Source organism: uncultured Dokdonia sp., assembly GCF_937910895.1.
In the GTDB taxonomy this organism is placed as follows: Bacteria; Bacteroidota; Bacteroidia; order Flavobacteriales; family Flavobacteriaceae; genus Dokdonia.
Map to the genome: position 1 here is coordinate 1 of NZ_CALEMI010000109.1, position 45580 is coordinate 45580.

The window sequence follows — 45580 nt, forward strand, 5'->3', positions numbered from 1 at the left end:
CAAGCTTCAAGCAACTCTAAGTTTAGATTATTTGACAGATTTAGGTCTTCAATATTATTAATACTACATATTAACGTTTCTAAAAGTGTATTTGAAGAAACATCTAAAGATGTTAATAGATTTTCAAAACAGTTAAGCCCTGTAATATTTACAAATGCTTCTATACCTTGAAGATCTGCAATGTTTTGACTAGCCACATTGAGGGTTCCAGTGACAGCAGCTGCTTCTGAAACTTGGATTTCTCCATCCATATTGGTATCGACTCCAATAGTAATTAATCTATTTTTGAAATTAGCGTCGGGGATATCTACTATTTGTGCATTCACAAATCCTGCAACAAACAATACTAAGAGTGTAATTTTTTTCATTGTGTTTAATTTTAAATAAACTTACTATCGATTTCTCAATTTTTAATGGGTTAATGAGTAAGTGATGGATTCGAATTAGAATTCGTTACATTGATTTTAATATTTCCTGTAGACGTTCCCTTTTTCTTTGAGAAATGGGCAAACGACTCTCATCTGTCATTACCACATATCCGCCATCTTTTTTTATATAGGATTTTAGGTAATTCAAATTAATAAGGTGTGACTGATGGATGCGTTCAAAATTATGTTCTTTGAGCAGTTCTTCATATTCTTTTAAGGTCTTAGAAATAAGGATAGGTTTCGTATTTTTAATATAAAACATCGTGTAATTGTCAGCACTTTCGCATCGTATAATATCACTGATGTCAAACAAATGAATCCCATCAGATGTAGACAGCGCAATGCGTTTAAAATTGTCTACATTCTTCCTGATATTTTCTAATAATAAATCTATATGAGAGTAATCATTTTTCTTCTCAATAACTGCTTCTATTTTTTCTATCACTTTTTGTAGTTCTTCTGGATCTACAGGTTTCAGTAAAAAATCTAATGCACTAAATCGAAATGCTTTAATAGCATATTGTTCGTGAGCCGTGATAAAAACCACATTGGTTTTAATCACTTTATTACGCTCAGAAAGCTTTTCTAAAATATCAAAACCTGTCCCATCCGTAAGTTGAATATCTAAAAAAACAACTTGTGGTTCTAGTGTGTCTATGACTTCAATACCCGTAGCAACACTATCTGCCTCTCCAATAATTTTAATACTTGGTGCAAAACGAGCAAGCAATCCTTTCATGCCTTCCCGAAGATTCTTATCGTCATCTATTAAAATAGCTTTTATCATATATTATTCATTTACATATCGTAACGGGAGTCTCAATGTTACTTTTGTTCCTGTTACTTTCAACGTATCTGCTAACTCTTCTATAGCAATCGTTGCTTTTTTAGAAGTAGAGGCTGTAATCATTTCTAGACGTTTTTTAATAATATCTAGCGCCATCGATTTATGAGCCAATACAGAGTTTTCTTTATTCAATTTTGAGGTATTAATCCCGATTCCGTTATCCAAGATAACACAAATCAAAGACTGATCTTCTAGGGAAAAATCAATCGTAATACTCCCTTGATCTTTCTTGGGAATGACGCCATGTATAATTGCATTCTCTATAAAAGGTTGTATTAATAATGGAGGTAAAGCCACATCATCATCTATATCTTTACTTTTAGAAATCAGAAAATTAAATTTATCATTAAATCGAAGCTGTTCTAACTCTAAATAGTTTTGCAAACTTTCTATTTCCTTATCAATAGGAATCAGCGATTCTTTAGAATACTCTAAAGTCAAGCGCATCAATTTAGAAAATTTAGAAAGGTATTTTATCGCCGAATCTGTTCCATTTTGAACTATAAAACTAGAAATAGAACCCAAACAATTAAATACAAAATGAGGATTCATTTGTAAGTGCAACGCCTTTTGCTCATACTCGGCAAGTTCCTTTTGAAGTGTCAAGGTTTTCTTAAGATGATTCCTGTTGTAAATCAAAAAGCCTATACCTACCAAAAGCAACGCAATCAAAGCACCAAAAATCAGTTTCATCTTCGAACTTTTTGCTTCTTCTTTTAAAAGCAACTCTCGTTTTTTTGCTTCCTCCTTTTGGATCAGCTCTTTCTTTTCAAATTCATAATTCATAGACGCTTCCACCGATTTCCGAATGTCGTTTTCTTTGAGTAAGTTATCTTTTATTGCTGTGTATGTTTTATAATGATCTAATGCTAAAGCTGGTTTTCCACTTTTAGCGTAAATAGCACTTAGTAGCTTTTCTGAAGTTGCTTGTTGTTCTAAAACATTAATTTCATTAGCGAGGCGTAAGGAGTTTTCTGCCATATCCAATGCAAGATTCTCTTGCCCTTGATCTAAATAAAATTGCGCCAAATACAAATACGTATCTGCCAATCCAAACTTATCACTAATACTTTCAAAAGTGACAATCGCTTTTTCCCAGTTTTCGATAGCTAGCTCATTATACTTTCTAGACTCATAATAAGCACCTATATTATTGTACCATTCTCCTAAAGCTCTTGGATTGGGATTTTTATCAATACTTTTTTTAGCATCAGTATAAAACTTGAAAGCATTGTCTAAATCATTTTCCTTAAAATAAATATTCGCAATATTGGTTTGTGTAATTCCGATATTTGGATTCTTTAGTTTCTCTTGAAGAATCAAGGATTTTTTAAAATACGTTAATGCCTTACTATCTAAAGATTGTGACTTGTAAGCAACTCCTATATTGTTATAAATTTTTGAACTTTGATTTTCATCCTCTAATTCTTCATAAATCGTCGCCGATTTCATGTAATACTCAAGTGCCTTTGCATAATTACTTTGCTCAGAAAAAACAATTCCCATACTCCCGTATGTTCGCGCAATTCCTTGATCTACTTGTGAGTCTTTAGTCTCGTTGAGTTTCATTCCTTCAAAAATAGCTTTTGCCCACACAAAATGATCTAAGGCTTTTTCATACTCCCCTAAAATAATGTAGGCAGTTCCTATATTTAGATACGCATTTCCTTCTTCTAGCGTATTGGAATTATTTTGAGCTAACGTGAGTGCTTTTGTGCCAAAGACAAGCATTTCATTAGGATCGCTGTACTTAAGCTCATTAGAGATTTTGTTGTATAACCTAACTTTTTCAGCTTCGTTAATAGGCTGCTCTAATTGCCTCTTCAGACTATCTAACGTACTCGTTTGACTTTGAAGAGGTATGGATAAAAAGAGTAAAATGTATAGAAGTAATTTTGATTTCATGTACGATCGCTTACAAAACGAAAGTACTATTAACTATTCTAATTCTCATGTGTCAATGAGAATTTGATGGATTCGAATGAGAATTTGACCGCTTTCGCGAAAGCGTACCCAGTAGCCATACAATCTACTGTTACATCCAAACCCCTATTAACAAATTAGATAAAAAGATACCAAAAACTAAAAATATGCTTACAACAAACAAGGTTTTTCCTTTTTTAACATCGCTTTCCAAAAATTGATATTAGATTTACTCCAAATCCTTCTTCATGAAAAAAAGTTTACTTTTTATAGTCCTATTCTGTATTGGACTGTGTACTTCATTTGCCCAAGAAAAATTTACACTCAGCGGTACCGTATCGGATACTGCTAGTAATGAAACCCTTATAGGTGTCAACATCTTATTTCCAGAAGTATCAAATGGTGTAGCAACCAATTCGTACGGATTTTACTCTATTACCTTACCTAAAGGCACCTATAAAATCATTGTGAGTTATCTAGGATATACAGAAATCACAGAAACGATTGTATTGGATAGAGATGTACGGAAGGACATACAACTTTCACTAGCTACAGAGTCGCTTGATGAAGTAGTTATTGAAGAAAAAGTAGAGCGTATAAATATTAGAAAACCGCAAATGAGTGTCAACTCTCTTACCGCCGAAACCATCAAACGGATTCCTGTGGTACTCGGAGAGGCAGATGTAATCAAGTCTATCCTTTTACTTCCAGGTGTGACCAGTGCTGGAGAAGCGGCTTCTGGTTTTAATGTTCGTGGAGGCGCCGCCGATCAGAATTTGATTTTGCTAGACGAAGCAATTATATTTAATTCCTCTCATTTATTTGGTCTGTTCTCCGTCTTTAACCCAGATGCCATTAAAGATTTAAAACTATACAAAGGAGGAATTCCTGCTCGTTTTGGAGGAAGAGCTTCCTCTGTATTAGACATTTATCAAAAAGAAGGGAACAGTAAACAATTTAAAATGAATGGAGGGCTAGGACTCATTTCAAGTAGATTATTGTTAGAAGGTCCTATCAAAAAAGACGAAGGTGCTTTTCTAGTGGCAGGACGTTCTTCGTATGCTAATATATTCTTGCCGCTGTTTGATATAGATAACAGACTTTCCTTTTTTGACCTCAACACAAAATTGAATTACAAAATTAACGACAATAACAGCATCTATCTTTCAGGATATTTTGGGAGAGATGATTTTAGCATCAACGATAGTTTTTCTAATAATTATGGGAATGCAGTGGGAAATTTTAGATGGACACATCTTTTTTCTGACAAACTTTTCTCTAATCTATCCATCATTTACAGCGATTACTTTTATGGATTAGATCTTGATTTTGTTGGCTTTACCTGGGATTCAGGGATTACCAATTTTAATCTCAAATATGATTTAAAACATTACCTCACTGAAAACATTCAACTCAACTATGGGATTAACAATGTGTACTATGCATTTAACCCTGGTAAGATCAAACCTAACAGTCCAGATTCTGGAATTGTAGAAGATCAGCTAACCAAACAATTTGCCAATGAGTTTGCTGCCTATATTGATGTAGAACATAAAATTACAGATCAACTGAATATCCAGTATGGCGTACGTTGGAGTAATTTTATACGCTTAGGGCAAGATGAAGTGAATGTATATGTAGATGATAATCCAGTACTTTTTGATCCTTTTTTATTGGTGTATCAAGGCGCTGAAATTAATAATGTAGACACCTCTTTTAGCCGCAGTGATAAGTTGGCTACGTTTAATACACTAGAACCTCGACTTGCCTTTTCGTATGCATTTAACGATGATACGTCCGTTAAAGCAAGTTATACACACATGGCGCAATACATCCATTTGTTATCCAACACAAGTTCACCTACCCCACTAGATGTTTGGACGCCTAGTGGTCAGTTTGTAGATCCGCAAATATCAGATCAATATGCTGTGGGTTTCTTTAAGAACTTGAAAGATGATATGTACACTATAGAAACTGAAGTCTTTTATAAAGACATAGATAATCGTATCGATTATATAGATGGCGCAGATTTGATTGCCAATGACGCCATTGAGCAAGTTATTTTAAGTGGGGAGGCCAGAGCCTACGGACTGGAAGTTTTATTTCGTAAAAACGAAGGAAAATTTACAGGATGGCTTGCGTATACGCTTTCAAAATCAGAGCAGCGCACACCCGGTAGAAATGAAAACGAAGTCGGTATCAATCTAGGGCGATGGTACAATACACCCTATGACAAAACCCACGATATTTCTGTAAATGCCAATTATGAATTAAGTGACAGATGGCGTTTTGGAGCTAACTTTATTTATCAGACGGGACAACCCACTAACTTCCCCGTAGGACAGTTTGAATTTCAAGGACTCGTCATTCCTACCTATGGATTTAGAAATGAACAACGCCTTCCTGATTTTCATCGTATTGATGTTTCAGCAACATTGACACCAAAACAAAATAAAGAAAAAAGATGGCGTTCTGAGTGGGTATTTAGTATCTATAATTTATACAGTAGGATGAATGCTGCTTCTATTAATTTTAGACAAAACCAAGAAACACGTATGAATGAAGCCGTACGAACCTCCATATTTGGAATCATACCTTCAGTAACGTATAATTTTAAATTTTAAATATTTATACGCTTTCGCGAAAGCGTACCAGACATTACATAAAATAATGAGACACATCATATACATCCTATTTTTAGCTACGTTCTTTACCAGCTGTGAAGACGTTGTTGATGTAGACTTACCCGCGCCACAACCTAGACTTGTTGTGGATGCTTTGGTGCGTCTTAACTTGGAAGAAGAAGCCTCTCCTGTACGTTTTAAAGTAACTACGACAGGCGCCTTTTTTGATGAGATTACTCCTACGCCATTAACAGGAATGCAACTTGTAAATGAAGCCATTCCTACCGTAGCAGGGATCGTATTTCTCACACAAGATCCAGATCACCCAAATGAATATGTGCCTGGATCTGATGAGGCAGGACCTAATCCTGACGGAGTCGTTTCTAATGATTTTTTCTTAGAAGGAAGACTCATTCTTACCTTTACGTTTGAGGAAGAACTCTACCTAGCTGAAACTCGTTTTGCCCCCGCCCCACCTATAGATATGGTGGTTCAAGGAGATCAAACGCTTTTTGATGAAAACGACACCGAAGTTATTGTGACCTTTACCGATATTCCAGAACAAGATAATTTTTACGTGTTTGACTTCGATTTTAACGAATTTCTCACCATAGAAGATCGCTTTTTTCAAGGTCAGCAATTTGATTTTTCCTATTTCTATGATACCGATTTAGAAGCAGGAGATGTCGCAAATATTAGTATTCTAGGCGCTAGCGAATCCTTTTATAATTATATGGATTTACTTATTGAACAAAGTGATCTTACCGATGGTGGCCCTTTTCAAGTACCCGTGACTACCGTACGCGGTAATATTTTAAAAGTAGAAGGTGTAGACAATATCAATATTTTTGATAATGTAGGAAGACCCCAAGAATTTGTCCTTGGGTATTTTGCAGTATCACAAGAATTTAAAACCAGTATTACCATAGAATAGCAAAACAAGTACGCTTTCGCGAACTTACCGGCAGGCAGGTGCGAAAAGCGTACACAACATAAAACCCAATGAAAAAGTTACTATTAGTATTCCTTATTACCTGTATGTTTACCAGCTGTGAAGACGTTGTTGATGTAGATTTAGATTCAGAACCACCTCGATTGGTTGTAGATGCATTGATACGGGTAGATACTTCACAAGAACTTACTGAAGCCACTATCAGAGTAACGCTAACCTCCTCATTTTTTGGAGAGATTCAACCTGCTGAGATAGAAAGTATGCAAATTCAAAATGAAGAAAATGGCAGTTTTGTCCCCTACGAGCCTGTACCTGGAGAACCTGGATTATACCGTCCGTTTCCTACAACGGTATCACCTGTAGTAGACAATAAAATTATTACCAGTTTTCTTACCAACCCAAATCCAGTGTATATTTTTAGTGTCGTTTTTCAAGATGAGCTATATCTCGCAAGAACCTCTTTTGTACCTACCTCACCAATAGATAGTATTACTCAAGGAGAAGACACGCTCTTTGATGAAAATGATACCGAAGTGATTATCTCATTTACAGATACTCAAGATAGAGAAGATTTTTATGTGTTTGATTTTGATTTTGGAGAATTCCTTACTGTAGAAGATACGTTCTTTCCAGGACAAGATTTTGAGTTCTCCTATTTTTATGATGGAGAAGATGTTCCACTAGAAACAGGTCAAGAAATAACCATCAGCATTCTAGGAGCCGATGAACCTTTTTATGATTATATGGAGCAACTCGTTACACAAAGCGACCTTACAGATGGAGGTCCTTTTCAAGTACCCGTATCTACCGTAAGAGGAAATATTCTCAATGCAGAAGGCATAGACAACATAGACGTATTTGACAATGTTGGTAGACCTGATAGTTTTGCATTAGGCTATTTTGCCATTGTACAAGAATTTAAAAACACGCTTATTATTGAGTGATTTTCAAACACATCCTATTGACGACTGCATTTGTTTTTTCTACCTTTGAACCAAAATAAATAAACGTATGCTTATCATAGGAATAGGAGGAGGTACTGGAAGTGGAAAAACTACGGTTGTGAATAATATCATCTCCGAAAGCCCTGAAGGTGAAGTGACCATCATATCTCAAGATTCATATTATAAAGATCTTTCACATCTTGACTATGAATCCAGAACCAAAGTTAACTTTGACCACCCAAATTCTATAGACTTCACATTGCTATGCAATCATCTGGCAGAATTACGGAAAGGAAATGCCATAGAACAACCTGTATATTCCTTCGTAGAACATAACAGAACTGATGAAACTGTAACCACACATCCAAAAAAAGTAATTGTAGTCGAAGGGATTTTAATCCTCACAGATCCGCTGATCCGTGATTTATTTGATATTAAAATATTTGTACATGCCGATAGTGACGAGCGCCTCATACGTCGTTTAAAACGTGATATTTCAGAGCGCGGTCGTGATCTTCAAGAAGTACTAGATCGCTATCAAAATACGCTCAAGCCTATGCATCAACAATTCATTGAGCCTACAAAAGAATTTGCAGATATGATCATTCCAAATAATCGGTATAATACCGTTGCTGTAGATATTGTACGTACAATAATTAATGAGCGCTTATCGTAAGCGTTTTAGTATCTTCGTAATTATGGGATTAAAATCATTGCGACATAAAAAATGGTTTAAAATTGTAAGCAATAAATACATGCTTATACTTCTCATATTTATAGTTTGGATGTTTTGGTTTGATGGGAATTCTTGGCTTATTCATAGAGAGCTTAACCAAGATATAGACAAGCTAAAAGGAAACCAAGAGCATTTTGAAAGTAAAATCAAAGAAGATCAGACACAAATCAAAAATCTCGAAGATAGCGCAGGTTTAGAACGCTTTGCCCGCGAAGAATATCTAATGAAAAAAGCCGACGAAGATATTTATATCATAGAATACGAAGATAGTATCCAAAAAAATGACAAAGAATAAACTCTTTACCAATTTTGACCCAGTCTCTTCAAAAGCCTTCAAACAAAAAATACAGTTTGACCTGAAAGGCGCTTCTTATAATGACACGCTCATCTCTCATACCAACGAAGGGATAGACATCAAACCTTTTTATCACAGCGATGAGACAGAGGAATTTCCAGATGTTCCCGGTATACCCTCCCATTGGTCAATAGGAGAAGATATTTTTATTATAGAAGCCAGTGCAGCTGCACATACCGCAAATACGTGTATAGCATCTGGTACAGAAACCCTTTACTTTATTGCCGATGCTCCTTTTGATGTACCGCAGTTATTTAAGCTGTTAGATAACACAAAGATTCCGATTCATTTTAAATTACAATTTCTTGATGAGGCCTTCTATACGCAAATCATTGAGGAAGCAGGAGATCATACTGTTTATCTAAACGTAGATCTAATCCATCATTTAGCAGAAGACGGGAATTGGTATCACAACCTAAAAGAAGATCATCGTATTCTCGATAGCATTTTAAAACATAAAAAAAATACCCTTTCGGTAGCTATTGATTTGTATCAAAATGCAGGTGCTACAATGGTACAACAACTTGCTTATGGGCTCGCACATGCCAATGAGTACTTATTGCATACAGAGACTTTGGGAGTTGCTTTACCTTCTATTACCTTCCAAGTTCCCGTTGGTTCTCATTACTTTTTTGAAATTGCAAAACTACGAGCGCTCAGACAATTAGTGGCTGTTTTGGTGAATGAGTACGCTTTCGCGAAAGCAATTAAAACCCACATCGTTGCCAGACCTACCCGTCGTAATAAAACCATCTACGATTACAATACAAATATGCTTCGCACTACTACCGAAGCAATGAGCGCCATAATAGGCGGTGCAGATACCATCATTAATATGCCGTATGATGAAATTTATCACAAGAGAAATGATTTCGGACAACGTATTGCTCGTAATCAACTGATTATCTTAAAAGAAGAAAGTTATTTTGATGCCGTAAGCAATCCCGCTGATGGTACCTATTATATCGAAACCATCACAAAACAATTAGCAGAGAAAGCATTGGCTCTTTTTAAAGACATCGAAAAACAAGGAGGTTTTTTGAAACAGCTTAAAGATGGAACCATCCAACGTAAAATAAAAGAAAGTGCTCAAAAAGAACAAGCGCAATTTGATACCCAAGAAAAAATCCTTTTAGGAACCAATAAACATCCTAACCCCAACGATCGGATGAAGGATACCTTAGAACTGTATCCTTTTGTAAAAACAAACCCCAGAAAAACACTCATAGTACCGATTATAAAACGTCGTCTATCTGAAGCTATGGAGCAAGAACGTCTTACAACCGAAGTATAATTTGATATTAAAAAAAGTACCCATGAAGAAAATTGTATTTTTAATTCTAGCAACCGTAAGTATTCTAAGTTGCAATCAGAAGACCAAATTCGATTTTAAATTTGCAGACCAAGAGCAAGTGATAAACTGCCCTGAAGCTAATAATGCTTTATTAAACGAAGCTCTGTACAGTTTTGAAAACGACTTAACAACCAAGTATGATTCTATAAATCAAAGCAAAATAAAAGGCTATGGTGCTTTTATGTATAGAGGTATGGACGGCTCTGCAAAATATGATGAAATCATGACGGCAAACACACGCCCTATTGTAGAAGCACTTATTGCTGAAAATATTTTGATTGAAAATAAAACACCAAGTCATCTTAACTATGAACACCCAGCCGTGCAGTGTATCATAAACAATATAAAGGATGAAGACCTCAAAGCAACTATCAACGCGCTCATCGATACAAAAACGATGAATCCAAAACTATTCAATTCTAGATTACGAAATTTTGGTCGTAACTCTGGAAAAGATCGGTATCTCGCTTTGTTTGTAGCCTTAGACGGCTATTACCAACAGATTCTCAACATCACACCTCAAGAATCGCCACAAAACTAATGATTAGAAGAAAGTTTGACCATATCACCCTAGACTCGTTACCAACCACATCTACCATAGATGAGGTTAGCGAAGTAACGCCTACAGCAGAAACGATTGATCTTAAAAAATCATATTCAAAAGCAGATCTTAATAACCTAGAGCATTTAGATTTTGTTGCTGGCATCGCTCCAAATTTAAGAGGTCCGTATAGCACCATGTATGTCCGCAGACCCTGGACGATAAGACAATACGCAGGATTCTCTACTGCCGAAGAAAGCAATGCTTTTTACCGCCGTAACCTTGCTGCAGGACAGAAAGGACTTTCGGTCGCTTTTGACCTTGCTACACACAGAGGGTATGATAGTGACCACGAGCGCGTAGAAGGAGATGTCGGAAAAGCAGGTGTTGCGATAGATTCTGTAGAGGACATGAAACTACTCTTTGATCAAATCCCATTAGATCAAATGTCGGTATCCATGACCATGAATGGCGCGGTACTTCCTATTATGGCTTTTTATATTGTCGCTGCCGAAGAACAAGGCGTTTCTCCAAACAAACTTTCGGGAACGATTCAAAATGACATTTTGAAGGAATTTATGGTGCGTAACACCTATATTTACCCACCGACCCCTTCCATGCGAATCATCTCTGATATTTTTGAATATACATCCAAAGAGATGCCTAAGTTCAACTCCATTTCTATTTCTGGATACCACATGCAAGAAGCTGGCGCTACCTGTGATATTGAATTGGCATACACACTAGCAGATGGTCTTGAGTATATCCGAACTGGATTGAAAGCAGGAATGGACATCGATACCTTTGCGCCCCGCTTATCTTTTTTCTGGGCGATAGGAATGAATCATTTTATGGAAGTAGCAAAAATGCGTGCCGCACGGATGCTTTGGGCAAAACTAGTGGCACAATTCAACCCTAAAAACCCTAAATCACTCGCGCTCAGAACCCATTGTCAAACCAGCGGATGGAGTCTTACAGAACAAGATCCTTTTAATAATGTTGCCCGTACGTGTATAGAAGCATCGGCAGCAGCTTTTGGAGGTACGCAAAGTTTACATACCAATGCCTTAGATGAAGCCATTGCGTTGCCTACAGATTTTTCAGCACGCATTGCACGTAATACACAAATATACCTACAATCAGAAACCGAAATCACCCGCACTGTAGATCCTTGGGCAGGAAGTTATTATGTAGAATCGCTTACCGATAAAATTGCACATAAAGCGTGGGAGTTAATACAAGAAGTAGAAGAACTAGGTGGCATGACTAAAGCCATAGAAGCAGGTATTCCAAAATTACGGATTGAAGAAGCGGCTGCACGTAAGCAAGCGCGTATTGATAGCGGACAAGATATTATTGTAGGTGTCAATAAGTATCGCCCCACCGAAGAAGAATTTTTGAGTATCCGAGAAGTAGACAATACAACAGTGCGTGATGGTCAATTGGCAAGACTTAAAAGTACCAAAGAACACCGAGATGCTTCAAAAGTAACGCAGGCACTTATCCAATTGACAGATGCGGCAAGATCAGGTAAAGATAATTTACTAGCCTTAGCAGTGATTGCTGCTCGTGAACGAGCAACTCTCGGTGAAATCTCTGATGCCTTAGAAGAGGTATACGGCAGACATAAAGCAACCATAAAATCATTTAGTGGCGTGTATAGTAAAGAAATTAAAAAAGATCCCGCTTTCGCGAAAGCAAAACAACTTGCCGACCAATTTGCCGAACTTGATGGCAGACGCCCTCGGATTATGATTGCGAAAATGGGACAGGACGGACATGACCGTGGCGCCAAAGTAGTCGCGACTGGATATGCAGATATCGGGTTTGATGTTGATATAGGCCCATTGTTTCAAACACCCAAAGAAGCAGCAAAACAAGCCATGGAAAATGATGTGCATATTTTAGGGGTCTCTTCGCTGGCTGCTGGACATAAAACATTAGTTCCTAAAGTAATTGAAGAACTTACCAAATTAGGTCGCCCAGATATTATGGTCATTGTGGGTGGTGTGATCCCACAGCAAGATTATCAATTTTTATTTGATGCAGGAGCCGTTGCTGTTTTTGGACCTGGTACCAAAATAAGTGAAGCTGCCATTGGATTATTGGAAATTATGATTGACCAAGTATCCTAATTACGTTCTTTAAAAAACACGTGAAAACACCCGTTTTCTTATGAAAGAAAATAAGTATTTTTGTACTAGTATATAGGAAAATGTATCTTCTAGGTTTAGATGTATGATCATACGCTAGGTATCATTTCCGGCACTATATAATTATATTTTAGCTTTATATCATTAGTAGGTTTTACCCCTAAAGCCAGAAAAACCAACTAATTGAAAGCTTTGATTTTATGAATTATAAAAAATAAAGTACTTTAGCACTTGTAAACTATTAACCTATCTTAACGTATCATGAAAAAATTAATCGTATTAGCTTTTGCTGCAATGCTAACCGTAGCATGTAGTCCAGAAGAAGAAATAACACCAAATGAAGGATCAAACCTTGAAGTAGTGTTAGAAAATTACAAAGGAATCTTCACATCTTCCGATGGTCAATATAGAGGAACCCTTGATATAACTCTTTCTGAAGACAATCGTTATGCTACCGCAGACCTTACATTATCTACAGGTGAGGTCATTAGTATTCTTACAGATCAAGTATCTAATGTAGGAAATGTAAAAGAAATAACATTTACGACAGATGAGCTTTCCTTTACAATGACTACGGGAGTTGAGGAAGAAATATTAGAAATAGACACCGTATCTTTTAGAGGTACTGAAAGTGCTATATTAGCTTCTAGAAACACAGAAAGAGCACCTGTAACTCCAATAACAGGAACCTTTAATTGTCCTGGTTGTCCAGCACCTTTAAACAATAGTACAACTCAGACATTTAATTTTATGTTTACATCGGCACCAAATGGAAATAGCGCTATATCTACACAAACCACATTAAATACAACCACATACAATGGTATTGGTGTGCAATCTTCATGTGTGGATGGTGGTAATACCCAAACAACCTGTACTATTTTAAGTGGTGACGGTGTCACGACTGGTGTTGCCTTTAACGCTGGTGGTGGTAATGTAGGTTGGACAGGAACCCATACATTTGATAATGGTCCTACTAGTTCTAATGATTGTTCTGGAGTATCTGGAAACTGGGGTTGGAACTCACCTATACTAGGAAACATAGGCGGTACATTTATAAGTGATGGTGCTTGCCCACCACCTGTTACAACTGTACTTTTTGAAGATTTTGAAGATGCTACGGTTGGATATGTATTACGTGATGAGTTTCCAACTTCTCCAGACTTTGGTCAGGTTCTTGCCGAAGATATCTCAGAAGCAATGACAGAAGAAGATTATTTAGGTCGTTTAGCTTTATCAAATCTAGATCCACTAGACGGTTTAGATTTTTCAGGTTTCCAAGGAACTCATTTCTTTGGTGCTAACGATATTGACGGAATTTCCTCTATTGATAACCTGACCGACTTTGTATCAATGACTTGGTCTGATATAAATATATCAGGACTTTCCAATATTACTGTAAGTTCACTTATCGCTGAAGGAGATGCCGATGATAATTTAGAAGATTGGGATGGTCCTGGCAGTGGTCTTAATGAATGTGTAGTACGTTTAGAGTATTCATTTGATAATACTACATGGACACCTGTGTTTTCTATTATTGGGAGCGGTCCCAATGGAGATTCAGCTCCAATTTTAGACGCTAATAACGATGGTACAGGAGACGGAGCTATTATTACGGAAGTATTTCAAGAAATAAGTGGTTCCTTTTCTACTGGGGGTAATGCTACTGTAAGTATTCGCTTTTTCATCGAGCACTTATCTGGTACTGATGAAGATATTGCTTTTGACAACTTTACTATTTCAGGAAACTAAAATAAATTATTAAAATATGATATAAAGGCTATCAAAAATTGATAGCCTTTATTTTTTGTTCTTTTTTGAGAACATATAGCCATTAGCATTCTATTTTTTATCTTCGCTCGTAAACCCTAAATACCCGTGTTATTTAACTCTTTTGATTTTGGATTGTTCTTACCCATTGTCTTTATCTTGTATTGGATACTAGGCCGTAAACGCATACAAGGTCAAAACCTTTTATTACTAGGTGCCAGTTACTTTTTTTATGGGGTTTGGGATTGGCGTTTCTTACTGCTTATATTGGCAAGTTCGCTCGTAGATTTTTATGCGGCTACCTATATAGCTAAAGCAAAAACGCAAAAAAGAAAACGACTTTGGTTGTATGGCAGTCTTAGTTGGAATCTTGGAGTGCTGTTTGTATTTAAGTATTATAATTTTTTCCTAGATAATCTCAAATCTCTTTTTGAGCTTCCGGAAAATACCTTTACCACATTAGACATTATCATTCCCGTAGGATTAAGTTTTTATACCTTCCAAACCATAGGATATACGCTAGATGTGTATCGTAAAAAGATAGAACCTTCTCAGGATCTCTTAAAGTTCTTATGTTTTGTGAGTTTCTTTCCTCAGTTGGTAGCAGGTCCTATAGAACGTGCTAGTAAATTGTTACCACAATTTAGCAAACAACGTACTTTTAAGTTTGACAAAGCCAAAGATGGTCTGCGGCAAGTACTTTGGGGACTCTTCAAAAAAATTGTTGTTGCCGATAATATTGGAGTGGCTGTATTTGCTATTTATAATCATCCAGAAAATTACGGATCGCTTACGATTATTTATGGTGCTTTTTTATTCTTATTTCAGTTATATGCTGATTTTTCTGGATACTCAGATATTGCTATAGGAACCGCCAAGCTTTTTGGATTTGATTTAAGCACCAATTTTAAACTTCCTTATTTAGCTAACAGTGTCACGGGTTTCTGGCAAAGATGGCATATTACCCTATCAAAATGGTTTCAAGATTACGTATATGTTCCTTTTGTACGATGGAATACCTTTAATTCCCTATCAAAATCTACTAAAAAAGTAGTAGGCCTTTTACTTACTATGGGACTAATTGGTTTATGGCATGGTGCTAATTGGACCTATCTTGCCTTTGGATTATTACACGGTGTTTTAATTATATTAGAAGGAACTACTATTACTAGTAAAGGAAAAAAAATCAAATTATACCAATGGCTAGAAACTGGCGTATTTTGGTCTAAGTTTTATACCGTTACCTTTCTTGTGGTGTCCTTGATATTTTTTCGCGCAAGCACACTAGATAAAGCAGTTGTAATGCTTAAAGAAATTGTTACTCAAAATATTCCTTTCTATGAGTTTGATTTGATTATAGACAAGAAGATTATATTCCTACTCCTTATGATTATTATAGAAGTATGGAGAAAAAAATACACACATCCGTTTATGAATTTAGAAGGAGTGTTTCCTAAAATAGTACGATGGAGTATTTATTACTTTATCATATTTGCGATTATTAGATATGGACGCCCACAGGAAGAATTTATTTATTTTCAATTTTAATGATTAAAAAGTTTCTCATACAGGTTTGTATTTTCTTGATTCCAGTAATCATAGGATATGCTATTGTTGAAAACTACACACGTAATTTACCACTCACCCCAAAAGTAAAAGCCGACTTTTATAAAAAGTATCAAGATACTATTGAAATTTTGGTTCTAGGTGCGTCTCAAAACAGAGATGCTATCAATCCTGAGTTTTTATCTCAAAAAACATTAAATCTTGCCTTTCCCGACCAAGACTACTATGTAAGTTCTAAATTACTTGAACAACTAGCACCAACGCTTCCCTCGCTAAAAACAGTTATTATTCCTATTTCTTATGGTCATTTTGAAACAGCTCCTAACCAGAAAGAAACTTGGAAAAATAGTATGTATAGACATTACTTCGGTACTAAAGTGTCTGAGAAATTCACGTATTTTAAAGACAACTTTTTATACATTAGTTTTCCTAATTATTATTCTGCAAAAATAAGAGATCACAGAAATGGAGAAAGTCATTTGGATTTTAATGAATTTGGGTATAACAATGACGTAAGTACCGCTATATTCCAAAAGTTAAAATACGATAGCATAGTTATTGCTGGACAACCTATTCATATCACACCACCGCAACCAAATCTAGGTTTTGTTGCTGAAAATGCAGAAAAACTAGAAGCTATCCTAAAATATTGTAATGCCCATAATTATAAAGTTATTCTTATAGAAACACCTACGACTACTCGTTTTAAGGAGCAAAGAATTCCTGAGGTGCTTTATAGAAAAGACAGCATACGATCAGTAGTAACTGCAATTTATAAAATGCGTTACATAGAAGCAGACTCAACTCAAAAGTATTATCTAAAAGATTATAGAGACGATAATCATTTAAGTCCGCAAGGAGCTGAAAAATTCACAAAACGTCTCAATAAAATAATAGAATAGTTTTCTATTATTTTAAGGAATCCATTTCTTTTCAAAATTAGGCTTCCGTTTTTCTAAGAATGCATTTCTACCTTCTTGTGCTTCATCTGTCATATAGGCTAGTCGCGTAGCTTCTCCTGCAAATACCTGTTGTCCTACCATACCATCATCTGTAAGATTCATAGCAAACTTGAGCATTTTAATAGATATAGGAGATTTTGCAAGGATTTCTTGTGCCCATTGGTATGCTGTATTTTCTAAGTCTTCATGAGGAATCACTGCATTGACCATACCCATATCATAAGCTTCTTGTGCTGAATAATTACGACCTAAAAAGAAAATCTCTCTTGCTTTTTTCTGTCCTACCATTTTAGCTAAATAGGCAGATCCATAGCCGCCATCAAAACTTGTAACATCAGCATCTGTTTGTTTAAAAATAGCATGCTCTTTACTAGCTAGTGTAAGATCACAAACCACATGTAAACTATGTCCGCCGCCTACGGCCCATCCAGGAACCACTGCAATCACCGCTTTAGGCATAAAACGAATCAATCGTTGTACTTCCAAAATATTAAGTCTATGATAACCATCATCTCCTACATAGCCTTCTTTTCCTCTGGCATTTTGATCTCCTCCACTACAAAAACTGTATACACCATCTTTTGTAGAGGGACCTTCGGCAGAAAGTAATACAACTCCTATAGAGGTATCTTCATTGGCATCATAAAATGCATCGTATAATTCGCTCGTAGTTTTAGGGCGAAATGCATTGCGTACATTCGGTCTATTAAATGCAATTCTAGCAACACCATTACTCTTTTTATAGGTGATATCTGTATATTTTTTGGCTGTTTTCCAATCAGGATTCTTCATAAATGCTATTTTAGCGTAAAAATAACCCTTTATTCGTATTCATAGAAATGAAAAAGTTCACCATTTGTATTATTCTTTTTTTTGCTTTCGCGAAAGCGGTATTAGCACAAGAAACAGCAGCACCATATACATTTATAGATCTTATTGATCTTGAAGCCAACCCTGTGATAAGTCAAGGAAGAACAGGAACCTGTTGGAGTTTTTCTACCTCCTCTTTTTTGGAAAGTGAAATCAAACGCATTACGGGTACTAAAGTAGACCTCTCAGAGATGTACACCGTACGTACTACCTACCCTCTCAAAGCAGAAAATTATATAATGCGCCAAGGGAAAGCGCAGTTTAGCGAAGGTGGGCTAGCGCATGATGTGATACGCAGTGTCAGCAGTTTTGGGCTTGTTCCTGAAGATGCCTATACGGGTCTTGCTCCTACCGAAAATAAGCACGATCATGCAGAAATGGTGGCAGTGCTGGAAGCTATGCTCAATACATACATAGATAATCCTGGAAGGAAATTAAGTAAAAAGTGGAAACCCGCTGTTAATGCTGTTCTTGACACCTACTTAGGAACTCCACTAAGTACTTTTTCTTATGATAATAAGGAGTATACGCCCATGAGTTTTGCAAATGCGATGCGTATAGAACCTAAAAATTATGTCTCCTTGACATCTTTTACGCATATCCCTTTTTATGAGTCATTCATATTAAATATTCCTGATAACTTTTCTAATGGATCTTTTTATAATGTTCCTCTTGATGAATTTATGCAAAGCATTGATCATGCTTTAGAAAATGGTTTTACCGTTACATTAGATTGTGATGTAAGCGAATTATCCTTTTCTTCAAAACAAGGCGTTGCTGTTATTCCTGCGCAAAGCGAAAATGTAAAACTTTCGGTATTAGGACCTGAAGAAGAAAAAGTAATTACTCAGCAATACCGTCAAGACGAATTTGAAAATTATAATACGACAGATGATCACTTAATGCATATTACAGGAAAAGCAAAAGATCAAAACGGTACGATCTATTATAAAGTGAAAAATTCTTGGGGTACAGATGTAAATCGTACGGCGTATGATGGATATGTATATATGAGTGCTTCCTATATACGCCTAAAGGCAATTTCTGTATTGATGCACAAAGATGGAATCCCAACTCCAATCTCTAAAAAAATAAAGTTATAACACAAGAAACTTATAAAATAAATCATTTTTAAACACTTTATCGTTATAAGTAAACCTCTTGTCGGTTTTTATATATTTTTTTTACTATGCGTGCATAGTAAAAAAGTCTGTAGTATCTTTGCACTCTAAAACATTTGGGCATGCATTTAAAAGATTCGACTATTAAAGACGGAGTAAAAAAAATTCATAATTTACAACAGGGCACTATCTATGTATTTGAGAATTTTATGATTTCAGAATTTAATGAAGGGGCTATTATAGATTTTGATTGTTTTGTTCAGTTATTTCATTACTTAAACTCTTATAGTGAAAACAAGGAATCTTTTGGCTATATTTCAAATAGAGTCAATAACTATACGGTAAAGGTGACTGATTTTATGAAAACAAGACCTTTAGCTCAAAAAGTATACCCTTCTGCAGTTATCACGTATGATGAAAAGGGTCGGAATACATTCAAATTTGAAAAACAAATAAATGATTGTCACGCTATATTATGTGAGTCATTAGATAAAGCTGTGCTCTACTTAACTGGAAGTTTAACAAATGCGTGTTAAATATAGTGTGATTTTTGGCGTTATATCTTAGATTGCTTCTAGAACGTAACATCATGAAAAAATTACTTTTTTTATTGCTTTTTACTCCGCTAGTGAGTTTGAGTCAAGCCTTAGATTATGAAACAACTAGTTTTGAAATAAAAGCACTAACACTTACCAATAGCGCTCGAAGTATACTTTCTTACGATCTTAATAATGAGCAGATACCTACTCGGTTGAAGCAATTTGATTCTCGATCAAGACAGGAAATATACAATACAAGTCAGTCTTTTATCTATTCGGTACGAAGTAATTTTAATACCAAAAATTTCAAAAATCCTGTAATTAAGATTGCTCCGTTAAATGTGGATGACCTACACGCATTTTGGGGTGATAGCAGTATTGATGTGAAGAATATAGCGTATAAACCGTCTACAGGTGGAAATATATTTTCTGCTTATTGTGCAGCTACGTATGCAGCAAATAACCAACAAAATTAAAAGTTTCAGATTATTCTATGCTATAGATACCGTCTTCTTTGATTAGAATTTTTTTGTCTCTGTATAAAGTTCCAATGGCTTTTTTAAAGCTTTTTTTACTAAGTCCTAATTGCGCTTGGATATCTTCTGGTGCAGATTTATCGTGTAAGGGTAAAAAACCATCATTTGCAATTAACTCTTCATAAATATATTGTGCATTAGGCTCTATACTTTTATATCCTTCTTCTTGAAGTACAATATCAATTTTACCATCTGGACGTATTTTTTTCACCCAACCTTCTAACTGATCTCCTGTACGTATATCTTCAAAGATATCTTCTTTATAAATAAGCCCTTTATATTTAGAATTAATAATTGCATTGGCTCCAAGGTCAGTGATATGTGATATTAACACGTGTACCTTGTCAAACTTTTTAGGCGTATTCTCATCATCATTTAGATCATTGGAGAGATACTTTATCGTTTTGCTGGTAGCGGCAAGGCGATTTGTTTTTTCATCTAGGTACATATATACTATATACCAACTTCCTACTTTCATAGGTCTCGCTTGTTGCGCAAAAGGGACAAAGAGTTCTTTTTCTAATCCCCAATCTAAAAAAGCACCTATATCTGAAACTGTGGTACAGCGCAAATATCCAAAACTATTGAGTTCTATATAGGGCTTTAAGGTTGTCGCAACAGGGCGTTCTTCATGATCAAGATATACATAGACATCTAGTTCATCCCAAATTTTATATTCCTCTGGAACATATTTATTAGGTAGTAATACATCATCGCCTGCTTCATTAGATAAAAAGAGACCTGGTTCTGTCTCTCTATCGATTCTCATTTTATGATATTTTCCTATTTCTAACATACACTACAAATAAGTTGCAAAAATACAATTAGTTCCATCAAAAAAACGCTTTGACTTGATATTATAGTCAGAGCGTTTTTAAAAATAGGTTGGTTAGTTAAGTAGCCTATTAATTATATACAGATTCTTTTTTGAAATGTTTTGTAAGCATGTAATATACAACTGCACGGTATTTATTACGATTAGATTTTCCGTACGTTTCTAGTACACTAGCTATAGCACTATCTAATTGTGGTCCGTCACTAAGTCCTAATTTTTTGATTAAAAAATTATTTTTAACCGTAGCGAGTTCACCCTCATCACTTCCAGATACAGTTGCTGCATCAGCATTATAAATAGATGGTCCGCAACCTATAGTTACTTTTGTAAGGAGATCCATATCAGGAGTCATCCCACACTTGTTTTTTAAATCATCTGCATATTTTGCGATGAGATCGTCTCTTTTGCTCATAATGATAAAGTTACTTGTTTGGTTTAAAAATTTATTGTTCTTAAAGATAAAATATTTTCTAATACTTAACCAATATTTTTTTATTTGATGTGCTTAAAATAATTTAACAACACTTCATCGTTGATTTTGCGCGGTGTGAAGACTTCTAGTAATGTCGGTTGAGTATTTGATGCATATAATACATCTTTTTTAACTACACACTCTTCTTCATTAGTTGCTTTGAGGTACTTAAAACCATACATAGTACATAACTCTTTTGCTGTGAGTTGATGAGTGGTTTCAAAAAACGTGTCAAAATTATCTGTGTTTTTATCTCTATTGGGTAAAATCCTAAAAATCCCTCCCCCACTATTGTTGATGACTATAATTTTGAAATCTTTAGGTATATAGGTATTCCAAAGCGCATTACTATCATAAAAAAAACTTAGATCACCCGTAATTAGTGTCGTAGGTGATTGTGTTGCTACAGCAGCTCCTATAGCAGTACTTGTGCTTCCATCAATACCGCTAGTGCCTCTATTACAATATACCTGAAGGGTTTTATTGATATCAAATAGTTGTGCATAACGTACAGCGCTACTATTTCCAATTTGTAACATAGAGTGATCAGGTATGGAGGATAAGATATAATCAAATGCCTTAAAATCACACCAAGGCATTTGTTGTATGTAGGATGTATGTAATTGGTCTCGTTTTGCTCGCACAGATAACCAATACGATTTATAAGTACTCGTAGCTTGTGACAGCTTTCCCTTTATAGATGTAAAAAAAGTATTAGGAGTAAGCTCAAAATGCTTGTTTAGACAAAAATAGGTGTCATAGGCTTTCTTAACATCCACATGCCAATGATGTTTTGGTTGATAGATTCGTAAAAAAGCTTTTATCTTTTTTGAAATCACCATACCACCAAACGTAAGTAAAATATCAGGCTGTAATTGTTTAAATTCCTCATCATCCAGAGAACCTATCATATTATCAATACGCGTAAAAAAATCTAGATGTTCTATATTTGAAGTTGTTTCTGTAAAAACAATCACGGACGGATCAGCACCTAGCCAATCTATAATTTCTTGATCTAATACGTTAGGAGGGTTCACTCCTACTAATACCATTTTACGAGCAGCGGTATTCCAAATATCTACAAAAGGTTGTAATTCTTCCTCTGTGATTTCCTGTTCTATCACTCGTGGAGCTACGTGTATAGGTGTCACTATTTTTTCTGAAATCATTTCATACAGCGGCTCATAAAAAGGAACATTAATATGTACGGGACCATTTTGCTCTATCGCTATGTTAAGTGCTTTATTGATCTCCTGCTCATTATGGCGCCTACTTTCTACAATTTTTTGTAGTAAATGTTTGTCTGTAATCGTCTCTACTGGGACAATCTCAGAATATAAATTTGCCGAATACATACAGTGATTTTCAAACACATTTTTTTGTCTAATGGTTTGCCCATCGCCTATATCTATACGCTCTGCGGGTCTGTCGGCACTTATGACAACAAGCGGAATATCACTATAAAAAGCTTCTGCTATGGCTGGGTAGTAATTCAATAATGCACTTCCGGATGTGCATACTAATGCTACTGGCTTTCTTGTTTGCTGTGCAATTCCCAAACCAAAAAAAGCAGCACAACGTTCATCTACAATACTGTAGGCTTGTATGTCTTCATTTTTTGTAAACTCAATAGTTAAGGGAGCATTACGTGAGCCAGGAGAAATAACCACTTGTGTTATTCCTTTACGCAAGCAAAGACTAACGATAGATTGTGCTACAGGTATTTTGGAGTGTTTCATGTAATCGCATAAAAATACAACTCTCTACTCATAATTCAGCATAATATATTAAAACAACACCTTCCCCATGGTTTGTAATTTATATTGAGTTTCTTCCCACTCTGCTTCTGGGATACTCGCTGCTGTGATCCCGCCTCCTACATATACTTGAGTTCCTGTAGATGTACTTTCCATGCAGCGCAAATTCACAAAAAGATGTGTATTTTTCTTTACACTTCGATATGCGAGGTTCTCTACATTACGTCGTGTCTTAGATCGGTTGGTTTCACTTTTTAGATTTAACTCACCTAAAAAGCCTGTGTAATAAGAGCGATCATAGTTTTCATATTCTATAATAAATGTTTTAGCCTCCTCTACTGGAAGACCACACACGGCTGGGGTAGGATGTAATGCGGTAATAACATCTTGCAAACTAACGTTACTTTCATCTAGACTTGCTGAAATAACTGTTTTTAAATGCAGTAAATTCCCTGCAAGATGATTCTCTGTTTTGCCAACAACTAAATCTTTTGTCAGTGGTTTTAATCGAGAGGCGATTGTATCTGTTACGAGCTGTTGCTCTTCTTTCTCTTTAGAACCCCAAGATACCGCTGCATCGGGTGCATATTTTAAAGTACCTGCAAGAGACATGGTGTATACGGTTCTGTTTTTTACTTCTAACAATGTTTCTGGAGTTGCTCCTAGCCACAATCCAATTTTAGGATGATAAAATACATACACAAAAGCCGTGGGATAAGTCTGCAAGAGCTTTTTAAAGACGGCTATAGGATTTGATAGGGAATTTTGAAAAGTACGCTTTCGCGAAAGCACAACCTTCTTTAACACCCCTTCCTGTATCTTCGCTATTGCCTTTTGTACTAGCTCAATATGTGCATTTCTCTGAAACACCTCTTCTTCGGGAAGTACGATATCTGAAGCATTTTGGGAAATACTAGCAGTACCATATTCACATTGAATATGATGTGTGTCTGGGATCAGACTCGCTTTTTGAGCATTGTCAAAGGGTGCAAAAGCAAATCCGCTCTCCGTAAAATCCTTGATATGATGTACCGTATCTTCCTCTTGATAAAAACTATGAAGGTATTTACTTTCAGGTTTTCTATACGCCACAAAAGGAAGCGCATCATCAAATTGTTGTGTGATTAACTTAAAAAAAGAAGCTTCTGTCATTATTTTTTAGGCAATGCAATTGTGGTCAATTTTACTTTAGAAATCAGCGTATCTTCTTCATCTACCACATCTATATTCCATACTTGTGTGGTACGTCCTTTATGTATAAATGTCGCTTTTGCGTAGACCATTCCTTCTCGCTTACTCTTGACGTGATTTGCAGAGATTTCAATACCGCGCACATACATATTTTCACCATCTAAAAACATAAAACTAGCCGCACTTCCTACACTTTCTGCAAGTGCTACCATAGCACCACCGTGCAATACACCATCAGGCTGATGTACTCTTGGGGTTACTGGCATTTGAGCTATTAAGAAGTCTTCACCAAAATCAATATACTCGATTTCTAGCGTTTCCATGAGTGTATTCTTGCAACTCTGGGCAAGTTTTTTTAAAACTTGTTTCTTATTTAAACTCATAAAAAATTGTTAAATAATAATTTTGAAAAAACCATTCGAAGTCAAATTTCGTTATTTAAAGTAAATAAACCCCATCATTATGTATAAAAATTTTATTGTATTTATTTTTACTATTATGCTGTTAAGCTCTTGCGATGTCGTAGATGAACTTACAAAGTTTGACCTAACCTACAATACAAATGTTACAATTGAGTCGTCTACGATTATAGACATCCCAATACAGATCATATCGCCTGAGGTCTCTACAAACTCAGAACAAGAGTTTGAAAACAATAATACAAGAACTGATCTCGTAGAAAGTATCAAGTTAAAACGTTTAAGGATGGATCTCATTACTCCTGAAAACGGAAATTTTAACTTCTTAAACGAAATCAGAATATTTATTAGAGCAGAGGGACTTGAAGAAATATTAATAGCGTCTAGTGTAGCTATTCCTGAAAATGGATTACGTGCCCTAGAGTTAGATATAGAAAATATAGAATTACGTGATTACATTCGCAAAGACAGTTACACACTTCGTACAGAAACTGTTACAGATCAAGCTATCACTGAAGATCAACAAATAAATATTGAAACTGTTTTTAGGGTAGATGCCAAGATACTTGGTATATAAAATTAAACAAAAAATATATTATTATAGATAGATGTCATACTTTTAAGGTATGACATCTGTTTTATGAAAGCAAAGACCTTACAAAATAAACGCGCAAAATTACTTCCGCTTGAGCCTTTTCACTATAGAGATTTACTTCCGCTTTCTAGACAAGTAGATTTACATCAATACGGATCATCAGATATCTCTTCTCCCAAAAAACTGAAAGCATATATGAATGAGGCTTTTGATAAAAAAGAGCTAGGGCTTGCGCTCCCTTTTATTATTTTTGATAAGAAATTAGAACGCTTTGCAGGGAGTACACGTTTTGGGAATGTAAACAAGAAAAATAAAGTATTACAAATAGGTTGGACATGGTTAGGAGATGATTTTCGCGGAAGCGGACTCAACCGCCATATCAAGTTTTTGATGCTTAGTTATGCGTTTGAAAAATTGTATTTTGAGAAAGTAGAATTTCGAATAGACGAGCGCAATACACGTTCTCGTCGCGCCGTCGAAAAAATTGGAGGGGTCTTGGAAGGCATCTTGCGTAAAAACATGATTACCAAAAATGGTTTTAGACGTAGTTCTGTTTGTTATGGAATTTTACGTGAAGAATGGGATGAAATTAAAAACTCTATTTTTAAAGATCTTAGTACTTAATTGCTATCAATAAGCTTAATTATATCTTTTTTTTTACGCTTTCGCGAAAACTTCCTACGATGTCAGAAAACCAAATCACGTATACACATACCAACACGTATACAACCCTTAATACTTTTACGCCGAAAACCAAAAATGTCTGGTTCGCTTTTCATGGGATGGGACATCTCAGTCGTTATTTTATAAAACACTTTGAAGGACTCAATGCTGATGAAAATTATATTATTGCGCCACAAGCACCTAGTAAATACTATCAAGATAAGCGTTTTAAATATGTAGGCGCTAGTTGGCTTACCAAGGAAAAGACTGCTTTAGAAAAAGAAAATGTACTCGCCTATATTGATGCCGTTTGGGCTACCGAATCTAAAAAATGGGAAGGACAACACATCAACCTCATCTTAATGGGATATTCTCAAGGAGTTTCTATTGTGACCCGCTGGGCAAGTAGCCGAAAGATAGATTGTAAGCATCTCCTACTTCATTCTGGTGCGATCCCTCACGAATTAATACCAGCTGATTTTAAATATCTGTCACCAACCACAAAGGTTACTTACCTCTATGGAGACAAAGATGAATATATCAACGAAGCGCGTAAAACAGAACAACAATTAAAAGGCACCGCACTCTTTGGGGATCGTTTACACGTTGAAGTCTTTGATGGAATCCATGAAGTGAATGAAGCGTTTATTAAAAAACGTATATAAGCGATCACCTGTCTCCTACAAATTGTTATATTTTGATGATTTTTTTTGTAATGACAAGTTCATTCTCTTTATAGAATGATATAAAGTAAGTCCCTCTATAAAGGTCAGAAGTAGATACTACCATTTCATCCTGTTGTATAAGGTGAGTAGCTACAAGTTGCCCTAACATATTGTATATTTTAATTTCACTGTTTCCTGCTATAAATTCTGATATTTTAACTGTAATGATATCTTTCGTTGGATTGGGATATAATTGTATATCAAAATCAGTTTGAACATCTTCTACAGTAAGCGGTGATTGCCCTTCTATGATGGTTATCGTTTGATTAGCACTAACGTCTTCTATTAGATCTATATGACCACTTAACCATGTAACTTTAACATAATCAATAATAGCTACGTTACCGACTCCAAAAGATTCAACATCAGAATTTTGACTTAAATAACTCTCTACATTAGTCGTTACTCTATATTGTTTTTCTCCATTTATACTGATTTCTATTCTTGAACCATAGCCATCACGGTTACTTTCCACACCTTCAAGGCTTACTTTTAACCATTTATTAAACAATAGTTGATAATATCTATTATTCCATAAGTCAAATGTATAAGGATCTCTATTGGCTACGACAATATCTAAATACCCATCATGGTCAAAATCTCCTGTTGCATTACCATAAGAGTGCGCTAAATCTGTTTCAAAACCATTACTTAGAACTCTGGTGAATGATATGTCTTCATTCTGGTAATAAAATGCTGCCGATACTTCTCCATTGTCATTTGTATCATCAAAGCCACTTACATATAAATCAAGCCGCCCATCATTATCCATATCTATAAAATTTGCTCCCCAAGATGTCCTATCAAAACTAACTCCAGATGAAATTGCTATTTCTGAAAAAGTTCCATCACCATTGTTTTTCATAAGCGCATTAGCTGGAACAGGAAAATCTTGATCATAAGCAGTGTTGGTTATATAAACATCTATAAAACCATCTGCATCATAATCATCTAGTCCCACTGACATTGCATCCATAACATATCCAACTTCTGCTTCTTCTGAGATATCAGTAAATGTCCCATCTCCATTGTTATGGTATAAAATATTAGTAGTTACTTTCCTATCATTAATAAGATAAATATCTAACCACCCATCATTATTATAATCAAAAAAAGTAGCTTGAAAAGTAATCTTACTCACATTCCCAATCGCAGATAATTCATTAACATTTTCAAAGGTTCCATCTCCATTATTTCTAAATAGCATATTAGGTATCAACTGATTCAAATCTCTATTACTTAAAAAAAGATCCAAATCTCCATCATTGTCATAATCTCCCCAAGAACCACTATTAGTATGAAGCAGCACATCTGGAATTCCCGCAGCTACCGTAATATCAGTAAATATAAAATTATCATTTCTGTAAAGCCTATTTTTATATTCTTCACTAGCGACAAAAAGATCTTTATCCCCATCATTATCAAAATCAATCCAAACAGCTTGTTTTAAAGACATTGGGAGTTGTTCAAGCTCAAAGGTTACTTTTTCAAAAACACCATTCACATTTCTAAAAAATCCTATAGGTTCTCCATCATCTCCAGATACTGTAATATCATCCCAACCATCCTTATCAAAGTCACAAAAAGGGACTCCAGTACCAAACTGTACAGCGTTTGAAAAACTAAAGTTTACACTTTCCGAAACTTCCTCAAAAACTTGACCGTACCCGTAAAGACAGAGAAAATAACAAAGTAAAAATGCAGTATAATAATGCTTCATAGACCTGTCCTATTTAATTATACTTATTATTATAATTTCTAATCATCTACGTATATAAGTCACTAGATATATATTAGTTTATAGTAAACGATAACACTAAATTTAATGAAAAAATCTACGTGTTATACATGAAGACTTTTAAATAAATTTCTTCAAGGCAAGCCAATGGAACATTTTTAAGAAACATATTTGGAAACTTTAAATATTGCCTAAAGAGGCAAGCCTTGGAGTATTAAACCTTCCTAGAATAAATAGAAGTTTGCTTTCGCGAAAACAAAAAAAAACCGCAACGTTTGTTACAGGAATTTTACTCATAGTTGTTGTTCAATAGATCCCGAGACGAGCTCGGGATAAGCGATTCATACGGTTTCGCGAAAGCAAAAACAAAAAAATTCCCGTAACGTTTGCTACGGGAATTTTACTTATAATTGTTGTTCAATAGACCCCGAGACGAGCTCGGGATAAGCGATTTACACGTTTTTTGCTATCGCAAAAATTGGTTCTCTGCTTACTTCACTTCTTCAAAGTCAACATCTTCTACATCACTTGAAGCATCTCCACTTTCTTCTGTTGCTTGTGCATCAGGTCCTGGTTGTGCTTCTCCTCCGCCTTGCGCTTCTGCTTGTGCTTTATACATCTCTTCAGAAGCTACTTTCCAAGCTTCGTTGATCTTATCTAAAGCTGGTTGGATAGCATCAAGGTTTTTTGTTTCAAAAGCTGCCTTTAATTCTACTAAAGCATCTTCGATAGGTTTCTTCTTATCATCAGATAACTTATCTCCAAATTCTTTTAACTGCTTTTCTGTTTGAAAAATCATTCCATCTGCTTCATTAATCTTATCGGCAGTTTCTTTTGCTTTTGCATCAGATTCAGCATTTGCTTCTGCTTCAGCTTTCATCTTTTTGATTTCTTCTTCTGTAAGTCCAGATGAAGCTTCAATACGAATATCCTGAGACTTGTTAGTCGCTTTATCTGTAGCACTTACTTTGATAATTCCGTTAGCATCAATATCAAAAGTTACTTCAATTTGTGGAGTCCCTCTTTGTGATGGTGGAATACCATCTAAGTGAAAACGTCCAATCGTCTTATTATCTGCTGCCATCGCGCGCTCTCCCTGTAATACATGGATTTCTACCGATGGTTGATTATCTGCTGCCGTTGAGAATATTTGTGACTTCTTTGTTGGGATGGTTGTATTAGCTTCAATAAGCTTTGTAAATACATTCCCCATTGTCTCAATACCTAAAGAAAGTGGTGTTACATCAAGAAGTAATACATCTTTTACATCTCCTGTAAGTACCCCTCCTTGAATAGCAGCTCCTACGGCTACTACCTCATCTGGGTTTACTCCTTTTGAAGGTGCTTTTCCAAAGAACTTCTCTACTGCTTCCTGTACTGCTGGAATACGTGTAGATCCTCCTACAAGAATAATCTCATCAATATCACCAGTACTTAATCCCGCAGCTTTTAATGCTGTTTGACAAGGCTCAATCGTTCTTTTTACAAGATCATCTATAAGCGCCTCAAACTTTGCACGGCTTAACGTACGTACTAAGTGTTTTGGTCCGCTCGCTGTTGCAGTAACATACGGTAAGTTGATCTCTGTTTGTGTAGAAGAAGAAAGCTCAATCTTTGCTTTTTCTGCAGCTTCTTTAAGACGTTGTAAAGCCATTGGGTCTTTACGAAGATCCATATCTTCATCTGAAAGAAACTCTTCTGCAAGCCAGTTAATGATTTTTTGATCTACATCATCTCCTCCTAAATGCGTATCTCCATCTGTTGAAAGTACTTCAAATACACCATCTCCTAATTCTAGGATAGATACATCATGCGTTCCTCCTCCAAAGTCAAATACTACAATTTTCTGATCGGTATTTTTCTTGTCAAGTCCATACGCAAGCGCTGCTGCTGTAGGCTCATTAATAATACGTTCTACTTTAAGACCTGCAATCTCTCCAGCTTCTTTCGTTGCTTGACGCTGACTATCATTGAAGTAAGCTGGTACTGTAATGACAGCACGTGTTACTTCTTGTCCTAAATAGTCTTCTGCTGTTTTCTTCATTTTCTGAAGTGTCATTGCAGATAATTCTTGTGGCGTATACAAACGACCATCAATGTCTACTCTAGGCGTATCGTTATCACCTTTTACTACTTTGTAAGCTGCACGTTCTGCTTCGCTAGAACTTTCGCTGTATTTATTCCCCATAAAACGCTTGATAGAAGCAATCGTTTTTGTTGGGTTTGTTACAGCTTGTCTTTTTGCTGGATCGCCTACTTTAATCTCTCCTCCTTCTACAAACGCAATTACAGATGGTGTCGTACGTTTACCCTCAGCGTTAGGGATCACTGTAGGTTCGTTACCTTCCATAACAGCGACGCACGAATTGGTAGTTCCTAAGTCAATTCCTATGATTTTACTCATTATATTATAGTGTTTAAATGTTACTTAAAATTTTTATACACTACACAATAGTCAATCATTATGCCACTGCCAATAAGCTGACAAGGTGTCATTTTTTTTTTGCTTTCGCGAAAGCGGAAGTCTATAAGAAAATAGCTAAACTCCCTCAGAGCCTATCTCTAACAACTCTCGCCACTGTGTTGTATATCGAGGACTTCGTTCTCGCTTGATTAATTCCCATTCGGATACACGTGTTCCAATCATTGCAGAAGACACTGTGGTTTTTCCAAACTTTCGATTGAGAACATCGAGTGTTTGCATTAGATTTGTGTCTAAAATTTTAGAACGTTTTTCAAAAAGATTTCCTTGTACATGATTTTCAGGAATCAATCCTGTCAGATTTACAGCTACTTTCTTATACCTATAACCCGATTTGTAAATACTTTGTAGGGCTTTACGTGCTTGTGTTATAAGTGCAAACGTATCATTGGTCGGGATGGAGAGAGTGACTGTGGTGCGGTTTGAATATTGCTTGTCTATTGTACTATGATAGTTTGTATAGAGTGCCACGTGAATATAGGTAGCACAGGATTTCTGAGTACGCAATACTTCGGCGACTTCTGTAATATAGTAAGCACAAGCTTCTTCTATTCTTCCTAAGTCAGGTAATTTCTGTCCAAAGGACTTTGCGGTTCCGATGGCTTTCTTGGGATTAGGAACTACCATAAATTCTAAGCAAGATTCCCCTCGCAACTCTTTCCATAATCGCTCTCCTACAACCGTCATCTCTTTGCGTACCCAAGCGAGCGGTAACTTCACAAAATCAATCGCCTTAAAAACACCTATCGCTTGAAGTCGTTTTACGTGTTTTCTTCCAATACCCCATATATCACCTATATCTGCCCATTGTAAGGCTTCTATACGTTTGGCTTCTGTGTCCATGACATAAACATGCTGATAGGTAGGAATCTTCTTTGCCATACGGTTGGCTAATTTGGCTAATACTTTTGTGGGAGCGATCCCAACACCTACTGGTAAGCCTGTATATTTATAAATACGTTCTTTCATATCAACCCCATACGCTCGCATATCAATATGAGATAATCCGTGTAAATCAAGAAAAGCTTCATCAATACTATATACTTCTACACAAGGAGAAAATGTGCTCAATATATTCATTACCCGTTGCGACATCTCTCCGTACAAGGTGTAATTGGAAGAAAAAAAGGTGACTTTATTTTCTATAAGAATATGCTTGATTTTAAAAACTGCTTCAAACATGGGAATATGAGTCAACTGTTTTGCTTCTTTGTTTGCTGCAATAATACATCCGTCGTTATTACTCAATACCACCACAGGTTTTCCCCATAAGTCAGGTCGGAAGACCTGCTCACAAGAAGCATAAAAGCTATTACAATCTACCATCGCTATCATCGGGCATCGTGGATTATATAGGTGATGACTCCCCAGAGTACACAGGTTTCCTGATCTTTATCAAAGGGAACACGCAATACTTTAAAACTTCCGTCTTGTACGACTAAAGCCAAATCCTTAAAACCAGGCGTAAGAGATCTGTCTATAATAAGAACATCCTTGTCTAGGATGGTAAAATCTTTCCACGCATTTCCTTTTACTCTGACAAAAAAAGTAGCATCTTTATGTATGGATAATTCCTCATTAAGATCAATAGGTGCTTCCATATAATGAGTAGCAGCACTAGGAAAACCTGTCTGCTTCGATACTTCTGCTTGATGGCGGTCTTTGGCAACCTTTACTTTTCCTGACACTTCTATTTCCATACTTCAAAAATATGGAATTATTCCAATAAAACAGCGTAATTCCTAAGTAACATTATGTTATTTTCGCATACTAATGGGATAATGAAACTAACTATATGACTTCGAGCCAAAAGACACGCCTTCTTTTTAAAACTTTTTTTAGAATGTGGGGATTATATATCCTCTTTTTTATCACTTTGGGTGTGCTGACTCGTTGGATTCCTGAACTCAATGCAGAAGCTTATGAAGATGCTACGCTCAAAAAACTCGTACAAGAAAATCCATTTAAGCTTTTTATCCTGGCATGTGTCTTTGCCCCTATCGTAGAAGAAATGATGTTTAGAACCCTCATCAAACCTACACATACCGATATCCTCTTGTTTATTTGTTCGTGGCCTGTTTTTATAGGACTCCGTTTTCTACCTAGAGATATTCACTGGGGGATCATACTTGCATTTGGTGCTACCGTTCTCTTTGTCTTATTTTATATTTTAAAACATCTTATTACAGAAACCACCACGCAGCGATTGCGTACGTTTCTTCACACCTACAAAACACTGATATTAATTATAGTATCCGTGGTGTTTGGACTCGTACATATTGGTAACTACGTAGATGATTTTGTAATCAATCTTGCTTTATTAGTCCTCATTGTACCTCGTATTATTTCTGGCTTTATGATGGGATGGATTAAAATCAAAAACCAAGGGCTTGTCTGGTCTATGGGGCTTCATTTTATGAATAATGCATTTGTAGTGGGAATCATTCTTTTGGCGAGTTAATGGGGTAGTTGTTATTTGGTTATTGGTTATCCGTTTGACTATGACTAAATAGCATTCCCTTTTTCTGGTTAATAATTAATCTTATACTTTGGTTTTTGATGGATGATGGATGATGGATGATGGATGATGGATGATGGATGATAATTAAAAATAAACAGGATTAAAAATCAAAATCTTTTCTCTATACTCTATACTCTCTCCTCTATTTTCTATATTCTATATTCCCTTTTTCTAATTTCTAATTTCATTTTTAAAACTTCCGCTTTCGCGAAAGCAAAAACAGCATGAATAGAATTATCTCATCTGTACCAGAATATCAAAAATTAATGCAAAACCATCTATTAACTATTAATATATAAAACTTAAATATTACCTTTAGTTTATTCTGAAAACATATTAGAGAACTGACCTACTTTTAGTACATTAGGCCTTTGATTACAAGACAAATAAAATTGAGATTAGAACAAAAGAATCGTGGAGAAAAAAGAACTTTTCTTATTCAAGAAAGCGGATTAAAAGTTTCCGAGGATAGCTCATTTGGTAATAGTAGCCGAATGATTCCGTTTGAGAATATTACCAATGAATTTATTTCATTAAAATTCAATCCTATTCATTACTTACTAATTATCGTTCTTGGTGTTTTAATTGTCTTTTCATTTCTAGTCTTTAAAATGTACAACATAGACAACCTAGGAAAAATTTATGGAGCGATTTTAATAGTTCTTATAGGTGGCGCTTTTGGAGTTTTTAATTTCAAAATGGCATCAACTGTCCTTAGATGTATAGATTACGAAGGAATTGAATTTTATAAAGATGAACCATCAAAAAAAGAGATGGACTCATTTATCAGCGAATTATTCAAACGAAGGAATATATATCTTGAAAAACGGTTTGGAAAAGCAAACCCAAATTTAAGTTATAATTTTCAATATGCTATGTTTTATCATTTGCACTCGTTGGAAATTATTAATAATGAAAAACTTAACAAACTACTAGCTGACCTTGACAAGACTCATAAAATAGATATCATTCCTTTCAGTAAGAATTAATTCTAATATATAAGAAAATCCTAAATCAAAAATCACTCCTTTCTACCTCAACTCATTTATAATTCTTTCTTTTGTACCCTATACGTTATAAGTTTTCTCATATAACAATCTTTTCAGCTAGAAAAAACAAAGAAACTAAAAAATGAAAAACGCAACCACGAGCTGGACCGCTTGTCAAGAATGTTACGGGCAAGGCAAAAAAAGCCGAAGGTTGCGCAAAAAAGTGCGATTAAGTTACCAACGAGCATTAGAACACTACAAAAAAAATGGTAAAGGCTCAGAACCGCTTCGTCCTCAGCCTTCTTTATATCCCTGCCCTATTTGTAAAGGTTCTGGGTTGATCCCTGCCGCAAGTCCTCCTGAAGCCGACAACGAAAACTATCCTCACATTGCTATTATCGGAGGCGGTATCGGAGGCGTAGCGTTGGCTGTTGCCTGTTTGCATCGCGGGATTCCGTTTACACTCTATGAGCGTGATCAAAGCTTTGATGCCCGATCACAAGGCTACGGACTCACCTTACAACAAGCCAGTAAGGCGATGGAAAGCTTTGGTCTTTTCTCATTAGAAGAAGGCGTCGTATCGACTAGACATCTAGTGCATACTACCGAAGGAAACGTGGTTGGCGAATGGGGTATGAGAAAATGGATACAAACCGATCCCAAAAAAGCTCCTAAACGAACAAACATACACATCGCTCGGCAATCGTTACGTTTGGCATTGTTGGAGCAACTCGGCGGACATGAGGCCGTGCAGTGGGAACATCAGTTTGTTGATTTTAAAATAGGTAAGGACAATCGTGTTGATCTAAACTTTGAAGTAAACGGACAACGTAAAACCACCAAAACTGACCTAGTCGTAGGAGCCGATGGGATTCGAAGTTCGCTACGCAACTTACTGATCGGTGAAGAAGTGACACCTTTACGCTATTTAGACTGCATTGTGATTTTGGGGATTTGTCCATTAGATCAATTACAAAATCTAGACAGTGATGTATTAGATTCCGCTACGGTATTCCAAACCGCCAATGGCAATGAGCGTATCTATATGATGCCTTACTCGTCTGATGCGATTATGTGGCAACTTAGCTTCCCCATGCCTGAAAAAGAAGCCAAAGCATTAAGCGCGCAAGGCGCAAAAGCCCTCAAAGAAGAGGCCTGCCGTAGAACGCCTTGGCACGATCCTATTCCTCAAATTTTAGAAACCACTCAAGAAGCACATATATCTGGTTATCCTGTATATGACCGAGAATTGTTACAACCCGAATTACTACAAAAAACAGGGCCATGTACCCTCATCGGAGATGCAGCACACCCTATGAGTCCGTTTAAAGGACAGGGCGCCAATCAGGCGCTACTGGATGCCCTTGCCCTTGCAAGAGCCATCACCAAAGGATGCCTACACCGCCCCTTAGCAAACTGGAGAGATGTTGGATTAAGGGAATCTGTGTTAACCGACTTTGAATCTGAAATGATCGCTCGCAGTGCTTCCAAAGTAAAAGACTCTGCAGCAGCAGCGCAGTTCCTCCATTCTGAGATTGTTCTACACGAAGCTGACGAGCCACGAGGGCGCTGTTTGAAAAAGAAAAATATGTAGTAAATATTTATTTGTTATAACTAGAAGCATATCGTATTAAATGACATAAGACCGCTTTCCTAAAGGATGTAAGTCATAAGACTTTTTATTAATTTTAATAGAATAAGTCACAAAAAATCATATAAGTATAAAATAGAGTATTGGTCTATTTTAGAGGATTACTCTATTTATTGTAAAATCTTTTATGAGGTACGGAAAATGTACATCTCTGATATAGGTTGACCACTTTTAAAGTGGAAAACTAATAATTACCTAAATCATAACTCCTTATATCAACGAGTGGACGTGGACATAGAAGAATGATATACGAAATTGGGATACATTAGATAATCAACTTAAGGTTACAATGAACTATTAAAAACAGCTAGCGACTATATCAAGCGATCGTCTAATAATTGATTGCTTGTACTTACCTATTATAAGGATACTCACTGATCCAATGAAAACCTCTATTCGTTAATAAAAAACCATCTGTATCTATTCGTTTTGTTTTACCTGAGATTGTATCATTTTTATAGATGTAATTAAAATCTAAAGTATTCTCAGTTTTGGTATAATTAAAATAAAAATAATTATCACTATTCCCTGAAGGGAAGAATTTAATTCTTGGCATGTTAGAATCAACTTCTATTTTATAATAGATATTTTTCTTATTCATCTTATGAACTTGTACCCTTCCTTCTCTTTCAAATCTAATATCTTTCCAAAGCTGATCACTCTTATAATTTGTGATGGTATCTCCATTAATCACATAGTTTGTGACTTCATACACACCGTACAATGCTGGCTTAGGCACATCTGAGCCATATAATTCTCTAGATGCTAAAGAATTATAAAAACCATACCCTAAAGCATACGCTATCACTATTCCTTTTAAGACGTTTAAACCAATCTTAATCCCCTTTTTAAATTGAGGGGGTTTTATTATTGTTAATCTCTGGACAGCCTTATTAGTAACCAAGAATTGCATCACTTTCTTTATATCCCGAGATAAAAGAAACAGTGTAATAATTACTAGATGTGTAGATAAAATCTTTACAGGAATATCAAAAAAGTAGTTGACAGCCATTACATTCATGGTTGTCATTAATGTAATTACTGCTCCAAGAGTTAATGTACGTCTAAATAATAATAAGCCTGCTAACGCCTCTGCTATCCCCATAAATAAATTATAGCCTTCTGAAAACCCAAGAAAAGTCCAAGCTAATCCCATAGGAGAAGATTCGCCGTATGTTTCCATAAGCCTATAGAAAGTAGGTGCCGAAAACTGAAGTTGGATAATCTTTATTAAACCATAACTAATAAGCATTAAACCCACATAGTAACGCATTCCTGTAGTTAGCCAATAATATAGTTTTTTATAATTCTGCCGATTTCTATCGAGTATAGACCATAATAAAGTACCAAATATAGCTACTAGAAAAATGATGAAAATGACCAAATAGTCATACGTTGTATCGCCGCTACCATTAGGTCCTGTATTGATATCGTAAGGAATACCAACAATATTTTTCCCAAACCAAGTTGCAAAATTCTGCATGAACTCTATGGGCTTGTTGGTTAAATAGTCAAAAAATGGGTACGCTCCATTATTCTGAAAAAAGATTATTAGTAGAAAGTAAATAAATGAAAATCTAAATCCAATTTTTGCTAATCGAGACCATCTATCCTCTTCAGTTGAAGAAGCATACGTCATAAAGGAAAGAAGGAGTATTAAAATATATAGTATTGATATAAAAATACCTACATTAGGAAGAGAAGCTTCAATGCTTCCTGTATTTTTTGAGATACCTTTACCTTCTATTAAAATTGAATAATTGCCATCGACACGATCTTCGCTAGTACTAGGCATAAATTCCTTTACGGAAGTGACTTCTTTTTCAGAAATACCTGGACTCCACTCTGGAATAATACGATCTGTTATTTTCGTTTCAAAACTAGCATTCTTAATTTCTATAGGTTGATATTCTCCTGTATCATCTTCTATATATAATTCAAATTTGTCAAAGAAAAACTTACCATTGTAACTACAAATGCCACCAAAAACCAATCTGTCTGATTTTCCATCTATAGTACCTTCAATTGTATATGGAGTCCATACATTCGATTTTATAGGCCTATCTCTCATATTATCAAAAAAGCCACTTCCTTGTTCAGGTTTATTATCTACCCTAGCCCAAATCCCAGACCAAGCCTCTTCATCACTTGTTTCGATTTTTGCGTACCCTATAATTTTAAACTTTTTTACAGCGTCTGTTTTAACCTCTATAGATTGAGAGAATGATGTCCAATATCTAGAAACTTCTTTTACAGTTTGGCTGTTAACAGATACGCTAAGTAAGATTGTGAAAAGAATTGTAACTAATTTTTTCATTTTTTAATGGCTAATGTTATAACCAAATATATAAAACTTACGTTTTGCCACAGAAAGTCTCATCTATTATAACATATACATTATGGATTTTTTAACAAGTGATATTGTAATATAGGACGTTTTAATCTAAAATTAAAACTGAAATTCTCAACCCATCTATCCTTTCCAATCATTTAGACAAAACGAGACCCGAGTGGCGAAAAATCACAAATTCTAAAAACTCAAATTCCAAATCTCAAAAAAATCAAATCTTAAATTTAAAAATCCTACTTCTAAGTTCTAATAGTCAGTAAAATTTTAAAACTTCTTCTCTCTTCTTTACTAACTATACGCTACTCACTAGCTACATTTTACTGCTTTCGCGAAAGCGATAAGGTTAAAGCAACAGATTTTTTTTTTAATGTAATTACGGGAATCCGTAAGGATGAAAAGAAATAATTGTATACATTCCCAAAATAAAACCAATTAACTAACAAACAGTGAGTTATATTATTGCAGATTGATATAAATAGAAGCTTACTGTAGCATATAAACGTACAATGAAACACCTAAGTTTAAAAATAAACAGGCAACAACTATGAAGTCTTCTGATACAACAGGGGTGAGGTGTTCTTATACATTGACGTTTAAACTATCTTAAAATGAAAAAAATATTCTTTCTATTAGTAATCACCCCCCTCACTTTACAAGCACAATCATTAGACATTTGCCAAGCAAATACTATAGAATATGGTTTGCAATCATACCATACAGGTGATGTCGTTATGGATTTTCAAAATGAAGAGCCATTGGTCATTAACACCTATTTCCTGATCATGGAGTCAACGGCTATTAATGAAAACATTAGCGAAAGCGATTATCTAGCGGCAGTAGCGTATCTCAATATCAATTATAATCATTTTAATATCTTTTTCAAATACCTAGGATTTGAATTTGTTGATGATATTTTTGATTATGACACTTCTTATTATACAGATAGAATAAATTTCAGAATCTTACCTGAAGAAGGAGGCGCCGTAGCAGGTTTTCCTTATGATCTCAATGTGTTAACTACATTTCAGGCATTAACCAATGATGAGAACAAAGAATTTCTAATTGCACACGAAACTGGTCACATCCTCGGGCTTATCCATACAAATGGTACTACTGGAAATACGAATGGTACTTTTAATACACCTCTCAACTGTAACGGAAATCAAATTACGATGGGAACTTTTCCTATCATAAACCCAACCTCAGAAAATGTTACACGAGATGAAACGGATATTAATTATAATGCAACTACTGCCGGGGATTATGTCGTTGACACGCCGGCGACGTATTATCAAATAAATTTATGTGTTGATAACTCAGAAATTCACTATCTTTATAGCAATGAGGTACTTGACGTCACAAACACCCCCTATGAAAATATAGATACTCGTAATTTTATGATTTCAGATGATAGGGTAGAATATCACGAATTTAAAACTAGATTTACAGACGGTCAAGGCATACGTATGAGGGAGACTATTGAAAACGAAGCCGTTTTGCAAGCTATTTTAGCGCCTGTCTCATGTCTTTACGAACCTTACAGTGGCGACTATTATGTCGCTGGACCAACCACTCAAAATGACACACCATTATTTCAACCAGGTTTTGACTATAAATTTGTAAGTGCTGGAGGGCAAGCACCCAATGGCTATCAAGTATACAATACGCCTTCTAGTTATGAAAATACTAGTTTTGTGTACGACGCTGGTACTATCCTAAATGAAGTAGATCGTTATTCTTTAGATCTAGAGAAAATATACCACCCTAATAAAAGCGCCATTATAATCGAACAATTGGATGACCAGCCTAGGCGTTGTTATCACAATATAAATAGAGCCGTTAGTAGTGGCACAGTGATCAAATTCACAGATAATATCCTAAATCATAACTATACAATTACCCCAAAAGATTCTGTAGGAATCAATCTCCCCACCTTAATACAAGATTTAGAAAACGGATTATACCTCATTGAAAAGAATTACAATGATGGTACCCAGGAGCAGGAGGTAATTTTAAAAGGAGATCAAAATGATTAAATTAAAACACATATTGATTTCCATTGTATGGGGATTCATACCAGTTACACAGGCACAACACACCGCTATTCCTGATCCTGTTTTTGAGCAATATTTAATTGATTTTGGATTTGATTCTGATGCCACCATCAACGGACAGGTTTTAACGAGCGATATTGAGTTTATTACAAGTCTTCAAATAAATGAAAGTCCTCCTTTTTACTTTATCAATGACTTAACAGGCATCCAAGATTTCACTTCGCTAGAGCATCTTTTTGTGGTGGGTATCGAATGCACTGCATTAAATTTTGGTGATTTAAATAACTTAACCTATTTCGAAGGGATTAGTAACACAAATTTGACCTCTGTTGATCTTAGCCAATGTGAAAATATAGCTACTATATTGTTGTCAGATAGCAATATAAGTAGTATAGAATTACCCCAAAGTCCAAGTCTGGTATCATTTGTATGCAGAAATGCACAACTCACTTCCTTAGATTTATCAGAATATCCAAACCTGACCACCGTTTCGGTGGCACAAAATGCACTAGAAACCTTAATCATTACTAATGAAAACAATACAAACATCACCTCCTTTAATGCAACCAATAATCCTATTTTATCCTGTATCATTGTAGACGACGCTGTTTATAGTCAGAATAATTGGCTAAACATTGATTCTACTACAACTTTTGTAGAAACACAAGAAGAATGCGAAGCATTATCTATTGGGGAAGTTCCCAACATTGAGATGAAGATCTATCCGAACCCTGCAAGTCAGTTTTTTAGGGTTGAATCCAACCAAGAAATAACAAACGTCACTATTATTGACATCACAGGAAAAGTGGTAAAATTCTTTAAACAACATCTAGAAACATATCCCGTAACTGATCTCTCTGAAGGTTTATACATCGTAACAATTGAAACAAACCTTGGAAAATCAACGCAAAAATTAATTGTTAAATAAAAGTGTAATGTATTTTAATAGGTATGTAAAGTAAACAGCCTCACACTAAACAGAAAATTAGTTGTTTTTATAAAATAAAAAAAACTTCCTACTACCTACTTCCAGCATCCAAAAATTTTCAAATTCCAAATCATAAATTTCAAAAAATAAGTCTCCTTTCTCTATATTCTATGCGCTATATTCTCAATATAAAATTCCTAATTTCAAGGAACACCAAAATATAGAAGTTCATCCTGAGCACGCTTTCACGTAAGTGAAGTTTATACTGAGCTCGACGAAGTACGAAAGCATAAAAACCATAAAACTCTTAATAGACTATTAAAACTATTCGTTTACTATCATAAACCCTCTCGACTCATTCCTTTTTTTCCTACTTTTGACAAAAGCTTTACACGGGAATGCAGTTTAAACATCCAGAATTACTTTACGCTTTAATTTTACTTATCATTCCTATTCTCGTTCACTTATTTCAGCTTCGTAAATTTCAGAAAGAGGACTTTACCAATGTGGCTTTCCTGAAGCAAATAAGTATCCAAACCAGAAAAAGCAATACCATCAAAAAATGGCTCGTATTACTCACCCGTCTTGGTCTTATTGCGATGATGGTACTGGCATTTGCACAACCTTTTTTTACACAAAGTGACACGGCGACCAAAGAAAAAGAAACGGTCATCTATCTGGATAATTCCTTTAGTATGCAAGCCAAAGGGGCTTCTGGACAACTATTTAGAAAAGCCTTACAGGATCTCATCACTAACATTCCTGAAGAAGAAACCTTTACGTTATTGACCAATACAGAAACGTTTAAAGATATTTCGATCAAGAATACGCGTAATAATTTACTCCAACTAGACTATGCTGCAGAACAACTGACTCCAGCAGCAATTGCGTTAAAAGCACAAAAGGAATTTAGTTCAAATCCAGCGACCGAGAAACAACTGATTGTGATTTCCGATTTTCAAGACAAAGGACAACCACAAACGATAGACCTTGAGAATATATCCTTGCATTATGTGCAAATGCGCCCAGTCATTGAAAATAATATCGCTATAGATTCTGTATATCCTGTGCAATCCGAAACCAATAAACTGTCGCTTGTCGCAACACTCTCCACCCAAGAACGGAGAGAAACCAATGTACCTATTTCCTTATACAACGGAGAACAACTGATTGCGAAAGCCACCGCTTCTTTTAATGAAGCGACAGAAACCCAAGTGGAATTTGATATTGATAGCCAGACGGATTTTAAAGGAAGGCTGACAATAGAGGATCCGCTATTGGCTTTTGACAATACCTTATATTTTAATAATAATCCAGTACAGACAATCAAAGTACTGTCTATTAATGAAGCCGAGCAAGGTTTTTTATCACGTATGTATACGGCTCCTGAATTTGCCTATACTGCAACTGAAGTCAATACCTTAGACTACAGCAAAATCCCTGATTACAATTTTATTATTCTTAATGAAGTCAAAGCGCCTTCACAAGCATTAACCAATGCACTTGCTACCTTTGTCGCTAATGGCGGAAGTGTCTTGTGTATTCTAAGCGAAGCAGGAGAAGCTTCCAACTATAATTTACTATTGGCACGATTAAGTGGATTGCAGGTAGGAAACCTTTATAAAAAAGGGCGTCTGGTGACCTCCATAAATTACGATCATCCGCTGTATCGTACTGTTTTTGATAGTCGCATTAAAAATTTTCAATACCCCTCTGTCAGTAGTGGTTTTGCTATCACTAACGGAGAAGCGATTTTAGACTTTGAAGACGGAAGTGCTTTTATTGCAGGAAAAAACAAAGTATATGCCATTGCTGGCGGATTAAACGCTACCAACTCCAACTTTCAAAACTCGCCATTGATTGTTCCTACCTTATACAATATGGCAAAACAAAGCCTCTCCTTGCCTACTCTATATTTTACAAATGGGGTTCCTAATACCTACGATATCCCTGCCATGGTTCAAGAAGATGAAATCTTATCATTAGCAAATATCGAGACCCCTGATAAAACGCAAATTCCGTTGCAACGTACGTTCGGTAATAAAGTCACCATTACGACACAGGAACAACCTGAAAAAGCAGGGATTTATAACATCTTAAACAAGGATAACATTCTCCAGCAAGTTAGTTACAATTATAACAGAGACGAGAGTATCTTGCGGTATCAAAACCTACAAGCCATAGATGGAGTAAGTTATACCACATCTGTTGCCACATTATTTGACTCCCTCAAAGAAGCAAACAGTATCCAGCCGCTTTGGAAATGGTTTGTTATTTTTGCGTTATTATTCCTAGTATTAGAAATGCTTATCTTAAAATTCTTTAAATGAACGCACTCATAAAAGCGGCCACCATTATTGATAGTACAAGTTCGCATCATGGCACCACTGTCGATATTCGTATTAAATACGGAAAAATCAGATTGATTGGTCAGAATTTATCTCAGGAAAAAGGCGAGCAACTCATACAAATAGAAAATTTATTTGTCTCACAAGGGTGGTTTGACAGTAGTGTGAGTATAGGACAACCAGGATACGAAGAACGGGAGACGATTGATAACGGTCTGACCGTCGCTGCAAAAAGTGGTTTTACAGGCGTCGCTATTAATCCGAACACCTACCCTATTTTAGATACTAGTGCTGATATTACTTTTGTTTCCAAAATGGGCGAAGGTCACGCCACAAGTATATTTCCTATAGGTGCGCTTACGCGAAATAGTGAAAGCGTGGATCTCGCTGAGCTATATGATATGCAACAATCGGGTGCCGTCGCTTTTGGAGATTACCAGCGTGCGATTACCAATCCGAATCTTTTAAAAATTGCATTGCAATACGCACAAGGTTTTCAGGGGCTTGTGCTTTCTTTTCCTCAAGAAGATAAAATTGCAGGAACAGGAAAAATGAATGAAGGCGTGACTAGTACAGGCATCGGACTCAAAGGAATTCCTGCTATCGCCGAAAGTTTACACATCGCAAGAGACTTACATATTCTGGAATATACAGGCGGGAAATTACATATTCCAACCATTTCTACGGCTGCTTCAGTAGCACTTATCAAAGAAGCAAAAAACAAAGGACTCGACGTAAGTTGTAGTGTTGCTATTCACAACCTATTTTATACAGACAAAGCCTTGCTTGATTTTAATACGAATTACAAAGTAGTACCGCCACTCAGAGCACAGGAAGATGTAGACGCATTAATAGCCGGTATCAAAGACGGAACGATCGATATGGTCACGAGTGATCACAATCCGCTTGATATAGAGCGCAAGCAAGTAGAGTTTGACAATGCTACTTTTGGTACGATCTCACAAGAGGCTACATTTGGCGCTTTACTTACACTCGTTAGTGAGAAAAAAGCGGTACAGCTTTTAACCAACGGACGCAAGCGTTTTACGCAATCATCATTCCCTATCGAAAAAAATACGAAAGCCAATCTCACCTTATTTACCACAAAAGGAAGCTACGTTTTCAGTGAAAGTGATATTTTATCAAAATCTAAAAATGCCTGCTTTCTCGGAGCAAAACTCAAAGGAAACGTCTTCGGAATTATAGCAAATCAAAAAATAGTACTCAAGTAAATATGAACGAAAATACCATCTTTGAAGGAAAAACAGCAGCGGCATTAAGTTACATAACGTTTGTCGGTTTGATCATTGCTTATTTTATGAATAGCGAAGTTAAAAATCCGTTTGCAGGTTTTCATATCAGACAATCCTTAGGACTTACGTTGAGTTATTTTCTGATTATGATTCCGTTGAGCATGCTTGATATTCCGATGGCTTCTATTGGCTTTTTTATCGTCTTCTTTGTCCTATGGCTGTATGGAATTATATCTGCTTTTCAAGGACATACAAAACCTATTCCTTTAGTAGGTGATTTTTATCAAAAAGTGTTTACTTCGAAGTAAACACTTGAAGTTATCAACAATTAACAACTAAGATATCAGAATTCCACAGTATCTTTTTAGTATCAATACACTCATATCAT

Annotated in this window: 38 protein-coding genes and 1 pseudogene; 25 read left to right on the top strand and 14 right to left on the bottom strand. The window is 35.7% G+C overall.

Going from position 1 to position 45580, the window contains the following annotated elements; all coding sequences use genetic code 11:
* From Q0505_RS12710 to Q0505_RS12720, 3 genes and pseudogenes are all read right to left on the bottom strand, one after another.
* Positions 1-368: pseudogene (locus tag Q0505_RS12710) on the bottom strand (T9SS C-terminal target domain-containing protein); the annotation flags it as partial.
* Between the two features lie 85 nt (positions 369-453).
* Positions 454-1215 (bottom strand): LytTR family DNA-binding domain-containing protein, encoded by a 762-nt coding sequence (locus Q0505_RS12715; RefSeq protein ID WP_299213426.1) that lies wholly within the window; start codon positions 1213-1215, stop codon positions 454-456.
* Between the two features lie 3 nt (positions 1216-1218).
* Positions 1219-3180: a tetratricopeptide repeat protein gene (locus tag Q0505_RS12720; RefSeq protein WP_299213428.1), complete on the bottom strand. Its 1962-nt coding sequence runs from the start codon at positions 3178-3180 to the stop codon at positions 1219-1221.
* Between the two features lie 266 nt (positions 3181-3446).
* Here Q0505_RS12720 and Q0505_RS12725 point away from each other — a divergent pair, with 266 nt between their 5' ends.
* The 11 genes from Q0505_RS12725 to Q0505_RS12775 all read left to right on the top strand — a co-directional run bounded on the left by Q0505_RS12725 (position 3447) and on the right by Q0505_RS12775 (position 17095).
* Positions 3447-5822, top strand: a complete 2376-nt coding sequence (locus Q0505_RS12725) for a TonB-dependent receptor (RefSeq protein ID WP_299213430.1) — start codon at positions 3447-3449, stop codon at positions 5820-5822.
* Between the two features lie 46 nt (positions 5823-5868).
* A complete protein-coding gene (locus tag Q0505_RS12730) occupies positions 5869-6756 on the top strand; it encodes a DUF4249 family protein (protein WP_299213432.1) in 888 nt (295 codons plus the stop codon).
* 68 nt (positions 6757-6824) lie between these two features.
* Complete coding sequence (locus Q0505_RS12735; RefSeq protein ID WP_299213434.1) at positions 6825-7718, top strand: DUF4249 family protein; 894 nt, start codon at positions 6825-6827, stop codon at positions 7716-7718.
* A 67-nt stretch (positions 7719-7785) separates the two neighbouring features.
* The gene (udk, locus tag Q0505_RS12740; RefSeq protein WP_299213436.1) at positions 7786-8394 is read left to right on the top strand and encodes a uridine kinase; all 609 of its coding nucleotides are present in this window, start codon (positions 7786-7788) and stop codon (positions 8392-8394) included.
* Between the two features lie 79 nt (positions 8395-8473).
* Positions 8474-8749, top strand: a complete 276-nt coding sequence (locus Q0505_RS12745) for a septum formation initiator family protein (RefSeq protein ID WP_366519413.1) — start codon at positions 8474-8476, stop codon at positions 8747-8749.
* Complete coding sequence (locus tag Q0505_RS12750; RefSeq protein WP_299213440.1) at positions 8736-10103, top strand: methylmalonyl-CoA mutase subunit beta; 1368 nt, start codon at positions 8736-8738, stop codon at positions 10101-10103. The genes Q0505_RS12745 and Q0505_RS12750 overlap by 14 nt, the downstream gene beginning before the upstream one ends.
* A gap of 22 nt (positions 10104-10125) precedes the next feature.
* Positions 10126-10704 carry a hypothetical protein gene (locus Q0505_RS12755; RefSeq protein ID WP_299213443.1) on the top strand — a complete coding sequence of 193 codons (579 nt, stop codon included), beginning with the start codon at positions 10126-10128 and terminating at the stop codon, positions 10702-10704.
* The gene (gene scpA, locus Q0505_RS12760; protein ID WP_299213445.1) at positions 10704-12839 is read left to right on the top strand and encodes a methylmalonyl-CoA mutase; all 2136 of its coding nucleotides are present in this window, start codon (positions 10704-10706) and stop codon (positions 12837-12839) included. The genes Q0505_RS12755 and scpA overlap by 1 nt, the downstream gene beginning before the upstream one ends.
* Before the next feature lie 279 nt (positions 12840-13118).
* Complete coding sequence (locus tag Q0505_RS12765; RefSeq protein ID WP_299213448.1) at positions 13119-14609, top strand: hypothetical protein; 1491 nt, start codon at positions 13119-13121, stop codon at positions 14607-14609.
* Between the two features lie 126 nt (positions 14610-14735).
* A complete protein-coding gene (locus Q0505_RS12770; protein ID WP_299213450.1) occupies positions 14736-16175 on the top strand; it encodes an MBOAT family O-acyltransferase in 1440 nt (479 codons plus the stop codon).
* Complete coding sequence (locus tag Q0505_RS12775; protein WP_299213452.1) at positions 16175-17095, top strand: hypothetical protein; 921 nt, start codon at positions 16175-16177, stop codon at positions 17093-17095. The genes Q0505_RS12770 and Q0505_RS12775 overlap by 1 nt, the downstream gene beginning before the upstream one ends.
* Before the next feature lie 12 nt (positions 17096-17107).
* On the opposite strand, the gene Q0505_RS12780 is transcribed toward Q0505_RS12775, so the two are convergent.
* Positions 17108-17947 carry a 1,4-dihydroxy-2-naphthoyl-CoA synthase gene (locus Q0505_RS12780; RefSeq protein WP_299213454.1) on the bottom strand — a complete coding sequence of 280 codons (840 nt, stop codon included), beginning with the start codon at positions 17945-17947 and terminating at the stop codon, positions 17108-17110.
* Positions 17948-17994: 47 nt separating this feature from the next.
* Between Q0505_RS12780 and Q0505_RS12785 the strand changes: the two genes are divergently transcribed.
* From Q0505_RS12785 to Q0505_RS12795, 3 genes are all read left to right on the top strand, one after another.
* Positions 17995-19128: a C1 family peptidase gene (locus tag Q0505_RS12785; RefSeq protein ID WP_299213456.1), complete on the top strand. Its 1134-nt coding sequence runs from the start codon at positions 17995-17997 to the stop codon at positions 19126-19128.
* 140 nt (positions 19129-19268) lie between these two features.
* On the top strand, positions 19269-19682 hold the full coding sequence (locus tag Q0505_RS12790; RefSeq protein ID WP_299213458.1) for a hypothetical protein: 414 nt from the start codon (positions 19269-19271) through the stop codon (positions 19680-19682).
* Positions 19683-19735: 53 nt separating this feature from the next.
* A complete protein-coding gene (locus tag Q0505_RS12795) occupies positions 19736-20161 on the top strand; it encodes a hypothetical protein (RefSeq protein WP_299213460.1) in 426 nt (141 codons plus the stop codon).
* A 10-nt stretch (positions 20162-20171) separates the two neighbouring features.
* Here the strand turns inward: Q0505_RS12795 and Q0505_RS12800 are convergent, their stop codons facing one another.
* From Q0505_RS12800 to Q0505_RS12820, 5 genes are all read right to left on the bottom strand, one after another.
* A complete protein-coding gene (locus Q0505_RS12800; protein ID WP_299213462.1) occupies positions 20172-21017 on the bottom strand; it encodes a S1-like domain-containing RNA-binding protein in 846 nt (281 codons plus the stop codon).
* A 109-nt stretch (positions 21018-21126) separates the two neighbouring features.
* A complete protein-coding gene (locus Q0505_RS12805) occupies positions 21127-21468 on the bottom strand; it encodes a DUF2853 family protein (protein WP_299213464.1) in 342 nt (113 codons plus the stop codon).
* Positions 21469-21548: 80 nt separating this feature from the next.
* A complete protein-coding gene (gene menD / locus Q0505_RS12810; protein WP_299213466.1) occupies positions 21549-23267 on the bottom strand; it encodes a 2-succinyl-5-enolpyruvyl-6-hydroxy-3-cyclohexene-1-carboxylic-acid synthase in 1719 nt (572 codons plus the stop codon).
* Between the two features lie 48 nt (positions 23268-23315).
* Positions 23316-24437, bottom strand: a complete 1122-nt coding sequence (locus Q0505_RS12815; RefSeq protein WP_299213468.1) for a chorismate-binding protein — start codon at positions 24435-24437, stop codon at positions 23316-23318.
* Complete coding sequence (locus Q0505_RS12820) at positions 24437-24859, bottom strand: hotdog fold thioesterase (protein ID WP_299213470.1); 423 nt, start codon at positions 24857-24859, stop codon at positions 24437-24439. The genes Q0505_RS12815 and Q0505_RS12820 overlap by 1 nt, the downstream gene beginning before the upstream one ends.
* A 79-nt stretch (positions 24860-24938) precedes the next feature.
* Here Q0505_RS12820 and Q0505_RS12825 point away from each other — a divergent pair, with 79 nt between their 5' ends.
* The 3 genes from Q0505_RS12825 to Q0505_RS12835 all read left to right on the top strand — a co-directional run bounded on the left by Q0505_RS12825 (position 24939) and on the right by Q0505_RS12835 (position 26818).
* Positions 24939-25472 (top strand): hypothetical protein, encoded by a 534-nt coding sequence (locus Q0505_RS12825; protein ID WP_299213472.1) that lies wholly within the window; start codon positions 24939-24941, stop codon positions 25470-25472.
* A 63-nt stretch (positions 25473-25535) separates the two neighbouring features.
* Positions 25536-26114 (top strand): GNAT family protein, encoded by a 579-nt coding sequence (locus tag Q0505_RS12830; protein ID WP_299213474.1) that lies wholly within the window; start codon positions 25536-25538, stop codon positions 26112-26114.
* A 59-nt stretch (positions 26115-26173) separates the two neighbouring features.
* A complete protein-coding gene (locus Q0505_RS12835; RefSeq protein ID WP_299213476.1) occupies positions 26174-26818 on the top strand; it encodes an esterase in 645 nt (214 codons plus the stop codon).
* Between the two features lie 25 nt (positions 26819-26843).
* Here the strand turns inward: Q0505_RS12835 and Q0505_RS12840 are convergent, their stop codons facing one another.
* From Q0505_RS12840 to Q0505_RS12855, 4 genes are all read right to left on the bottom strand, one after another.
* Positions 26844-28598 carry an FG-GAP-like repeat-containing protein gene (locus tag Q0505_RS12840; protein ID WP_299213478.1) on the bottom strand — a complete coding sequence of 585 codons (1755 nt, stop codon included), beginning with the start codon at positions 28596-28598 and terminating at the stop codon, positions 26844-26846.
* 508 nt (positions 28599-29106) lie between these two features.
* Entirely contained in the window at positions 29107-31020 is a 1914-nt protein-coding gene (gene dnaK / locus Q0505_RS12845; RefSeq protein WP_299213480.1) for a molecular chaperone DnaK, read from the bottom strand.
* Positions 31021-31155: 135 nt separating this feature from the next.
* Positions 31156-32433, bottom strand: coding sequence for a Y-family DNA polymerase (locus tag Q0505_RS12850; protein ID WP_299213482.1), 1278 nt, complete (start codon positions 32431-32433; stop codon positions 31156-31158).
* Positions 32430-32798, bottom strand: a complete 369-nt coding sequence (locus Q0505_RS12855; protein ID WP_299213484.1) for a S24 family peptidase — start codon at positions 32796-32798, stop codon at positions 32430-32432. Before Q0505_RS12855 ends, Q0505_RS12850 begins: the two co-directional genes overlap by 4 nt.
* A 143-nt stretch (positions 32799-32941) precedes the next feature.
* Between Q0505_RS12855 and Q0505_RS12860 the strand changes: the two genes are divergently transcribed.
* From Q0505_RS12860 to Q0505_RS12870, 3 genes are all read left to right on the top strand, one after another.
* On the top strand, positions 32942-33559 hold the full coding sequence (locus Q0505_RS12860) for a CPBP family intramembrane glutamic endopeptidase (RefSeq protein ID WP_299213486.1): 618 nt from the start codon (positions 32942-32944) through the stop codon (positions 33557-33559).
* Between the two features lie 452 nt (positions 33560-34011).
* Positions 34012-34608 (top strand): hypothetical protein, encoded by a 597-nt coding sequence (locus tag Q0505_RS12865; protein WP_299213488.1) that lies wholly within the window; start codon positions 34012-34014, stop codon positions 34606-34608.
* Between the two features lie 142 nt (positions 34609-34750).
* On the top strand, positions 34751-36202 hold the full coding sequence (locus Q0505_RS12870; RefSeq protein ID WP_299213490.1) for an NAD(P)/FAD-dependent oxidoreductase: 1452 nt from the start codon (positions 34751-34753) through the stop codon (positions 36200-36202).
* Between the two features lie 409 nt (positions 36203-36611).
* On the opposite strand, the gene Q0505_RS12875 is transcribed toward Q0505_RS12870, so the two are convergent.
* On the bottom strand, positions 36612-38576 hold the full coding sequence (locus tag Q0505_RS12875; RefSeq protein WP_299213492.1) for a hypothetical protein: 1965 nt from the start codon (positions 38574-38576) through the stop codon (positions 36612-36614).
* 641 nt (positions 38577-39217) lie between these two features.
* Between Q0505_RS12875 and Q0505_RS12880 the strand changes: the two genes are divergently transcribed.
* The 5 genes from Q0505_RS12880 (at position 39218) to Q0505_RS12900 (ending at position 45500) form a co-directional block, all read left to right on the top strand.
* Positions 39218-40645: a hypothetical protein gene (locus tag Q0505_RS12880; protein WP_299213494.1), complete on the top strand. Its 1428-nt coding sequence runs from the start codon at positions 39218-39220 to the stop codon at positions 40643-40645.
* Positions 40638-41591 carry a T9SS type A sorting domain-containing protein gene (locus Q0505_RS12885; protein ID WP_299213496.1) on the top strand — a complete coding sequence of 318 codons (954 nt, stop codon included), beginning with the start codon at positions 40638-40640 and terminating at the stop codon, positions 41589-41591. The genes Q0505_RS12880 and Q0505_RS12885 overlap by 8 nt, the downstream gene beginning before the upstream one ends.
* Before the next feature lie 398 nt (positions 41592-41989).
* Positions 41990-43921, top strand: a complete 1932-nt coding sequence (locus Q0505_RS12890) for a BatA domain-containing protein (protein ID WP_299213498.1) — start codon at positions 41990-41992, stop codon at positions 43919-43921.
* Positions 43918-45171 (top strand): dihydroorotase, encoded by a 1254-nt coding sequence (locus Q0505_RS12895; protein ID WP_299213500.1) that lies wholly within the window; start codon positions 43918-43920, stop codon positions 45169-45171. Before Q0505_RS12890 ends, Q0505_RS12895 begins: the two co-directional genes overlap by 4 nt.
* Positions 45172-45173: 2 nt before the next feature.
* Positions 45174-45500, top strand: coding sequence for a hypothetical protein (locus Q0505_RS12900; RefSeq protein ID WP_299213502.1), 327 nt, complete (start codon positions 45174-45176; stop codon positions 45498-45500).
* Positions 45501-45580: the final 80 nt, after the last annotated feature.

What these genes read in the sequence shown, in the direction of transcription:
- Q0505_RS12870 (WP_299213490.1), top strand. Translation starts at nt 34,751, where the DNA reads ATGAAAAACGCAACCACGAGCTGGACCGCTTGTCAAGAATGTTACGGG.
- Q0505_RS12835 (WP_299213476.1), top strand. Translation starts at nt 26,174, where the DNA reads ATGTCAGAAAACCAAATCACGTATACACATACCAACACGTATACAACC.
- Q0505_RS12895 (WP_299213500.1), top strand. Translation starts at nt 43,918, where the DNA reads ATGAACGCACTCATAAAAGCGGCCACCATTATTGATAGTACAAGTTCG.
- Q0505_RS12900 (WP_299213502.1), top strand. Translation starts at nt 45,174, where the DNA reads ATGAACGAAAATACCATCTTTGAAGGAAAAACAGCAGCGGCATTAAGT.
- udk (WP_299213436.1), top strand. Translation starts at nt 7,786, where the DNA reads ATGCTTATCATAGGAATAGGAGGAGGTACTGGAAGTGGAAAAACTACG.
- Q0505_RS12785 (WP_299213456.1), top strand. Translation starts at nt 17,995, where the DNA reads ATGAAAAAGTTCACCATTTGTATTATTCTTTTTTTTGCTTTCGCGAAA.
- Q0505_RS12755 (WP_299213443.1), top strand. Translation starts at nt 10,126, where the DNA reads ATGAAGAAAATTGTATTTTTAATTCTAGCAACCGTAAGTATTCTAAGT.
- Q0505_RS12735 (WP_299213434.1), top strand. Translation starts at nt 6,825, where the DNA reads ATGAAAAAGTTACTATTAGTATTCCTTATTACCTGTATGTTTACCAGC.
- Q0505_RS12825 (WP_299213472.1), top strand. Translation starts at nt 24,939, where the DNA reads ATGTATAAAAATTTTATTGTATTTATTTTTACTATTATGCTGTTAAGC.
- Q0505_RS12840 (WP_299213478.1), bottom strand. Translation starts at nt 28,598, where the DNA reads ATGAAGCATTATTATACTGCATTTTTACTTTGTTATTTTCTCTGTCTT.
- Q0505_RS12775 (WP_299213452.1), top strand. Translation starts at nt 16,175, where the DNA reads ATGATTAAAAAGTTTCTCATACAGGTTTGTATTTTCTTGATTCCAGTA.
- Q0505_RS12880 (WP_299213494.1), top strand. Translation starts at nt 39,218, where the DNA reads ATGAAAAAAATATTCTTTCTATTAGTAATCACCCCCCTCACTTTACAA.
- Q0505_RS12890 (WP_299213498.1), top strand. Translation starts at nt 41,990, where the DNA reads ATGCAGTTTAAACATCCAGAATTACTTTACGCTTTAATTTTACTTATC.
- Q0505_RS12745 (WP_366519413.1), top strand. Translation starts at nt 8,474, where the DNA reads ATGCTTATACTTCTCATATTTATAGTTTGGATGTTTTGGTTTGATGGG.
- Q0505_RS12860 (WP_299213486.1), top strand. Translation starts at nt 32,942, where the DNA reads ATGTGGGGATTATATATCCTCTTTTTTATCACTTTGGGTGTGCTGACT.
- Q0505_RS12815 (WP_299213468.1), bottom strand. Translation starts at nt 24,437, where the DNA reads ATGACAGAAGCTTCTTTTTTTAAGTTAATCACACAACAATTTGATGAT.
- Q0505_RS12765 (WP_299213448.1), top strand. Translation starts at nt 13,119, where the DNA reads ATGAAAAAATTAATCGTATTAGCTTTTGCTGCAATGCTAACCGTAGCA.
- Q0505_RS12830 (WP_299213474.1), top strand. Translation starts at nt 25,536, where the DNA reads ATGAAAGCAAAGACCTTACAAAATAAACGCGCAAAATTACTTCCGCTT.
- Q0505_RS12820 (WP_299213470.1), bottom strand. Translation starts at nt 24,859, where the DNA reads ATGAGTTTAAATAAGAAACAAGTTTTAAAAAAACTTGCCCAGAGTTGC.
- Q0505_RS12730 (WP_299213432.1), top strand. Translation starts at nt 5,869, where the DNA reads ATGAGACACATCATATACATCCTATTTTTAGCTACGTTCTTTACCAGC.
- Q0505_RS12850 (WP_299213482.1), bottom strand. Translation starts at nt 32,433, where the DNA reads ATGATAGCGATGGTAGATTGTAATAGCTTTTATGCTTCTTGTGAGCAG.
- Q0505_RS12780 (WP_299213454.1), bottom strand. Translation starts at nt 17,947, where the DNA reads ATGAAGAATCCTGATTGGAAAACAGCCAAAAAATATACAGATATCACC.
- Q0505_RS12720 (WP_299213428.1), bottom strand. Translation starts at nt 3,180, where the DNA reads ATGAAATCAAAATTACTTCTATACATTTTACTCTTTTTATCCATACCT.
- Q0505_RS12885 (WP_299213496.1), top strand. Translation starts at nt 40,638, where the DNA reads ATGATTAAATTAAAACACATATTGATTTCCATTGTATGGGGATTCATA.
- scpA (WP_299213445.1), top strand. Translation starts at nt 10,704, where the DNA reads ATGATTAGAAGAAAGTTTGACCATATCACCCTAGACTCGTTACCAACC.
- Q0505_RS12805 (WP_299213464.1), bottom strand. Translation starts at nt 21,468, where the DNA reads ATGAGCAAAAGAGACGATCTCATCGCAAAATATGCAGATGATTTAAAA.
- Q0505_RS12715 (WP_299213426.1), bottom strand. Translation starts at nt 1,215, where the DNA reads ATGATAAAAGCTATTTTAATAGATGACGATAAGAATCTTCGGGAAGGC.
- Q0505_RS12795 (WP_299213460.1), top strand. Translation starts at nt 19,736, where the DNA reads ATGAAAAAATTACTTTTTTTATTGCTTTTTACTCCGCTAGTGAGTTTG.
- menD (WP_299213466.1), bottom strand. Translation starts at nt 23,267, where the DNA reads ATGAAACACTCCAAAATACCTGTAGCACAATCTATCGTTAGTCTTTGC.
- Q0505_RS12750 (WP_299213440.1), top strand. Translation starts at nt 8,736, where the DNA reads ATGACAAAGAATAAACTCTTTACCAATTTTGACCCAGTCTCTTCAAAA.
- Q0505_RS12725 (WP_299213430.1), top strand. Translation starts at nt 3,447, where the DNA reads ATGAAAAAAAGTTTACTTTTTATAGTCCTATTCTGTATTGGACTGTGT.
- Q0505_RS12875 (WP_299213492.1), bottom strand. Translation starts at nt 38,576, where the DNA reads ATGAAAAAATTAGTTACAATTCTTTTCACAATCTTACTTAGCGTATCT.
- Q0505_RS12855 (WP_299213484.1), bottom strand. Translation starts at nt 32,798, where the DNA reads ATGGAAATAGAAGTGTCAGGAAAAGTAAAGGTTGCCAAAGACCGCCAT.
- dnaK (WP_299213480.1), bottom strand. Translation starts at nt 31,020, where the DNA reads ATGAGTAAAATCATAGGAATTGACTTAGGAACTACCAATTCGTGCGTC.
- Q0505_RS12800 (WP_299213462.1), bottom strand. Translation starts at nt 21,017, where the DNA reads ATGTTAGAAATAGGAAAATATCATAAAATGAGAATCGATAGAGAGACA.
- Q0505_RS12790 (WP_299213458.1), top strand. Translation starts at nt 19,269, where the DNA reads ATGCATTTAAAAGATTCGACTATTAAAGACGGAGTAAAAAAAATTCAT.